The organism is Paenibacillus sp. Leaf72 (genome assembly GCF_001422685.1).
Classification (GTDB): Bacteria; Bacillota; Bacilli; order Paenibacillales; family Paenibacillaceae; genus Pristimantibacillus.
On record NZ_LMLV01000001.1, the window covers coordinates 1,787,815 to 1,845,485 of the forward strand.

A 57,671-nucleotide genomic window follows, 5' to 3' on the forward strand; every position below is an offset into this window, starting at 1 on the left:
TTCGAATTATTGCCGATTCTGCGCAGGTCCGTCCAAGGCCCTGCAAGCGAAATGGCGGAAGAATACATGCCCTTGCTCGGGTACCAGCCTGCCGCCTCAGAGGTGAACAGGTAATAGTAGCCGTCTTTCTTAATGAGCGAAGGAGCCTCCCGATGCTTGCCCTCATATACCTTGAGCACGACGCGCTCTACCGACAAATAGTCCGCAGACAGCTCATAAATAAACAAGTCCGCATTCGTGTTGCCCGAGGAAACGATATAGCCTTTGCCGTCATCATCCTTGAAGAAGGTAATATCGCGGGAATCGTTGCCTGCCGGACGCACACTGCCATGGAACGTCAGCACCCCGCCGGGATCGCCGGACAGCACCGCCGCTCTGCCGAGCGAGTAGTCCTTATTATTTTCATAATGCAGCCAAATGACGATTTTGCCCGTTGCTTCGTTGTACGTGAAATTCCACGCCTCGAATTTGCTAGCCGCAAGCTCTGGATGAGAATCGCGGGTCAGCACCGTATCCACGAACGTCCAGTTGACTCCGTCTGCCGATTGATGCAAATTCACCTGCTTGAATCCGTCTGTATCTGATACATATTCATAATAGTAATACAGATTTCCCAGCTTCAAAAAGCCGTCATGCGTAATCGTTGGCGTGTGCGTCACATTGCCCGCATCGTCAAGCCATACGTTTTCCTTCGTATTGTCATACGCAGCCAAATCAGCTGATGCAATAAATGTCCTCGCATGTGCGGACTGCGAAAGCTCCGAGCCGCCGCCCGGATGGGTCGCCTTCACCTTATAAAAATACGTTTTGCTGACCGCAAGCCCGTTGTCGTCATACGCCATCGCTCTTCCGTTATACACCTGCTCATACGTGCCGTTTTCACTTTCCGAACGATATAGCGTGTAGGCCGTTGCACCCGGCACGCTTTGCCAGTTCAGGCTGATGGTCGTAACCTCGGCAGCAGCCGATGTTTTTACAGCAGTCGCCAGCAAACCTTGCGGCACATCCAGCTGCATGTCGGACGAATAAATTTTCACCTCATGCAGGCCTCGGTACCAGGTAACCGGCTTATCGGCGTTGTTCGTATGTCCAAACTGCCCCAAAATCGTCAGCTTCACATATCTGTATTTGCCTGTAAGCTTGTCGCTGTTGAAGGAAGGCGTCTTATTGCCGCTCTGGTCAATAAGCAGATCATACTGCTGATCATCTACGCTGCCTTCCACTTTATACGTGTAATAAACCTCCGAGCCATTCCACTCTTTCCAGCTCAGATCAATGCGGCTCAAATCATATTCCCGCTGCAGATCGACCCGCCACGTTGTCGGGAACGAGGTGCTGCCAGAATCGAAGAAGTTATCATTGCCGCCATCATTGTTCGTATCCTGAAAATACATCCCGTCATTCGCCATCGTCGCCGGGTTGCTGGACGCTTGCGAGCTCGCCACTACAGGCTTGCCCTGCGACACAAGCAAATCGGTCGCCGTCTCAAAAAGTCCCGTCGCCGCATTCAAATCCAAATCTCCGCTGTTCGTAATGGATGCGATGCCTTTATCCATTTCTAGCGGCAGCCAAATATATTGCGAGTTCATCAATGCCGACGGATTCCAGCGGTCACCTACATAGACGTAGGAGGTCGTTTCGCTGCCGTAGACGCTGAGAATGAAAGACGGCTGCGTGTAATACGTCGCCGGATCACCGAATCGCTTAAGCTCGGACCAATCGCTAAGGCTGTTAATCGACTTGGCGCTTGAATAGTAGCCTTGATTCGGATACCAGCCGGACTGCCCCGAAGTGAACAAGTAGTAGTACCCGTCCTTCTTCACAACGGCTGGCGCTTCCCTTCTGACACCCGGGAACAGCGTATACATATACTTCTCCGTGTACAAATAATCGTCCGTCAGCCTGAACACATTCAGGTCGGCGTTATTGTTCGAGGATGCGAATAAATACGCGCTGCCATCGTCATCCTGGAACAGCGTAAAGTCACGAGCCTGCATCGCCCCCGGCTGGAAACGATTCACGTACTTGTAATCGCCGTCTACGGTGTCGGATACGGCTACGATCATATTCGCCTGATTGTAGTTGCCCGCTTCCTCCCAATGTCCCCATAACACATATTTGCCTGTTTTTTCGTTGTACAGCACTTTAGGCCGCTCGATTTTTGCAGACGCCAGCTCTGGATGGGAGGCGGTTGTCAGCACATTGTTGCGGAACTCCCAATGCTTGAGATCCTTGGATGCATATACCGAGACGCCTTTCAGCACCGCCGAATTATGCCCTTTATCCTCGCCGAACCAATAATACGTGTCCGCTACTTTGAGGATATAGCCGCCGTGAGCCTGAATCATGCCGCCCTCGTCATCAAACCAGTATTCGCCGTTGCGAATAACGTCTGCTTTGCCAGTATTGTCCTGCACCTTAATATCTGCCTTGATGCGGGTAGACGTGCCTGTCACGGTTCCCTCAGCCTTGAAGCTGCCCACACCTGCATAAGCGGAAGGAGCGAGGGGATCCCACTGGACAGGAAGCGTCGTATACTGATTGTTCGTATAATCGATTTTCACCCGATCCGGGAGCCTTGGCGCGCTGCCCTTTTCCGTATAGATCGTCATGATCGGATCAAGCGTCCTCGGTACAGATAGGCCATGTACTAGTCGGCTCCAAGCCGCTTCATCGATGCGCTTGAAGCTGCCCGCCAGCGCACCGGACGGGAGCGTATAGGAGCTAGCTGCCTCCTGCGTCCACACGCCCGCCACATCCGTAGCGGAAGCTAGCGTCCACGCGCCGCCTGAATACGTATATTTCAGCCATTTATCTTCTGAATTCAGCTTGAACGTATCGGCTCCATCCGCGATAGGCGAAACGAATGCCGCGTTCGTGCCCAGCTCCGTCCAGCTTTTCCCGTTGCGGCTCACCGCATAATGCAGCGTTTCCGTGCCGCTGACCAGCTTGTTATAAGCAAATAAATAAGCGGTATTTGCATCCTGTTCCAAAATTTTAACGTCGAACACTCGCGTTTTCGATACGCTGCCGCGCGTAATGGTCGCCGTCAGCTTAACGAGCAAATCTCCTTCGCCAATAGCGGGACGGCTAACCATGCCGTCTGGGCGCAGATTAACCGGATGATCCGACTGCCACGAAATTCTCGTGCGGTTCGCCCCTGCATCCGGCAGGCTGAGCTTCGCTGTCGCCCCATCGGCATGCGCGACCGCAAGCGCGTCCTTGTCGTTGTCGACCGCTGCCTCGTCTGACAAATCTGCCAGCACCTTGAGCTGGAACAGCTTCGTGTCTGACGCATTGCCTCGTTTAATCGTCACAGTCAACGTTACGTCCACGTCTGGCTGTCCAAAGGCAGGACGCGTGACCTTCCCAGCCCTATCAACAACTGCCGGCTGGTCAGATTCCCATGCGAGTGTCGTGCCGTTAGCACCTTTAGCTGGCAGCGCAAGATCGGCCATCACCTTGGCCAAATCGCCGGGCAGCGTCACAGCCGCCTTATCTGCCGCTACTTTAGCCTGATCCTCCGGATACGTGAACAAGGCCACCTCCTTCGGACCCAACGCCCGATTGAACACATAAAAATCATCGATTTTGCCATCAAAATACGGATCGGAGCTAAACATCGAGCGGCCGATATAGTTCAGCGTCGTTTGGCCCAAATCCTTAGGCTTCAGCGTCATATTCGCATTGCGCCCCACCTCTACGCCGTCCACGTACAACACGCCTGTAGAGCCCGAAAGCGTCATCGCATAATGAACCCAGCGATCAGTTGCCTGCTGTGCAGGGCTGACGCCGACAATTTGCTCGCTGCCGCCATTTTTCAAGACGAATCGCGACTCATTAGCGCCCGTTGCTGGCGTAAAGAATATATAATTGTTCGTGCCGAGCCCGATATCGAACACACGAGTCCACTGCTTGAGCGTGTCCTGCTTCACCCAGAAAGCAAAGCTGACCTCGTTCAAATCCTTCAGCATGCCCGCAGGAAGCGATACATAGCCATTCGAGCCATTGAGATCGACGGCTCCGCCCGATCTGCCGGTTGTCCAAGATGCCCCGCCGGTAAGCGTTGCTTTACCCTGATTGCTGCTGGCGCCAAGCGGCGATACCTGCGTCCCTGACGTTTCATTGAACGGGTAAGCCGCTACTATGCCCGGCAGCAATTCTGGAGATGCCGGCAGTACCAGCACCGTCGTCAGCGAGATGGTAGAAGAAACAACCTCATACTTGTTGACCTCCGCTGCAACCTGATAGTAATAGGTGACCCCGGAAGCCAATCCCTTGTCCTCATAGTGCTTATCTGTTCCGACATACACTGGAGTAAAGCCCGCGGCCGCATCGGTCGAGCGGTACACACGATAGGTAGCTCCCGTTACCGTACTTTCCCAGCTAATCGTTGCCGCGGAAGAAGTGATGCCCGTTGCCTGCAAATCGCTCGGAGCCTCCGGCTTCGGGCTCGGAATTTGCCAGATGCCTACATCATCCAGCGCGCTTTTTTCCCAGCGGGAGCGGAAGCCCGCTTTCCCTGACGTAAGGGAAGTATCTGTTACATTAAAAATAAGCTTATCATCCACGTAGGCTTTCATTTTGCTGCCTTCGACGATTATGCGCATCGTGTACCATTGGTTCACATTAATTGTAATCGGATATTCTCCAAGCGTTGTTGTAGTACCGCCTACCCGTTTGGATAGGGAGAACCGATTATCCCCCAGCTGGAACATATAAAAATTGTTCACATCGCTGTATCGTGCCAAAATGCCGGGAAACGCTCCCGCAGCCACTTTTTTCACCTTGGCCTCGTACACGTAGTCGCTGCCAATATCCTGATTGACGGATGCAATGGCCTCGTCCCCCGCGCTTACGTACAACACCTGATTGCTAGCCGAAGCCGGATCAGCTGCTGCTTTAATAATGCTGCTGTTATTAACTGTCCACCCTTGCAAATCTCCATCCTGAAAATCATCCGTAAACAGCGGTTCGTTGGCAACAGCTGCTGCCTCCTGAGCGACGAGCAACTGCTGCTCTTCCGCTCCTCCTTGTCCCTCTTGCGACTCCCCTGTTTCACTTTGCTGCTGCGATTGTTGAATTCCTTCTGCTGTAGTTACCGTTTCTTCTAAGGCCAGCGCAGATTCTGCCGATGCCGTTGCCGTATAGACAGGCATGATCCCAGGCAAAACGATCATCAGTGCCAGCATAAGCTTGGATAGTGCAGCTATGGATTTTTTCAATTGCGACCCTCCCCAATTTTTTTCACGTTGACCTTCAACCCAGATAAATGGTAAGCGCTTACAATTGTTGGAGGAAGAGAATGCCTTTCCCCCAACCCGGCGCCTTCCGGTCTGTATTTAGCTTAGCCCAATGCTTGTACAACCCGGAAGAGCAACAATACAAGCCTAGTGAACAATGTGGCGTTTTCACGACTGAACTATTTTAACTTTGGTGAACTCTTGAAGTATGTTGTACAGCCTTTCCCATGTTACTATAATATGGCTTCTATCAGCACTCTGTTTATTAGGAGGAAAATGCCTTATGAAAGCTGTAAACGCCACAAAAGAAGATATACAGAGCTGGCTGGCACTGGCTTCCGAGGTCGAGCATCTTTTTGGCCCAATGGTAGACAGCCCCAAATTCCTGCAAGCTTTGGAGAAGAACATACAGCAAAATCGTGCATTTTGCGTAAGAGAAAAGGATGGTCCGCCAGGTGCGCGCTTGCTAGGGGGCTTGTTATTTTCTTCATCACAGGCCCCTCTCTATAAAATTGGCTGGTTGTCTGTAGCAAGAGAAGCCAGAAGCAAGGGGGTCGCAACTTTGCTGCTAAATCATATTTTGATGTTAATCCCGACATCATCAGAGCTGACCGTCACGACATTTGGCGAGGATGTATTAGAGGGTCTGCCCGCAAGAAGGCTCTACGAGAAATTTGGATTTGTGCCTTTGCCATTGGCCATACCGGCTGGGCCAGAAGGCGGCTCACGGCAAATGTTCAGGCTGGCCATCAGCTCCTGACGGGCTGAGACAAAAGCGCATAAAAAGCAAAAAAGATCACCCTCTCCTTCCGTGAGGTGTGATCTTCTTTTTGTCTGCTTAAGCGTACAGCGTCATCCGCTTCATCTGGTCAGTACTATCGGGCCTGAGCGGGTAACTGCGACGGTATGCTTGACATGCGCTGTCGCAAGTCCCGGCTCGACACTAGCAGCGTCACCCGCCAGTGCGCCTAATCCCACAATCAAATCAATCGTCAAAATCATGCCTTCTGCCAATAGCTCCTCCGGCTGCTCCACCGGGCGCATCTCTCCCTGCTGAAGCCGCTGGAGAATGCCATGGACCGCAATATCCGGCATGCTGTTCATGACCAGACAGCCCGACTTGGCCGCCGAAGTATGGATAGCCACGATGATATCTCCGGCGCTTTTGCCTACTCTCGCTTCGGCAATGCCGCGATTCAGCGTGTGCTGCGCCGTGCGCAGCAGCTTGCGTGCCAACGGGGACGGCTCACCTATTGCATACGTCCAGGCAAATTCAGCTGCTCCGCCATCCACCCCGGCTATCATTTCGATTTTGACCATATCACCGCTGGACAGAGGAGCCGTTCCGGGAAATCCTCCCCGCAGCATGCCGTTTACCGAGGCATAAATGGCGAACGGATAACCTTTGCGCCCCTTATAGGCCGGAAATGCCCCTCTCTCCAGCATGAATCGCTCCGTAAACCGCTCAATCTCAAGCGTCGTCACCCCACAGGTAATCCGCTTTGACAGCTCCTTGTGGCATGCAGCTATAATGCTCCCTGCATGCTGTACATACTGCTCTTCCATGCCAAGCGCAAGCTTCGTCAGCATATCCAAACCTCCCTCCTCTATTCACCATATTCGAGGAGCAAAGCGGTCATTCTCACGAATGTGAACAAATTATGGATTGCGGTGTTTTCTCTCATTCCCTTCAAACAAAAGGGCCCTATTCCCCTTGAAGGGAATAGAGCCCGTATAACCATGCGATTAGCCGACTGAGGAGTTGAGCTTGCCCATTTCATCTTCCACCAGCAATGTTAATTCTTCCTCGTAGCCGCCGGTAATCCGGTACTTTCGAATGTAATCCCTAACAAATTTGCGTGAATCCTTGGGTTGGAAAATTCTCGTTAGTTCTTTCAGGCTTTCCTTGACTTCATTCTGGCTGTGCTTCGCCATGAAATCTCCTCCCTTAACGTTGGATGGTCGTCCTAAACAACAAATTCCGAGAACACATTCGGCTAAAACACCGCCGGACTCCCATCGGTCAAGCGTCACCATGGTTTGATGATTCAAAATGTTTGAACTTTTCTTACTATTATAACATTTATGCTACACTTGGGAAAGCATGCATTTGACGGTCTCGTCCACCAAGCGTATAATTTATGCGAAATCAGCGCTAGTCAGGCGTCCTGTCCAGACGTGAATCACGCTCCTCCTCACCAGCGGAAGCCTCGTCAGCACTAGCATGACGCTCTATGGATGAACGGACAGAAGCTGCGCTCCGGTCTTTATGAAACATTCGTAAATAGGCGACAACTCCGAAAATAGCGACCGCAATACCGAATGACAGCACCAATGCAGTGACCCAGCCCTGAACCATTATCCCAACTCCTCTCTGATAAGGTGAAACGGCTGTCGCTTGCCCTTGGCCGCGAAGCGCGTTTCAGTCCGAAAAATATAGAGAAAGGATCACGTTAGAATATCCTTTCCTATATTTTAAGGTGAAACGGCTGTCGCTTGCCCTTGGCCGCGAAGCGCGTTTCAGTCCGAAAAATATAGAGAAAGGATCGCGTTAGAATATCCTTTTTCTATATTTCAAGGTGAAACCTATATATGCTTATAATCTTACATATCGGCAAAAAGCCGCTTGTTTTCAAGCTACAGATATTTCCAAATATAGGTTACATTATAGCGAATATCCAGCCTAGCTTCAACTGTCCTAGGAACGATCTTGCCTAGCCAAACCATAATGTAAGCCCTTTCTTTTATTTGGCCGAAAAAACCTCCGCTTCCACACTTTCCTCGGAACGAAGGCTCGGCCTCAAGCATCCTATAAGTCTTAAGCAGCAGCCGGAGCCTGTTTGCCGCAGCTATGCAAAGTCCGGCATAATCTCCTGAATGCAATCCGGCGACTCGTACGCTTCATTGCCTACCGCATTCGTTACCGGATATGCTCTGAGCTGATACGATTCCAGCGGGTCGAGATGCTTGCGCAGCGAACGGAAATCATGAATGCGCGGATTGAGCCAATCTTCCAGCCCTTCCTCGTCGAGCACGATGGGCACGCGCGGCTGCCAGCCGGATAACGCACCTGAAGAATTAGCCGTAATCATCGTAAATGCGCGTACTTCCTGTCCCTGATAATTTTTCCAGGCATCAAAGAAGCCCGCTACTCCAAACAATCGCTGGCTCGGCACCACAATATGCATCGCCCGCGGCTCGCGCTCCTGGCCATACTGCTGCCAGCCAAAGAAGCCGCTGCACGGTACAACACAACGCTGCCTGCGCAGCATCCGCTCGAAAAACGGCTTTTCAGACAGCCGCTCGCAATCCGCATTTACGGAATCCTTCGCCCAGAACGGAAACAAGCCCCATCTGGCATCCTGAAGCGTCCGCTCGCCTAAACGGTCATTCATCACAATCGATACCGACTGGGTCGGCGCTATATTAAACCTTGTCACATCGCAATCAATTACATTCCCAACCTGAAACGAGCGAACCAAATCATCGACACTTGCCTTTACCGAATAACGTTCAATCATCTGTATATCCCCCTCGAAGCTGTGCGGGCAAGCTTTCCGCAACGCTCAAAATATCGTCTTGCCCATTATTTGCATAAGAGGAGGGTTTTTATTCGCTTCTTGGCTTAATTTGTCGTAAAACGCTTGCGGAATTTAAGCGGCGGCATTCCGGTATGGGAGGCAAACAGCCGCGAGAAATGCGGGGTTTGCCGGAAGCCCGTTTCCTCCGCGATGCGGGCGATCGTCCAGTCTGTCTTAATAAGCAGCAGCTTCGCCTGATCCAGCCTATAGTAGAGCAAATATTGCTGCGGCGTACAGCCGAACACCTCGGTCATACAGCGCGTAATATAATTGGTATGCAGCTGCAGCACTTCGCTGAGCATGCCATTGCTGATCGGGCTGCGGTAATTCATTTTCAAGTAGGCAGCTGCACGCTCCGCCACCGATACGCCTGCTCTGGCAGCATCCGAACGCCAGCCTTCATCGAGCATTTGCAGCAAATGCAGAAAACGCTGCTGGCGCTCCCAAAATGCACCATGCGACGAGCTTTGCGCGGCATCATGCAGCTGTCCGAAAATGAGCTTCGCTTCGTCTGGATAGGACAGATGGATTTTTTTCGGCAGCCGAATAGCATACGTATAATAATCTCCCCGTAAGGAGCCCGATTGACTCCCCTCTGTCTCTTCCCATGCACCCACCGTTTGAAAATGTACCCAGTCAAACACGGTCGTCTCCTGGCAGGGCTGATACGAATAATGATAGCTGTCCGGCCGCAAAATTAGCACATCCCCAGGGCCCAGCAGCCATTTACGCTCCCCTTCCGAAAGATGCAAAGCGCCTTCATGGACAAACAGCATATCGAATACGCCAATATTGGTCCGGTTCGGATGTTCCTCACCCGCTTGATACGTCCTGCGGTTTGATTCTATAAAAAAGGGCAGCGGCGGCGAACGAAACGTTAGCAGCAGTTCCTCTGACACGACAATCTCTCCTTGTGCAACTATGTAAGTTAGTATTTATGTATTGCCCCATGTTACATAACTAACAATCGTTTGTCTACCTTTGCCGCCGGATGCGTCATAAGGGAGCAAGTGGCTTGCACGGCAAAAAAGCTTGACGGACATCGTTGTCCCGCCAAGCTGGCTCTCGCCTTATTTTTCCATCGGTTATTGAAGCGCCTGAAGGCCGCCTTTATCGTAAAAAAAAGGGCCTTTGGACCAAGCTGAAGCCAAATGCATCAGCAGCTCCGTCTTAAGACGCTCCCGAGTGGCCGCATGTTGGTCATCACTATATAAATTATGCCATTCTCCTGCGTCGCTCGCCAAATGATACAGCTCGCCCTTCGTTTCGTCTACGCGCGCCGCTGCATCCCGCACCGAACCATCGATGTAGAGGATCAGCTTCCATTCCTTCGTTCGCCACATATAGACGGGCGCCGAATGCGGTGCGGTTACCCCCTTGCCGTGAAATTCGCAGAAGCTTCCCCGCCGCACCGTCTCACCGAGCAGATCGAAGCCCGGCAGCATCGGATTGCGCTCAAGCCCTGCAGCCGCAGTCAATGTAGGCACCAGATCAATTAATTCGGCTGGCCGCTCATCCTCAGTGCCCCACTTATGCTGCTGAATATAGGAGCCCGACAAAATCATCGGCACCCGCACGCTGCTGTCATACAAATTATATTTATTGAAGCGGTAGCGCCGTTCGCCCAGCATTTCGCCATGATCAGAGACGAATACAATGAGTGCATTTTCGAGCCGGCCCTGCTGCTCCAGCTTGTCCAAAGCAAGGCCAAAATAATGGTCAAGCCACGAGCAATTGGCCCAATACCGCAGCGTTGTCCGTCTCTGCTCAAGTGGACTCATCTGCTCCCAAATGCGCTTTTTCTCCAAATAAACCTCTTTGCTGTTCGCATTTAAATCATCGGTTGCCTGTAGATGCGTGTTCTCTTCCACCTCCCAAGGCGGCTGCGGAATATCGGGAATTTGCTCCAGATCATACAAATCCTCAAATTCCTTCGGCACATTCAAGCCCGCATGCGGTTTGAGAAAAGATAGGTAGAAAAACAAAGGCCGCGAAGCATCCAGCCCTTCATCGATAAAAGCAAGCGCCTGCTCCGCCACCCAGCCGTCGCGATGATGGTTCAGCGGCAGCGTACTGGTTAGGCCAATGTAGCCGTTCGAATTTTCCTCGCCGCCCCCGAAGGAGGCCGTTTCCCGGTGATACGCTTCGAGCGCCTCCGGGTTGACATCGCCCATCATAATCGCGCCTGCCTCATAATGCCCGCTTGTACGGGACAGCCCGACTGCCCGCACCTCAAAGCCTCGCGTATCCGGCTCTTCCACGCCCTGGCCGTGGTTCCAGTGGGTTTTGCCAAAGCCCGCCGTCTGATAGCCGGCCCGCTGCATAATAGCCGGAAGCGGCTCCGCTGGCAGCCGGCTCTCGTCGAACAGGCCGCCGTAATTCGTGCGGACGCCCAGCTGCGAAGGGTAATAGCCCAGCATCATGGAGCTCCGGCTTGGGACGCACATCGGCGACTGGCATACCGCCTGATTGAACGCAATCCCTTTTTCTGCCAGCTTGTCAATGTTTGGCGTATGAATATGGGCATTGTATTTGCCGATACAATCCCATCTCTGCTGGTCGGTCATTAGAAATATAATCGTTGGCTGTTCTTCTGATTGATTGGCCATCGTTCACCTCTTCTTCCTGCTTTTATGGTTACTATATGGTTGCCTTATGATTGCTTTAAAGTTAGGCTCGGGCCTTATTTCCCCTGCCCCAAGCTGTGCAAGCGGGTCGGCTCTCCCGCACTCCGAACGACATCGCGGTAGCGGCTTGGCGTAATGCCCTCGCTTTTTTTGAACGTTCGATTGAAGTAGCTCGGCTGGTAGCCGACCAGCTCCGCGATTTCATTCATTTTCAGGTCGGAATGCAGCAGCAGTTCCTTCGCATGGTTTAAACGAACCTTCGTTAAATAATCGATAAAATTGCAATCAAACGCCTGCTTAAAGGATCGGCTAAGCGTATAGGAATTCATGCCGTAGGCGTCAGCAAGCGCTTCAAGCGACAGGACAGAGGCATATTCATTGTCCACATGCTCCTTCATCTTATAGATGGCCTGCTGAATTTGCTTCTCCTGCTTGCCTGCAACCTCGCGAATAAACACGTCGACCACTTGATGACGGAACCACCATAGCACATCGTGGGTATGGTTCAACTGCTGCAGCTCATCAAGGAGCAGCCTGCCTTCGAACAGCTGTACAGGATTGGCGCCAGCCTGCATCATTGCATGCTGAATCGTTCCAAGCAGCTGCAATAGACGATACCTGAGAGCCTGCTCGCCTGCCGCATCGCCACCTTCCCCAGATGCCTCTGCAGCAGAAGCCTCTCCGGAAGCCAGCTCGCCGATGAAGCGGCTAATGCCTTCCATCGCTTCCTCCCCGCTGCCGCTGCGTATCGCATAGACGATGTCATTTTCGAGCGCAAAAGGATAAGGGCTATCTGCACCGGAGGCTTGCTGCTCCTGCTGTGCAAGATCGATAACCGTTTGCGTGCTCGCAAGCAGACGGTGGCGCAGCGTTTGCTTCGCTTTCTCGAACAGCGTGGGAACTCGGCGCAGCTCAAGCACGGTACCCGCAACTACAACCGTCAGGCGTAGACCAAGCGTCTGCTCCACCTGAGCAGTCAACTCGCTGGCTAAACCGAGCAATTGCGTATGCTGCTCATCGGCATTCGACTCGCTGGCATGCCGTTGACTACCGGATGGCCCAGCTTCGCTCTGTTGATCAGCTGGCTGATCGGCTTCCTGCTCTAGTGCAGCCAAATCGCTAGCCGCATCCAGCTTAGGCAGCGCCAGCAGCACCCCAATCGAGCCATCGTGAAAATGCAGCTGCTCAGCAGCATAACCCTGCCGCACTGCAAGCTCCGCCAGCAGCTCGGATACTTCAAGTGAAGCGATATCGCCTTCACTTTGCCGCGGCGACGACTCGCTGCTTCCGAAGCCGCTACCGAAGGAGCCACCTCGAAACTGCACGACCAGCGCCGCCCAGCTGCCGCCGTCCTGCGCAGCCGCGCCCCCGAGCTGCTCCAGCCGCTCCCGCAGCTCCGCTTCGGCAAGCTCAGGCAGATGGCCCTGCGCCAGCTGCAGCAAGAAGCTCTCGCGGATGACTGGAATATGATGCTCCAGCCTGCTGCGCAGCGTCTCACGCTCCCTTTCCATTCCCCGCCAGCGCCGCTCCAGTGCGCCCAACTCGTCGTGTCCCTCCTCCCGCTGGCTCAAACCGCCGCCGCTGCGCTTGTCCCCGATCAGCCTTGCCAGCAGGCCGGCCACCGGAGAATAGATGCGCAGCGAGCCGATCCATGACAGCGCAAGTGCCAGCAGCAGCCCGCCTGCGCTAACCGCTAATATAAAGCGCGAAATAAGCAGCGATGGCGCAATAACCGCCGTCATGGGCGCAGCGGACACATAAATCCAATCCGTACCGAGGCGGCGAAAGCTGCCGTAAGAGACGGAATATGCCTCATCGCCATATTCCATGCGCAAGGACTCGCCTGAGCCGCGATGCTGCAAGTAGACTTCGCGCAGCTTTGCCGCAAGCGGCGATGCGGGCTCGCTGCCATTCATGAGCCAATTGCCCTCGCTATCGAGCAGAAAGGTCTCTCCCTCTGTATAAGGCGTGAGCGTATCCAGCAGCCGGTTCAGCTTATTCTCGTCGAGCGTCGTCGTCACAATGCCGAGCGGCTTCTCCTCTCCGCCCGGCAGGCGATTGACCAGCATTGGCGCTTTGCCGCCTTGGGATCGGGTCCAATAGGCGCCCACAGGCTGACGAAGCAGCGCTTTATATTGCTCGATTTTGTCCAGATCATCGATAAAATCATAGCGGTCCGGCTTCATGACTAGCGGCTGCGGATACAGCAGAAACAGCTCCGCCTGATTTACTAATGTATGCGAATTGTTCATAATGAGCAGCGTGCGGTACAGCTCATGCACCTGCTTGTATTTATAGACGAAGTCCAGCTGCCGCAGCCGATTATCGAATACGGGATCGAAAGCCCATTGCGAGAAGGACAGCTCAAGCGCCGACAGCTGCTCATCTATCGTCCGCGCCCGCTGCTCGATCTGCTCATGGTGCAAATGCTGGAGCACCGTTTCCATTTTCACCGTAATCGATTTATGCATGACAATTCCCATCACAAGGCCCGGAATGCAGGCGATGAGCAGCACAAGCGCCAAACTCCGGCGAAAATAAGAGCCGCGCAGCATAGCCGCCGCTTCCGTGCGCCTGCCTTTTCCTAAGCCCTCTGCAAAACGTCTGATTCCCATCGCCATCGCCTGCCTTCCTTCGTTTTTTAAGCCTCAACGCTTATGGCATGCGGCATGCAGCATGTGCCCGTTGCCTACCCTTTCACAGAACCGACCATCGCACCCTTGGCAAAATGCTTTTGCAAAAAAGGGTACACCAGCAAAATCGGCGTTATCGCGATAATAACGGAGGCCATCTTGAGCATTTCTGACGGCGGAGCCTCCACAGCCTGGCCTGGAATGGTCAGGTCGATGGTTGAGGCGCTTTTCAGCATATTTTGCAGCAGCACTTGAATCGGCCATTGCGCCGCATCATTCAAATACAGCAGCGCCGAGAAAAACTGGTTCCAATAGCCGACGGCGAAAAATAGCCCGAATGCCGCCAGCGCCGGCAGCGACAGCGGCAAAATAATGGTCAGCCACGTCCGCACCGCGCCACTGCCATCCATCGCTGCCGATTCGCCAAGCTCGGCGGGCAGGCTGTCGAAGAAACCCTTCATCAGCAGCACCGTCCAGCCGTTCGCAAGCGATGGCAAAATGAGCGACCACAGGCTGTTGATCAGCCCCAGCTCTCTAACGAGCAAATAATGCGGAATGATGCCGGGGCTGAACAATATCGTCAGCAGCACCAGAAGCATCAGCGGCCTGCGCAGCAGCATCCGACGCTGTGACAGCGCATAGGCGAAGGACGAGCTGATCGCAAGGCTGCACAGCGTGCCGATGACGGCCAGAAACGCGCTATTGCCGAGCGAGCGCGGGAAAGCCTTCGTCGAAAGTAAATATTCGTACGCCTCGAGGGACCATTTTTGCGGAAACAAAACGAACTTCTTAAGCAGAAATTCGCTCGGATCGGTGAACGAAACGATAAACACATAATAAATCGGGAATACCGTCACCAACGCCAGCAGCCCGAGAAACAGGCCATTAGCCGCTTGGAACACACGGTCGCCGAAACGTTGCTTCATATTGCATTGCTCCTTTTAGTAGACGCCATCCTCGCCCAGCCGCTTCGCCAGCTTGTTGGCAAGCAGCACCAGAATAAGGCCGATGACAGATTTGAATAGCCCGACGGCCGTACTGTAGCTGAATTGGCCCTGCTGAATGCCGACCCTGTACACATACGTATCGAATACTTCCGCTACCTCGGATACCGCCCCGTTATACATGAGGAAAATCTGCTCGAAGCCCACATCCATAATGTCGCCCAGCCGAAGAATGAGCAAAATTACGATAACGCCGCGGATGCCCGGCAGTGTAATATGCCAAATTTGGCGCAGCCTGCCCGCTCCATCGACACGTGCCGCCTCATAAATTTGCGGATCAATGCCCGCAATCGCCGCCAAAAATACAATCGTGCCCCAGCCGCCTTCCTTCCACACCGCTTGCAGCGTCACGAGCATCCAGAACGAATCCGGGTTCGTTAAAAAATCAATTCGCGGTTGCCCAGCGGCTTCAAGCATCGCATTGACAAGCCCCTCCCCCTTGCCCAGCAGCAAAAAGGTCAGGCCGGCAATGATAACCCATGATAGAAAATGCGGCATATAAATGACCGTCTGCACGATCCGTTTGTACAGCATGCTGCGCAGCTCATTCAAACAAAAGGCCACAATAATGGGCACGGGAAAAAAGAGCAGCAAATTCAGCAGGCTGATCGCCAGCGTATTGCGAAACAGCAAAATAAATTCCGAATGAGCGAAAAAACGGGCAAAGTGGGCAAACCCGACCCACTCGCTGCCTAACATTCCTTTGAACGGAAAATAGTTTTGAAAAGCGATCAGTACGCCCCACATCGGCACATATTTGAAAAGAATGAAAAATAACAGCCCTGGCAAAGCCAGCAAATAAAGCGATTGGTCGCGCCGAAGGCTTGAACGCAGGCTTTTCCAATATTTTTGACTGCCGCTGCTTCCCGCGTTCTGCTTGTTGCCATCAGCCACTGTTATAGCTGCATCGGCATCGGTTGCTATTTTAACTGTCGTTTTAGTTGTCGTTTTAGCTGTGTTCTCCGTCGTCGTGTCATATGAATGTATTGGGCTCATTAAACGCTGCCCCTCCTCACCCTGCCGCACCGCTCCATGAAATGGGTGGGCGCAGCAGGTTGATTTTATATTATTCCTATGCACTTAATTGGTTTTAAGATAATAGCATAGGTGTTTTGCTTTGTAAATCTTGTACATCTACTTCGCGTTTCGATTCAAATACGATTCCGTAATTTCCTCGGTCATTTTCAGCACCTGAGGGTCCTTGCGCGTTGCTTCTACGAACGCCGTCCAAGCGCTGATCGGCTCGCGTCCGAGGATGATTTTCGCCTTCAAATCCTGGATTTTTTTGTTCAGCTCTGGCAAAATCAGTTGGCCCGTCTCCGATTGCAGCCCCGCGGCAATGTTGGCAGCGTACGTTTTCGCCCGCTCTTCATTGACCTTCTGGAACAGTTCATTCGCTGCCGTCTCTTCTTCCGTTCCAGCTTTCGTATCCCATACGACATCGCTCACGTTCACAATATGGTTGAAGTCAGACGCATTATCGGCCTTCAGCTTCTCGCCATCGACGATTTTTTCGCCATTTTCCACACGATAATGGATACCCTCCAGCCCATCGCGCTGAATGGCATATACATCCTCATTCATCCACGTATCAAGCAGCTCCAAAATCCGTTTCATCTTCTCTTCCGGCACATTCTTCGGAATGGCAAGAATCCCGTTGTAGCCGCCGCCCTTCGGATTGTAGCCGTTCAAATTCGCCAGCGGGTAAAAATCGGTATATTTAAAATCAGGAGCCACCTTCTTAAGCTCATCGGCATAAATATTTTTCATCGTTCCCGTCTTGTCGACGATAATGCCTGCTTTATTCGCCTTGAACAAATCGCGCACCTGCGTCAGCTTAAGCGACAGCAAGTCCTCCGGCATCATTTTATTCGCATAGGCCTCTGTCAAATACGCAAGCGACTGCTCCGTTTCCGGCAGGAACGCGGTAAAGATCATTTGCTTGGTCGCCTCATCCCACTTCCAATTGCCGTTCACTCCTGTAAAAGAGCTCTCGATCGCGCCCAGAACAGGCCCGATATTGCCGCCAAAGCCAAGGTCTGCCGGATCAATGTAGGCAGCAAGTGCCGTCGTATCTGCCACACCGTTGCCGTCCGGGTCATCTTGAACAAATGCCTTCATAACGGTTTTCAGCTCATCCGTCGTTGTTGGCACCTCAAGGCCGACCTTATCCAGCCAGTCTTTGCGAATAATAAAGAACGATTCTCCATCGACCGAGCGTGGACGCGGCACGCCGTAATTGCCGCCATCTGACAGCTTCGTCGTCTCCCAAGCGATATCCGGAATGCGGTTTGCGAGATTCGGGTAATCCTTAATATAATCGGATAAATTCCAGAAAGCGCCTTGCAGCGCCATATTCATAAACGTGCTTGCGAATGGATCATTAACCATAATCAGATCGGGAATTTCGCCCGAGGCGAGCGTTAAATTCAGCTTCTCTCCATATATGTTGTTGGAAATCCACTGAATGCTCATTTTCGAATTCGTCGCCTTTTCAATTGCGCGTTTAATGACATTATCATCGGCAGCTGGCGTTGCGCTTGGCGTAATCGTCATAATGCTTAGCTCAAGCGGCGCTTCTGCGCCTTCATTGCCCGATGAAGCGCTTGGCGAGCTACTGCTGCTCTGCCCTCCTTGGTTCGCACCTGCAGACTCAGAAGCTTTTCCGCAAGCAGATAGCAGCAAGGTCATGACGAGCAGCGCCGCCATCCCTCCGCGAGCCCATCTTTTTTTCCTTATTCCTGAACGTATTGCCATATCCACCTGTCCCCTTCCATTTCCTCAAAATTTTCATTTATCCCATGGGTATAATCGGCTTTAATGCAGCACATTCCCGCCCGCAACCTGTCTTGTACTTTATACAATACGGCAATTTCCTGCAACTTCACTTTTTTGCACAGCCGTATTTCCCCTGTATTTTCGCGGTATAATGCGTATTTCAGCTCATAGTGCTACCTGATAGCAGGCATGAAAAAAGAGCATCATTCGATGAACCATCGAACGATGCTCTAGCTTACATAGTAAGGCTGGCTGACTTTTGCAGGACGGCCTCGGCCGTTGCTTCAGCCGTCTTGGTGAAGCATTCGCTGCGCAGCGGGCAGCTCCGGCATTCCGCCGCATTGTTGCTTTTGCGCAGCCGCTCGGCTTCGGGCAGCATAGTCTGCACGAGCCTCATATAATCCAAGGACTGCGGAATATCTGCGCCGCTTGGATAATAGGAAATCCGCTGGCCGCTCATCACCGACAAGACGTCGATCCGGCTCGGCAGCTTGCCGAAGGCGCTGTTACAAAATACGGCGGTCATGTGCTGGAACGTCAGGATGACATCCTCATCCTCGTCCACAACAAACTTTTGCACAATATAGTCGGTATTCGTCCCGTACGGATCTTCGGCGACAATTTGAAAAATTTGCGTCAGCTCCATATCGAGCGGCTCCACAAAGGTGCGATGCTGCTCGAATCGGATAATCGGCGCCGCCTCTTGCTCCTCCATTAAAAATGCCGTCAAATGTGCAACCGCTTGCAGCTTCGAATCCCAATAATGCTCGGCATTATCGAATTTAGCTACTCGCGCTGTCCACCAGCGCTCTGCCAGCTGCTTTACTACATCGGCTGTACGGGCTTGGGGCGGAAGCTCATAAAAATCATTCACAATATGGCTGACAGCGAATTGCATAAGCTGGCGACCATTCACTTCGCCTGCCCGTTTCTTCGCCGTCTGCCTTTTTATGAACCGATAGGGGCAGCGCAGCAGCTCTTCCAACTTGTAATCCTCAATCAGCTTTACTGCTGCGGATTGCTCCATAATCGGCCACCTTCTCTCTTTCAGGTCTTAACAAAAGAAGCAGCAATAGCTGCCCTGTTTATTATCCAGCTACGGTTACAAGGCCAGCTACTTGCTTGCCTAAGTTTTTGCATTGTTCTTTCTCATCATCAGAAGGGTTGTATTCCACCTTCAAGCTCTCGGATACAATTTCCGCCCCCAGCTCGCGCAGCTTCGCTTCGATGGTATCGACCGCTCCGCAAAATACGGGATAGGAGGAATCGCCCGATCCGAATACCGCGGCTTTGCGGCCGCTGAGGTCAAGTCCTTCAAGCTCTTCGTAGAAATCAAGAATTTCGTCTGGAAGCTCGCCGTCTCCCCAAGTATACGCGCCGATAATGATGCCATCGTACTCCAGCAAATCAGCTGCATTTGCATCGAAAGCTTCCTTCGATACCACTTCAACGCCCGCTTCCTGTGCTCCAGCAACAATCGCCTCAGCCATTTCCTCTGTATTTCCCGTCATGCTCGCGTATACCACAATTACCTTTGACACCTTTACATTCCTCCCAAGTGTAAATAGCCGTCGCCATTTTGGACAATCGGCCGCTTCATTTCCCATCAGCTGGCGGAGAGCAACCTATCCTCCGCGCGCCGATGGCTAAATTTATATGAACTAGGCATCCAACATTTGAATACCTTGAAACAACGTTGCCATATACAAATTGTCGCCCTGCAGATCCACATCCGTTACCGGAATACCCAGCTTCACAGACAGCAGCGTTACCTGATTGCGGATATAAGCGAGCTGGAACAAGCCTTTATCCGTACATACATAAATATCTTTCCCCTTCGCAACAATGGAGAAAATAAACTGCTTGCTAAAGCGGATGCGGTCGAACCGCCCCTTCTTGTCGCCAATCATCAGCTCGCCGCGATCACTGACGCCAATGAGATGGCCCCGGTATACAGCAAGGCTTGTAACCGCACGGTCCAGCTCAAACTCGGACCATTCATCCATAAAACGGTCGTACAGCGCGACTCCGCTTTCATGGCCAACGACGAGATATTGCGGCAGGTTCATGAAATCATATACCCGCTTGTCGGCGCAGGCTGTCTTTTCCCAGCGGCTTCCCGAATTTGACCACAGCCCATAATCCGTTGCAGCATAGCCCGTGCCGCCAAGCATCCGGTATTGATAGCAAGGAATGGCGAGACCATCATTTACCCATTCGCCATTCGTATATTGATAAAGCCCTTCGCTCGTACAGGCATGAAGCACGCTGCTTTGCAGCTGCAGTCGATTAACCATTGCCGATTGCGGCATCCCTGCGCCAAGCTTCATCCACTGCTCTTCACTGTTAATCTGATAGACGCCATAACCGACAGATGCCACATACAGCGCATCCTCGCCCGCCTTCACTGATGAGAACGGGAACAGCTGCCAATTCCACGGCTTGCCCGTTTCGGCTGGCGCATCATTCATTTGATGCTCCTTGCGATTAAACTCTGCCACGATTAAACCAGCTCCATCAATATATACTATCGTATATTATTTTTCATCATTGTATAGGTAGACAAACTGATAATGATTATCACTTTCGTAGTTTATGATAGCTATTCTCATACCTAATGTCAATCATTATCTATCGGAATTGGAAAATATCCCGGGCCGTCGCCAGCATTCGCCCTTTGTTCATTCTTTTGCCATACTACCTAGCCCTTCCCCTTTAATTCCATGGTTATGCATTGCCTGCGATAATGCTATAATGAGCAACAACAAGCAAGCTGAAAGGTGAAACGGCTGTCGCCGTCCTCTGGCGGCGCAGCGCGTTCGGAAGCTTTCGCAAAATGTTAATCCCGGAAGGTGGCTGCACATGGAATATTTATCATCACATTCGCCTAGAGTTGGGCTTGAAGATATCGTTCATGCTCAAATGCATTTGAAAGACGTCATTCTCCGCACGCCGTTGCAATATAACCGCGTGCTCTCCGAGCGCTACGGCTGCAACGTCCTGCTGAAACGCGAGGACCTGCAAATTGTGCGCTCCTTTAAAATTCGCGGAGCCTACCATCTTATGCGCTCGCTGCCGCCAGAGCGGCTTGCCGCTGGCGTCGTCTGCGCAAGCGCAGGCAATCATGCGCAGGGCGTTGCCTACTCCTGCCATGCGCTCGGCATCCCAGGCAAAATCTATATGCCTAGCACAACGCCGCGCCAGAAGGTGAATCAAGTGTCCTTCTTCGGCGGGGATAGTGTTGAAGTTATTTTGACCGGCGACACGTTTGATGATGCTTATGCAGAAGCCATTAAGGAGAGCGAACGCAGCGGAACGGCTTTTGTTCATCCTTTTGATGATTTGAAAATCATTGCCGGCAATGGCACCGTTGGACAAGAGCTGATGGAAGCGTCGGATACGGTACCGGATTTTGTGTTTGTAACCGTTGGAGGCGGCGGCCTGGCAGCTGGCGTAGCTTCGTATGTAAAAGCCATTTCGCCGGAAACGAAAGTCATTGGCGTTGAGCCGGAAGGCGCACAGTCGCTGCGAGAATCGCTCGATGCCGGGGAAGTCGTTACGCTTGAGCATATCGACAAATTCGTCGATGGCGCTGCCGTGAAGCGGATCGGCAAGCTGACGTTCGCGATCTGCCGCGAATTGCTAGATGATACCGTGCCTGTTCCCGAAGGCAAAATTTGTACGACCATGCTCGATCTCTATAATGAAAATGCGATTGTAGCGGAGCCAGCTGGCGCGCTGCCCATTGCCGCGCTTGATATGTTCAGGGATCAAATCGCCGGAAAAACAGTCGTATGCGTCATTAGCGGAGGAAATAACGATATTGACCGCATGCAGGAAATTAAAGAGCGTTCGCTCATTTATGAGGGATACAAGCATTATTTCATGCTAAATTTCCCGCAGCGCGCGGGTGCGCTGCGAGAATTTCTCGATGATGTGCTCGGTCCGACCGATGACATCACCCGCTTCGAGTATACGAAAAAGCACAATAAGGACAATGGCCCGTCACTCGTCGGCATTGAGCTGAAGCACCGCGAGGACTATGAGCCTTTGATCAGCCGCATGCATATGAAAGGCTACTCCTTCATCGAGCTGAACAAAGACCCTGTGCTGTTCAATTTATTAATTTGATGAACGGCTATTCATTCACCGATTACCAAGCGTAAGCTTTAGGTGCGTCGCCGCCCGGCCCTGGGAAAATCTCATCAATGCGGGCGAGCGTCGCGCTATCAAGCTCCAGTTCAACCGCACGAAGCGAGCGCTCGAATTGCTCCAGCGTACGCACCCCAATAATCGGAGCCGTAACCGCCGGATTCGCCAGCAGCCATGCGAGCGATACGAGATCCTCAGGCTCACCCAGTTCATCACAAAGCTTCGCATATTCATCCAGCTGCGCACGATGCTTGTCCAGACGTTTGGTGTCGCCACTGCGGCGTCCGCCATTATCCCGGCGGTGATTGCCCGCAAGCAGCCCGCCATCCAGTGGACTCCACGGTATAACGCCAAGACCGAGCGCCTTCGATGCAGGAAGCACTTCCAGCTCCGGCAGACGGCACAGCAAATTATATTTGTGCTGCTCGGATACGAGCCCCAAAATCCCTCTAGCCTTTGCCTCGCCCTGTGCTACCGCAATATCCCAGCCAGCAAAGTTGCTGGAGCCGACATACCCGATTTTGCCTTGCGAGACTGCCGTTTCAAAAGCGCTCCACAATTCATTCCAATGTACGTTCCGATCCACATGGTGCATCTGATAAAGCTCAATATGATCCGTCTGCAGACGTCGCAGCGAGCCTTCCAGATGGCGGCGAATTTTATAAGCGGACAAGCCGGCTTCCCGGTTCGGGCCATCATGAATATCACTCATATCGCCATATACTTTGGTTGCCAGCACGGTGCGCTCACGGCGCCCGCCGCCTTGACTAAACCATTTTCCGATAATTTCCTCAGTACGTCAGGCGTTTTCACCCCAGCCATAAATGTTTGCCGTATCAATAAAATTAATGCCCGCATCTAGCGCAGCATCCAAAATCCGGAACGCTTCCTTCTCATCTGTATCCACACCAAAATTCATGGTACCAAGGCATAAGCGGCTAACGCGCAAACCCGACTGACCCAAATAAGTGTATTGCATAAAAGAAAGTCACTCCTTCAATTTTTTTATGATTGCCATACCCTTCCTATTATACATGATCAAAATTCCGCCACCAACCTGCAAGCGCATGCAAAACCAGCTCATCCCCCAATGAAAGCATTTAGATGGATTATGGGTAAAATTTTGATACACAGGCGAAAATAAGCCCGTTATGAGCGACAACGGCAGTTGAATGTCGTTTACAAGAGAGGGTGATGACATGGCTATATTTTCTTCCATAATAATTTTGCTTGCTTTGATCGGGCTGTCCAATATTATCAATCGCCATCTTCCGGTTGTGCCGGTTCCGCTGATCCAAATTGCGCTTGGCATTGCGATTACCCTTATTCCGTCCGGCGTCCATATGACGCTGGAGCCCGAGCTATTTTTCATATTATTCGTAGCACCGCTGCTGTACAACGATGGCAAGCATACGCCGCGCAATGAATTATGGAGGCTTCGCGCTCCGATTTTTCTGCTCGCCGTCGGCCTTGTGTTCGTCACCGTGTTTCTTATCGGCTATGCGATCCACTTTATGATTCCGTCCATTCCGCTGCCGGCAGCGTTCGGGCTTGCTGCTCTGCTTTCCCCTACCGATGCCGTAGCAGTCAATGCTTTAGCGGGGCGGGTTAATCTGCCCAAGAGCCTGCGGCATTTGCTGGAGGGAGAAGCGCTGATGAACGACGCCTCCGGGCTCGTCGCCTTTAAATTTGCGATGGCAGCTGCGCTAAACGGCACTTTTTCCTTAACGAAAGCAAGCATCAGCTTTGTCGTTATTGCGACTGGCGGCCTTGCGGTCGGCTGCGTGCTGGCCTTCCTGATTACAGGACTTCGCGCTGTTTTGCGCAGGTCAGGTCTGGAAGATCCAACGCTGCATATGCTTATTCATATGCTAACGCCATTTGTCCTTTATTTGACCGGCGAGCATCTTGGCGTATCCGGCATTTTGGCAGCTGTAGCCGGGGGCGTCGTCCATGCCGTCGAACGCGATGAATACGATAAGGCGCGGGCCCGGAACGATGAGATGCCTGATCATACATGGCCGGTTATTTTGTACATATTGAACGGGCTTGTTTTTGTTATTTTAGGACTGCAAATCCCTGTTGTCTTCAGCACCGTTTTCGATAATCCCGCGATTAACTCACTTCGAGTGACGGGTTATGCATGCTTGATTTTCGTTATGCTGCTGCTACTGCGGTTTTTATGGACGTACGCCTTCTCAAGAGGGGGCCGTTTATTCGGCTCTGAGCAGCAGACTGAGAAGCTGTCGTTTAAAATTTTGGCCATGACCTCGCTTTCTGGCGTACGCGGCGCCATTACGCTTGCCGGCGCCTTTTCTATTCCGCTGTTTCTTATCGATGGAAATCCGTTTCCTGAGCGGAATGTCATCATTTTTATTGCGACAGCGGTTATATTGTTATCGCTGCTCATGGCGAGCACCGTGCTCCCGCTTCTGGCAAGCAGCAGCGATACGGGCAATGAAGCAAAACGGACGGAGAAAGAGCGCCAAGGGCAGCTCAAAATGATGAATGCGGCCATTGAAGCCATCCATCAGGCGGCGAGCAAGGAAAATGAAGCAGAAACCTCTGCCGTCCTTGCCGAATATGAGCGCTGGTTCCGCATGCTGGAGCTTCAGAAGCCCCAGACAAAGAAACGAGCGGATGAGGGAATCATTGATATGCGATTTGAAGCGTTCCGTATCGAACGGGAAGCTGCCCGCCGCATGCTGGCACGGGATGAAATCAGCAAGCCGCAGTTTGAGCTGTTCGAGCAAAGCCTGGAGCAGCTTGAGCAAATGCTGGCAGGGCGCCGAAGCTTTTGGCCGATTATTATGAAGAAGCTGTTGAATTCCCTGCTGGAGATGTTATCCCTCAGAAAAACCAAATCGCATGCCAAGCTGGGGCAATCCGATCGCGAGGCGCTGAGAAGGCTGAAGCTGCGAGCCTGTGATGCGGTTATCGGCTCTTTCGACAAGCAGCTGGACGAGCATGGTTCGGAGGAACGAAGCGAGCTGATCAGCCATTACCATTTTATAAAGGAAAAGCTGCAAAAGCCGAGATCGCCGAAAAAGGATGGAGGCGACGCCGACGTGCAGCGCGATTTGCATTGGGTTGCGATTCAGGCGGAGCGAGTCGAGGTGCAAAGCTTGTATGAGCGCGGGGAAATCAATCGGGACATTGCCAATAAGCTGCGGCAGTTTATCCGCAACCGCGAGGCGTCTATTTTGGAGGAAGGATAACAAGCTGGCTGATCGGTCAGGAGTCCGGGCTTGTTCCTCATGCGAGAGCTTGGCAGCTGCCACTATTTTCTGGTATTGTTTAAGCCATACGATGTCGCTTTGAACGGCTGATATTTTGATCAAGTGAGTGAGGGTGTTAACGTATGGCGTTGCTGCAAAATTGGATCGAACAAATAAAGCATATGGATTTGGAGCATTTGCAGCGAACGCTGGAAAGCTATCGGGAATTCGGCCCGCTGCTTGGCATCCTTTTGCCTCTGCTGGAAGCCTTTCTGCCTTTTCTGCCTCTGCTGGCGATTGTGGCGGCGAATGCGAATATTTTCGGCCTATGGTTCGGCTTTCTCTTTTCGTGGATTGGCGTTTCCGCTGGGGCCATCGGCGTCTTCTGGGTCGTGCGCAAGCTTGGAAAAAATGTCAAAGCCAAAGTCGAGCGGCGCTTCCCGAAATCGGGCCGCTTCTTCGAATGGATTGAGCATCGCGGCTTTACGCCGCTGTTCCTGCTCGCCTGCTTTCCTTTTTCACCGTCCTCGCTCATTAACATTGTGTCGGGCTTAAGCGCTGTCCCATTCCGCACGTTCATCATCGCCACCTTGCTCGGAAAGGCGGTCATGATTTTATGCGTGTCGCTGCTCAGCTTTGATATTGGAAATTTCGCGCATGAGCCTTGGCGCATCGTCGTCGCCTGCATCGTCATTGTGCTGATGTGGTTCGGCGGCAAGCGGCTGGAAAAACGATATATTCATTAGCACTCATATATATTCCCTTTCGAGGCATGCTATAGCAGAATGACCCGCCGTCATGTTGGACGGACTATGCATGCCAGGAAAGGGAGATACGATGAACGAGCAGCAGTTGGACCAGGAGCAGCAGCATCAACACAATGAGATGGAGCCGATGTCGGGCGAGCCTGTAGAAGTGGCGGGTGTATACCGCAATGAGTGGAATCGTGAAGAGAAACTGGAGCGCGGCGAGGTGTTTCCAGCCGATCCCCAGATGGGGACGGCAACTTGGCGGCTGGTGGAGCTGGACTTCGACAACCATCATGAAGGGCGGACCGATCCGCGGCTCATTCCCAAAGACGATGACAATGATCCCGAAGCCCATATGCAGCATCCAAGACGCCATAAAGGCAGCAATAAGACCGAATAGCTTATGGATTGAGATTGACTTACAGCAGCTCTGTGAAAAATAGCCATGCAAAAGAAACCGCCTCTTCGTCAAATGATCAATCATTTGAAAAAGAGACGGTTTTTTTGTTACTCCTGAGCGCTGACCTTAGCCTCTCTGCCGCTCGCGTTCGCTTCCGCTTTCCATTCCTCGGTCGACATGCCGCGCTGCTGAACCTGATCCACGAGCTTCTCCAGCCTCCGTAGATGGTAGGCATATTCGAATATAGCCGACGCGACGAACACGAGCCGCTTATGCTCGTCCCGCCCCTCGCGGAAATAATCCGTCAGGTCGGTAATCAGGCGCGCTTCACGTTCCTCCTCCGGCTCGAAGCTCAGGTTCGGCTTCATCTTGCCTTCGATTTTCAGCAATATCGATTCGTGGTATTTCGTCAGCTCCTCGATCTGGTTATCGAAGCGCTGCGCCCATTTCCCCGCACCGGCGGCGGCAAAATAATGCTCCTCTACAACCTCAAGCAGATCAACGCCCTTTTGCAGCGCCTTAATCGTCTGCTTGGAGACGAGCAGCTGTCTGGCATGGCTTTTTTTGGCATGGGCGAGCACCTTGCGCTCTTCCTCAAACAAGGTGTAGCGATCCTCCAGCTTGCGCACAGATACATGCAGCGTTTCCTTCTCCTGCCGGAACACGCTTTCCTTCATCTCGTTCGAAACCGCCGTTCGCAGCAGCAAAGACATTTGCCCATAAGCGAGATGCACCTGCTCGGTAAATTGCTTGCGCGGGCGTGGGGGAAATACGAGCACATTAATCGTAAAAGCGGCCCCCATGCCGGTAAGCACCATTAAAAATCGCTGCAGCGCCACATCTAATCCTTGTCCATGCGCTTCCATAATAGCGATAACCATGACGAGAGTTACTCCGATGGTCGCTTCCATCTTCAGCCGGATACAAATAAGGATAACAGCGATACAGACGAGCCCCACCGCAATCGGCGTATGGCCGAATACTTTCATCGCAGCAAGCGCGATTCCTGCGCCAAGCAGGTTGGTCTGAACCTGATCGAGAATTTGCTGCCAGGAACGGTAGATGGAAGGCTGAATGGTTAAAATAGCAGCTACTGCCGTAATGAGGCTGGACGGAAAGCCGAAAAACTGGCTCAGAAAAATCGCCAGCGTAACGGACAAGCCGGTCTTCAGCACGCGAGCTCCAATATTCATTTGCTGTCCGCCTCCTCCAGCTGCAGCTCCGTCTCCGCTGCCTGCACGCCATTTACCCATAGCGTAATGCGGTGAAGTCCTGGATAATGCTTGCGCGTCGTCAAATCGGCGAAGCGGTGCACACGCGACAGCGCGACTTCCGCTCCTCCCCCATACTCGCGGTCAGACAGCAGGAAACGCTTCTGGGAAGGCTTGCCTGAAGCTTTAATAAAATCAATGCCGTATTCGATGCGCAGCTTGAGTGCGTCTCCATCCCGCAGCTTCATCTCGCAGCTAAACCTCGCCTCTTCGCCAATATGGACGACCGCAGGCACTGCCCGAAGCTCGGCATGCACCGTCAATGGTACGCGCTCCTCGCCCTCTTCGCCTTCTCCAGCTGCATAGCCGAACAGCTCCATCAGCGCCGGATTAGCCTGCTTGACTAGCGTGCGGCAGCCACGCCGAATAATCCAGTCTGTCAGCGGATTGTCGCCCGACCACCGCTGGGCCAGCGCAACGACCACATCGGGATGGTCTTTGGCGATGTCATTGAGATTGTTCGCCACGCTTTTGCGGACGTACAGCGAAGGATCGGCCTTCAGCTTGTCCAACAGCGGAAGGATCGGCTGTGGATCGCGCTTGAACATCGGCAGCGCCTGCGCCCAAGGCAGACGCGGGCGCGTCCCTTCGCTCGCCAGCCGGCGTACATGCTCATCCTCATCGTCCGCCCATATCAGCATTTGCTGCATCATGCGCTCTGGCTCAGCAAGCAGAAAGGGGCGCACGGCAAACTCCCCCGTCGAATAACGGGTGAACCGTGCCAGCGCCTGCATCGACCGGTCAAAGTGCTCCGGTGCCATTCCGTACACCTCCACAAAATCCGGGAAGAAAATATAAGGCAGGCCGCGGCACTGCGAGTCGATCTGCATCAGCACATCAAGCGCGGCCTCGTAATCACTTGGAAGGAAATCGCCCAGTGCTTCGGTAATTCGGCGCGAGCGCGCCTTGAGCGCCAGCTCCTCCCATTCTCCAGCCCGCACTGCCGCCGCAAAGCCTGCCAAGTCGAAAGTCGGCAAAGCCGAGCGCACCATCGCTCCGAAATTTTCTATAAATAAGCCATCGTATAAGGCTTTTAGCGGTTCTGCCATCGTAAGCTCCTCCAGTATAATCATTCATGCTCCATCTATTATGCCATAACCCGCAACCGGAAGTAATAGCAACTAATCAAACCGCCTAGCCCTGTCTTTCTATTGAAAAAAAGCCTGCCCGCCGCGTCATAAACTCGCGGCGGGCAGGCTGCTGCCTTTTGCTATGGCGCTTCTGGGCTCGGCACCTTTACTTCGGCGCCATTAGGGTGTGTATGCAAACCGGAGTAGCCCTGCTACTCCTTGCCCAGAGCCTAATCGAGGCCAAGCTCATCTGACGCTTCAAGGCTTGAGAAACGAAGCGTGCGATTGTTACTGAGAACACTGTGACGGAGCCGCTTTGGCTGCGACCGCGCAATTCGGGACGCTCGCTCCTTTTTTGGAGGACTGAGGTTCCGTTATTCTAGCTTTTGACCCGATTTCAGGCTATAAGCGGACAGGAAATCCGTTATCGTGCTCATCATCCCTTGAAATTGGCTAAAGGCAGCGCATTAGCGGCTCCTGAGTCCGCCACCTGTGTCTTTCCTGGTGATTCAGTTGAAATAGCGGCTGCTCTGTCCGCCAAGTCTATCTTTGCGCTGGGAGTAACCCCCTGAAACGATGAATAAGAAGCTGACTTTTTCGCTTGTCGGTTAAGCGTGGCGCGCGATTATTTTTTCGAGCTGGCTCGCAATCGCTTGCGTACCAGCTTGCAGATGCTCCTGCGTAAAAGCGACGCGGACGAATGTTTCGTCTGTATTCATCGCTTCAGCGAAGAAGCCGCCCAGACCGCGCGCTTTGCGGTCGATTTGCAGCAGCAGCTCCACCTGATGGGCATCTGGATAGAAAATAACCTCCAGCTCATCAAGCTTGCCGCGGAACGGCCCTCCAGCCGGTACAAATTCCAGCTCTTGTACGAAAGGCAGCGAGCGTCCCAAACGCGAAGCGTATTCGCAATCTGCTTCACGCAGACGGAACCCTAGCTGCTCCACCGCTCCCAGCACCATGCCCATCGCTGCATTAGGCACGACCTCAATGCGATCGTTATCGCCGGGATCGATGGCGCCGCGAATGTCGAGCTCGGTTTTCACCCATATTGGCGTTTTCCCTAATGTGAGCGGAGTTTGGAAAGGCAATTGAAAGGAAAAAGGCACTTCGCGATTTTCACCGGCTTTCAGCTCAAACGGCTGGCTGACCGGATATTTTCCAATGACGCAGTTATGTCTGTGCTTCTGGTCATTGCTCTCGCGGATGTATTCGGTCATTACGGACAGCTCAATCTTCTCAATGCGCTGCTCCACGCTGCCGCCGCGAATTTGCACGACGCCGCGCACTTCTTCACCTGGCGCATAACGGGACTTTTCCAGCAAAGTATCAATTTTTGCCGAGCCAATGCCAATGCTTGCTAATAACCGATTAAACATAAGAACACCTCACCGAATAATTTTTTTCTCGCTATTCGGTTGTACGTCGAGCCGTATCCTCGCGTTGCAAAAATTGTGCTGTTTATTATTCATGCCTTTTCTTCCGGGTCCTTGCGGTAGGGAAACTGAATAATAAAGGTCGTACCTTGCCCCATAATACTGTCCGCCTTGATGCTGCCGAGATGGTTGTCGACGATTTTGTAGGTGACCATTAGGCCAAGCCCCGTCCCTCTATCCTTCGTTGTATAAAATGGCTGGCCAATCTTGGACAGCTGCTCCTTCGCAATGCCAGGACCCTCATCCTGAATGCGGATGATGATTCGCGCCTTCTGCGCAAGCTCAAGCGTAATGCGAATGAGGCCGCCGCTCGCCATCGCCTCGATTGCATTTTTGATGACATTGATAAATACCTGCTTGATTTGATTTTCCACGCCGAAGACGTAAAGCGGCTCCGCAGCCATATTCACCCGGATTTCAATATTGTGCATTATGGCCTGCGTCTCCAGCAGCGTCACCGATTCCGCCATAATCTGGCGCACATCCCGGTAGCACAGCTGATAAGCCTGAGGCTTGGACAGCATCAGCAGCTCGCTCACAATGGATTCGATCCGTATCAGCTCGGATTTCATAATGTCATAATAATTATTGTTGCTGCGCCCAGAGGCAATGAGCTGCAGAAAACCTTTCAGCGAGGTGAGCGGATTGCGAATTTCATGGGCAATTCCCGCAGCCAGCTGGCCTGCAATATACAGCTTCTCAGAATTAATCAGCAGCTCCTCATTCTTTTTGCGCTCCGAAATATCGCGGATAATGACTTGATAAGCAAGGCTGCCCGTGTGGCTTGTGCTCGTTCGAACCAATTCCGTATGCAGCAGCTTGCCATGCACCGTTCTCCACTCCAGCTCGACTGGCTTTTGGCGCAGCAAATCCTCATTTTCCTCCTCGCCTAGCAATTGACGAATTTCCTCATGATGCTTCTCATGAAGAAAATTGTAGATCGACTCGCCGATGATTTCATGCTCGCTGTCTGCCTCAAACATCCGCAGTCCGGAAGGATTGAAATATTGCCACTTCCCCGCTTTGATAATCGCAATCGTATCCAGGGAGTTTTCGACCAGCAGCTTGTAATTCGCATCGACCATGCTGTATTTGCGGCTGATCATCCAGGTGGACAAGCAGAAGCTCAATATGAGCATCGTTGCAATGCCGAGCAAAAACGACATAAGCATCATCGAGTCGTTCATGCTATCGGTCGTGTAGATGTTCCAATACTCCACCTTCATCGCCTGCATGCCAATCGTGTGCATAACAATCATCGACAGCCCCAGAATGAGGCTGCTGATCAGCTTGCCATCCTTGCCCCTGCTTTCATACAAATTAAAGGCGACCAGCGCTCCGAAAAAAGCAACCATGATCGACACCATGAACAAATAGCGATCCAGCTCATAGCTTTTCACCTGACTCCCCAGCAGGTTGAAATAATGCAGCATCGTTGAGCCAACAGCAAGCAGCAGGCTGCTTAACGCCCTTCTAACCGGCCCGGGCCAGACAGATTCGTATACCGATATCGAAACATAGGTAAGAGCCATGCAGCACAATAAAGTGTAAAGCATAGTCCAATCCAGAACTAATGGATAAGTCGAACCGAATATGGCTAGCACATGCATCGCCCAAACCCCTAGCCCAAATACGAAAGAGCTGCCAAACTTGCGGCTAAACGCTACTATTTTTTTGCCTGACGGCGGGTAGCCAATCATGCTGAACAGTGTAAAACAGGCAAAGCAAACAATCATAAATGAAAACAGTGTAAAAAAGGGATTCCCTATAACGAATTGGTGATTCATAAAACTCCTCAAATATCCAGTAATTTACTCACAATACTGAAATTCGACAATATCCAATAAAATCCTCTCTTTTTACATATCTTTTTTCACAAAAAAAGCAGAAAATGATGCAAAATGACGAACAAGAGTCGCTCCCAGACTGGGAAGTCATGGCCTTTTTTCAAAAAAACACATCGTGCCTCTGTCAATACCTGTATTCGGAATGGCAAAGAAAATTGTTATTTTATGTAATTTTAGTATTATCTTTTTATGCCGCTGCTTTAGGAATGGTGTTTCTGGCTTGTTTTATATACAATAAAGAGCAATCAGAGCTTTTGCATGGCTGCGTTTTGCTGCGCTCGCTAATGCGATTTTTCCGGGCAAGCTTATTTTATAAAGGAGAGATTTAGGATGAAAATTGTACAGGAATTTAAGGAATTTGCGATTAAGGGCAACGTTATTGACCTGGCCGTCGGTGTCATTATTGGTGGAGCCTTCGGCAAAATTGTGACCTCGCTCGTGAACGACATTATTATGCCGCCGATTGGACGGGTTTTGGGCGGTGTCAATTTCAAGGACTTATTCATTAATCTCGATCCGAAGCATACGGAGCAATTGGAGGCTGCCGGTACCGTTATCCGATCGCTCGACGATGCATCCAAAAACGGCATTGCCGTTATCGCCTATGGTCAGTTTATTAATGTGATGCTGGATTTCTTTATTGTAGCCGTCTGTATTTTCTTCCTCGTTAAAGGCATTAATATGCTGCGCCGCAGCAAAACCGAGGAGGCTCCCGCCGAAGCTGCTCCTACGGAAAAAGACTGCCCTTACTGCTTGTCCAGCATTCCGCTGAAAGCGACTCGCTGCAAGCACTGCACGTCCCAGCTTGAAGCTGTCGATACAGGACGCTCTCACTAAGGAGCTGCGAGGAAATGAGTACCCGCTTTTGTCGACAAATTAGCGGTACTTTATTTCGTCGCAGTCTCTAAACGCGCAAACTGCCCTATCTTTTATACAAAGGAGTTCGTGCAATGACAGAGGAATATTTCGATATTTATGATGAGCAGATGAATCACATCGGTACAGCCACACGCTCGGAGACGCATGCCAAGGGTTACTGGCACCGCTCCTTTCACTGCTGGCTCACACGCAAGGAAGAAGATCGCCGCTACGTCCGGTTTCAGCTGCGGCAGTCCAGCAAGGATACTTGTCCGGACTGCTATGACATTACCGTCGCTGGACATCTCTCGGCAGGCGAAACGATGCGCGACGCCGCACGCGAGCTGCAGGAGGAGATTGGCGTAACCGCCAGCTTCGACGACCTGATCCCGCTTGGGCAGCTGCGTGAGGATACCGTAGGTACGGCTGGCGGCGCCAGTTTCATCGACCGTGAGGTCAGCGATGTGTTCGGCTTCGTCTGCTCCTTGCCGCTGATGGAATTACAGCTGCAAGCCGAAGAGGTGGCCGGCGTGTACGAGGCCGACCTGGAAGAGCTGCTCCAGCTGTTCGAGCACGAGCGGTCGGAGCTCGTGGTATCAGGGGTAGCTGTAAGCCAGGACGGCGGGCAGACGCCTTCCGTAAGGAGCGTGCGGGTGGAGCAGTTCGTGCCGCGCCAAGCGGAATATTACGCAAGCGTAATGCGCGCCTTGCGCGATTGCACGTAGCCGCTAAAGCAGCGACGCCAGTGGAACGCTGCTGCCGCACAGAGCGGCTTTGATTTTGACTTTGAATCTGGCTGTTCTGGCTTTGGCTCTGACTCTGGCTTTGCCTTTGGCCTTTCGCGTCAGCGCGTTGGCCCCAAGCATTTTCCCAGTTGCGATACCACTGGTCAATTAACCCGTGAATTTGATAAAACGTCGTATGGCGCGGCGCCAAGTCAAAGTCATTGATTTCCGGCTCGTTCATCAGCTGGGCAGAAATCATATGCATACAGCCATGAATGCCGCTGGATTCGATATAGCTGCCCAGCTCATCCAGCGTAGCAAAGGAACGCGGATTATTTCGAATGCGATTTTCCGCAGCCGGATTATAGCAAGGAGCGCGGCGTATAGCATCCGGGATTTCCGGCCACGCCGCAATCAGCCTAGTGTCATAGCCTTGGCTGTTATACCAGCTGTACACACGGTTAATGAAGTCGCGGTGAAAACGCATAAATTGATCACCGAACCCGCGAGGCGGAATGGTGCCGGGTATTACATGATGCGTATGGTGCCATACGGCATGCTCCTGGAGCAGCGGCGCGGGGAAATTCGGGATTAGCGGCATCGTTCGTCCCCTCCATTTATAGTTGTTGTCCATACTCGTTATGTCGGCCTAACCTTGCTGTCCTATCGTATGCTGATTCGCGAAGCGCGGTGACAGATTATCAAGCTATGGAAACACGTTTGAGCCATAGAGCATAGCAAGAACCGCCAAGCCCTCGGAGGGGCTTGGCGGTTCTTGCTTATTTTGGCTTCTGCGTGCGACTAGAAACGGTTGCGGTTTTCTCTTCTGATACAAATGTCAAACGAGATTGTAACCGCGTGGTCTCTACCAAACGAACAGCAGATTCTAACGCAATCGGAACGATCTGTGCAGAAGAAGTGAACGACTCGGCAATCGCAGCCGATAATGTTCTGAACCGCCCGAGCATCGTGACAGCGGATCGCTCTGACCAGCCTCTCAGCAACCTCTTCATGCTCCAGTCTTTTGAAAATTTTGCTTAATTCTTTTCCTGCATCCTGAATTCCTTCAACTGCTGGATCTCTGCGATGACAACCATTACTTCTGTTATCATTTGCTGACTCTTGGCGTTGACAGGAACAAGAAGAAGTGCGAGCCCGTTTCGATTGGCGCGATGCTGATTTAATGTTTTTCACTTGAAACTTCGATTTTACTGACATATTAAATGCCACCTCTCTCATGGTTTCTGCTATATCATATTCAAATAGAGTAAAGAGGTATGGACATGTATTCCCCGACAAACACATATCTGCTATTCCTTAATTTCCGTATAGGCCGGCGATTAGCGGGACATATTAAATGGCATCACTGGAAATGGAGGAAAATTTGTGTTTATCCAAAAAACAATCTGCATCACAACGCTCTGCTTAGCGCTAGGAGGCGCTTCCCTTCCCTTAGCCCATGCCGCTGGAAAAACGGTACCCTCTGAGGAAATCAAGCTCGACCTCATTAATAGCAAAGGAGCCGTCATCGGCAAAGCAACCCTGCAGGAGCAAGCTGACGGTGTACATATCCGCCTTGCGGTGGACCAGCTCGCACCGGGCATGCACGGCATTCATTTTCACGAAACGGGGAAGTGCGAGGCTCCCGAATTTACGACCGCTGGGGCGCATTTCAATCCGCTAAGCAAGCAGCACGGATTCAGCAACCCCAAAGGCTTCCATTCTGGCGATTTGCCGAATATTCAAGTTGACGCGTCTGGAAAAGTAGAGGCCGAAATCATTTCGAAAAATGTGACGCTCGCCAAGGGCGAACCTAACTCGCTAATAAAATCAGGCGGCGCTGCTCTGGTTATTCACGAGAAAGCGGATGATTACGTCACTGATCCTTCCGGCAATTCCGGCGCTCGCATCGCATGCGGTGTGATTAAATAGCGATAATAGGATGCTGGATGAAAAACGGGTTAATACGTTACGATGAAACAAATCATTACACGATACTCCAACCGTATGAAAAAAGCGCGGGCTCTGGGTTTTCAGAGCACCGCGCTTTTTTCATTTCCATAACGATGAATAAACTGTTCCATCACGTCCTTCTCTCCATTCATAATTGAAAGGCAGACCCGCGTCCTTCTTAAAAACCAGCATCATCCCCGCCCCTCCCGCATATAGCTTAATTTAGGATGAGACTCCCTGCTGGCATGCTGCGGGGCAAAGGAGCGATGTTCATATGTCAGAGCAATCAAAGGCAGCAGAGCAAGCGGCAGCTGTGTTGTACCAGGCAGAGCCTGCACATACAGCTATGGTGCAACAGGTGCAAGAGCAGATTCATCGTCTGTGCCACGGACATATGCATAGGCCTGTGCGCGTGCATACGATGGATGGCCATGTATACGAGGGCTATATTGCACATGTGGACCGCTGCCTGCTGTATTTGCACTGTACCGTGCAGGACCCGCGCGCCTTCATTCCTCCACAAAACGCCATTCTACCACTCGTTCTCTACGAGCTGCTTGTCATTACCCTGCTTTACACCTAAAACGCTGTTCTTCTCCCGTTCATACCCCCATGCTATAATAGTCACAGCTTAGGGGGATGAATATGCAAATTATCGCAATGGTTACGATGCTGCTTGATCATATTGGATTGATCTGGTTTCCCGAAGATGATACATGGCGAATTATTGGCAGGCTTGCTATGCCGCTTTATGCTTATGCGCTTGTCATTGGATATTTCCGCACCAAAAACATAAACCAATACTTATGGCGGATGACGGCCATTGCGGCTTTGTCGCAAATCCCATATTCTCTAGCCTTCGCCACTTGGGAAATTAACACCGTGGGCACTCTGCTCGTTTGTCTCGTGTCCCTGAAGCTTCTGGACCAGTTGAGATCGAGTCCTGCCCTTCAAGTGTCACTGGCTGCCTTCCTGCTGCTGCTGCTCGAAGTCATTCCATGCAGCTACGGCGCTTATTTGCTAGTGCTCGTCCTCATCTACCGTTATGTCCCGAAACACGGTATGGCTCCGGCCCACCTGCTGCTCAACCTCTTTTATTTATTCTACATGGGCTGGAGCATTCAGATGTTCAGCGTTGTCGCAACCTTGCTGCTTGTCTACTCGCCAAGCATGCTGCTAGCAGCCGATACCATCAAAATTCCTCGCAGCCTATGGCGCAGTTTTTACCCGTTGCATCTTGCCATTATTGCAGCACTGCAGTATGTAATCCTAGCTGGAAAGTAGTGTTTTCCAGCTGACACAATATGTTAGAAATATATAAGCAAATTAAACAATATTCTTACGGCTGTTTCATAAGCGGCTAAAACGTTTAGGATAGAATAGGAAAAAACGATCGGAGGTGGACAAGGTCATGATGAAAATCATTACCTTCAAAAGTCGTTCTGTACCTGTTTATTATACTAACGAACAAGCCGCGTCAGTTGAGCAGCTTCATCATAAACTGCGTGAAATGGAACTCAATTTCGACTTTCGAAAAAAATGGAAACGGATCTCTAAAGTTGAAGTCGTACGTGAGGTTGCTATTTTTCAATACAGCGATGGTACTAAACTTTATCTGGAAGTTAGCTAAACACCCTCTAGCCCCCACTGGACTAAAAGGAACATCATCCCCAACCTAAACAAGCGTAAACGATTTTTTCGCTTTTTATCGACGAAACCGGTACGCGATGGAACCGAAGCATATACGGATCGCATCACTCATTTATTCCAATCGTTTAGAAAAGCCTCCTACCGCTGCGATAGTGGATTTGGAGGCTTTGTTGCGTTTAGAACCATGATCTTTATTCTAATAAAAAAAAGAGCCTGCCCTATCGCTTTCGCTTGGGCAAGCTCTATCTCAGAAGACTATGCGCCTGTTCGTTCAGGCTTGCGAATCATCGATAAATCCAGCATATCTGGCTGTGCGGGCTGGCCCAGCAAATATCCCTGCATGTAATCGCAGCCCCAGTCTCGCAGCAGCTCATACTGCTTCACATATTCGACTCCTTCAGCAATGACGCTAATGCCCAGCTTATGCAACAGCCCAATCATTGCCTCCACGATATGATGCTCAGCGCCTTCCTTATCGATTTCTCTAACAAAGGAGCGATCCAGCTTCAAAGCATGAATCGGCAGCAGCTGCAAATTGGCCAGCGACGAGTGCATGGAACCGAAATCATCCAGCGCGATCAGCACACCGCTTGCATGCAACCTAGTCAAGGCTTTAATGGATCGCTCGCATTTCGCATAATTATAGCCCTCTTTGATTTCCAGCTGCAAACGATGCGGCGGTATTCCGGTCTCCTCCAGCGTATTTAGCACCATGTCAGCATAGGCGCAGTCTGCCAGCTCTGTCGGCGAAATATTGACGGACATGACCAGTGCAGCTTGGTCCGGCAGGCTGGCCAGCATGCGGCAGGCCTGCTTGATCACCCAGGCGCCAATTGGCAATATCATGCCGTTTTTTTCTGCAAAGGGTATAAATTCAGCTGGTTGAATGTTGCCAAGCTCTGGATGATTCCAGCGCAGCAGCACTTCGAAGCCCCGCAGCTTACCCGTTTTCACTTGATAGATGGGCTGGTAGTTCAAGTGAAACTGCCCTTTGTACAGCGCCGTTCGTATGGCAGCCTCCAGCTCAAAATGCCGATTAATTTGCTCTGTTTCCGCCCGCGAATAATAGGAAATCTGGCCTTCTCCCTTTAAAACACCGCTATACAGTGCTGTTTCCGCATGGCAAATGAGCTGCTCGCTTGTCGTACCATCCTGCGGGAACAGGCTCACGCCAATGCTGGCAGTTAAATGATAACGATCGGAGCCAGAGCCTACGGGCTGCTGCACCATTCGTTTGAAACGTTCTAGCAGGCTATATCCATCCGCTTGATTAGCATCCAGCACCACAGCAACCAAAAAAGTACTGTCGCTCATTTGCCAAATTGCAGCCCGGTCCGCTCCAGCCGCCACCAGCCGCTCTTCAATCTGCTGTATCACCTCGCTACCATAGTCCAATCCTCGAGCTCCGATGATGCGGTAAAAATGGTCAAGCTGCACCAGCACCGCGGCAAGCTTATGGCTTGCATTTTGCACTCGCAGCAGCATGTGGCCCAGCTCGCGGCAGGCATTCAGCTTTGCAGGCCATAATGCAATGACTTGTTCCTTCATATTTCCCATCCTTCGATCCAATAGTAAGTTAAATCTATGTTCTCATACAATAATTAGGAAATTTCAGCAATTACCTTTAGATAGTTGTTAGAATGTCATTTTCCATACAAAAAACCGTCTGCATAAGCCAGACGGTCCCTAAAAAATGCATGCTATTATTTCTCCTGGCTGACTGAGGAATTCTGGGCTGTGTACTTGTAGCCAAAGCCCCAAACCGTTCGAATCAGACGAGGCTCCTTTGGATTTTGCTCGATTTTTTTCCGCAGATTCACAATGTGTACATCAATAGCACGGTCGGTGACAAAGGAATCAAAGCCGCGAATGGCATTGATTAACTCTTCCCTGCTGAATACCTTGCCTGGATACGCCAAAAATAGCTTCATAATTTCATATTCCGAAAATGTTGTTTCTACCAGCATGCCTCTGACAAGCAGCAATCTCCGTTCAAAATCAAGCTGGATCGGATCCCGCTCCTCTTCGCCTTGCTCTTGCTCAACCTCTGCTCCGGCCGGCTTAATATTAGCTCTGCGAATCAAGGCCTCGACTCTCGCCGTCATCTCGTGCATGCTGAATGGCTTGCACATATAATCGTCTGCACCAGACTTCAACGCCAGCACTCGTTCTGACACTTCATTTTTCATGGATAAAATCATAATAGGCACATTCGAACGCTCGCGAATCAATGCACATATCTCCATCCCATCCATATCCGGGAGCATAAGATCCAGCAAAACCAAATCAGGTTCGAATTCCGAAATAATACGCAAGCCGTCATTTGCCAATCCCGCTTGTTTGACAGAATAGCCTTCCTCTGACAAATACATAGACAGCATATCACTCATCATGACGTCATCTTCTATAACTATAACTTTATACACTGGCGTCACCCCTTATTGGGATTGAAGATTTCTGTCGAATTTAGTCTGTCTTCTTACTATACAATATAGCTGTGACAGACTACAATAATTTGTTAGAGAATTGTTAGGGTTTTTTGTCGAACTTTTGTCACTTGTCTTGTTGCAAACATTTGAGCAAATGTGTCAATTCTTCTTCCAGATTTGTCAGCCGCTGGCTCCATTCCTGCTCATCTATTTCCTCCTGATTGAACAGCAGCTCCAGCTCTGTCGCCGCATTCGCCACTTGATAAGCGGATAAATGGCTAGCCGCTCCCCTAAGGGTATGCACGAGACGCTTGGCGGTCACGAGATCCCTCTCTGTCATTGAAGCGATTAATCTGTCGATAAATGAAGGGTAATCGGCTTGAAATTGTTCTAACATATGCATCAAAATCGGAAGCTTGCCATTCACTCTGGCGAGCGCCTCCGGCAAATCTACTCCCGGAATGACCGGCAGCGAGGAATAAGCCGTCTGTTCATATTGCGGCTGCACATGGGGCTCATCCTCCCATAACGTCGATACCGGCAATATCCCCGTCTGATTCAACCAGTGCGAGAGTACGGAATGGAGAAAACCGGCGCTGATCGGCTTCGTTATAATATCATCCATGCCAAGCTGCCTGTACTGCTCATGATCGGCGCGCAGCACATTGGCGGTAACCGCAATAATCGGCAGCCCATCATATTTGGGATTGGCCCGAATAAATCGCGTCGCCTCCATGCCATCCATTTCCGGCATATGAATATCCATGAGAATGAGATGCCATTCCTCCCGCTCCAGCATTTCCAGCACCTCATGACCATTTTCGGCCAGACCTACTTCGTAGCCCCGTTCTTTTAACATTTCCAGAGCGACGATTTGATTGATTTTATTATCTTCGGCAAGCAAAATTTTCGCATTGCGCCCTTCCCGCTGTTCAACGGCCACTTCGCTCATCGCCCGGTTCCAAGGCGGAATAAAGGAACGCTCCGTCAAAACTCCTCTCAGGCCGTTAAGCATAGCTAACCGGGTAACCGGCTTTGTAAGCAGGGCAAGCGGACGATCCTTTTCTGGCATTTGCAGCATTTCGTCCCGCCCGAATGAAGTCGTCAGCACAGCCGTCTTCACGCCAGCCGCCACAGCCTCCTGATGGAACTCAAGCCAAGTTTCCGCCCCGTACATATCAGGCATTTCCATATCGAGCAAAATCAGCTTCGGCATCGCTCCGGCACCGATTCGGCGCAGCCGCTCCCGCGCTGTCTTCCAGGAAGCGAAGGGAACCGGGGCCATTTCGAACGATTCCAGCCTTTCGCACCAATGGTGGCGCATCATTTGGCTGTCCTCCACGATCCACACCGGCTGTCCAATCATCTCCTCGCCTAGCTCCATGCTGTAGGACGGCGCTTCTTCAAGCATAGGGAATGTAATGACGAAGCTGAATTTACTGCCGCGGTCAGCCTTGCTCTCCGCGATGAGATTTCCGCCCATCAACGTGACGAGCTTTTGGGAAATAACAAGGCCAAGCCCTGTGCCCCCATATTTCCTCGTCGTAGATCCATCCGCTTGGCTGAATGGCTGGAACAGCCTATCCAGCTGCTCCTCGCTCATGCCGATGCCTGTATCTTCAACGACAAAACGCAGCTGCACTTCCGCTTCACGAAGCTCTACCACTTCTAATCGAAGGCTGACATGGCCTTTTTTCGTAAATTTAATCGCATTGATGCATAGATTCAACAGCACCTGCTCCAGCCGCAGCAAATCCCCAAGCAGCGTGCTTGGCAGATTGTAAGCCGTATGGATCAAAAATTCGAACTGCTCCTTGCCGCCCATAAAGACGCTGAGCTGATCCGCTACCCGGCCAAGCAGCTCCTCCGGATGGAAAGCTAGCAGTTCAACCTCGATTTTCTCCGCCTCTACTTTGGAGAAATCGAGAATATCATTAATGATTCGCAGCAGTGACTCGGATGACGTACTGATTTTGTCCACATAATCTTTCTGCGAATAGGATAATCCCGTGCGCTTGAGCAGCTGGGTCAGTCCGATGATGCCGTTCAGCGGCGTTCGAATTTCATGGCTCATGAGGGCAAGGAATCTGCCTTTGGCCGCATTCGCCTCCGCCGCATCCTGCGACGCCTGAAGCAGCTCCTCCTGAATGATTTTTTGCTCCGATATGTCCCGTGCAATGCAGGAGAAATAATCCTCTCCTGTTCTGCGATTATGATGGGATACGAGCACGAGCGATACATGCTTCAATTGCTTTTTCTTCGTCAAAATTTCGACATTGCCTTCCCAATACCCGTACTGCTTGGCCAGCTCTGAGCCATTCATGAGATAAAAGAACATTTCACTGCTTAGATGCCCGCTCAGCGAAGAAAGATCCATTTCCTCCTCATGGATGCCGAGCATCTCCTTGCCCGCCTGATTAATGTAGATCATTTCACCCTGGGAATCGACCGAAGCGATCAAATCTTTGGCAGAGCCAACGATATCAAGCAGCCGATTGCGCGATTTTTCCACCTGCAGCTTGTCGGTTATATCCAGAAACATACCAACGGCTCCTGTAAATTTCCCATTTGCATCCCGCAGGCCATTCGTGCTGAGCAGGACGGGAATGCGTTTGCCATTTTTCGCAATAAAGGTCCATTCCCGCTCGTAGGAAAACTCGGCATTGCGCAGCTCCTTGAGCACATCCAGTCCCGGTATCACCTCGCGGCCCAATTTCTCCCTAAGCTCCTCGGCCGTTATCCGGATTTCCTCCATGTCCATGAACAGCAGCGGCGTCGCATGCCCCGACACTTCTTCTGTCTTATAGCCGATCATTTCCTCAGCCTTCTTATTGAGATAGGAAATACGGTAATGCTCGTCGAGGACGACAAAGGAATATTGATTTTGATTAATAATCGCTTCCAGCCGTTCAAACATTCTTCTTAGACGCACAACCATGACGTTCACCGAACGCGACAGCTTGCCTACCTCGTCCCCTGGCATTTCTGACAGATGCTCGGCATCAAACTGGCCAGCGGCTGCCTGTTCGGTGACGATCAATATATTTTTCAACCGATTTACCATATTGGCAAAAAAGAGATAGCACAGCAGCACAATGACAAGCTCTGAGCCAACGAGCGTCAGCAGAATGCTCAGCAGAACGGGCAGCGTCCCAATCTCCAAATCCGACATCGGCATTTCAAGCATAAAATGCCAAGCAGCCACACCATCCACCTTGGAGTGAAATACTGCGTATTCATTCATATTTGAGGAAATGATCTCCATGCCATCCTTATTGGACAGCAGCTTTTCATTCACCTGAATTTCCTGTAAATTCCCGTTCATCATGGCAGTCTGCGGCAATACCCCATCATCCGAACAGAACAATACTACGCCTTCCTCGTTATACAGCCAGAAGGTGGCTGCATCCGGCTTGTCCAATTGCAAATAAGGGATAATCATATCCATATCAATAGCTGCATAGACGATTCCGGCAATTTGATTTTCTTCATTGTAGACCGGAACGGCTATGACAAATTGTTCTTTTGGCGAAAGGCTTGTTTTGAAAGGATCGCTGATCAGCACCTTCCCTTTAATCGACGTCTGGAAGAAGGAATGGTTGCTCAAATCAAACGGCGTGCCATCCGTACGTATGGCCATGCCGTCCTTGCCCACAAAGCCAAGGGAGCGGAAGGCAAAGCCTGCCCGCACAAGCTCACGGTTAAAATAGCTGAGCTTCTCTTCGTCTTTTCCATAACGTACGACATCGGTTCGGCTAATGACCAATACTTCCGCCCGCCTGATTGCAAGCCAAGCAGACAGGTTATTCGCACTGCTGTTTAGTTGGCTTAATGTTTTCTCTGTTGCGGAATCAATCATTCCCTGTCTTAAGCCCATATAGTTAATAATGCCGGCAAACAGCAGCGGAATAAAGGTAATTAATACTATAACCAGAAGTCCCTTGACCCTAAGAGACGTGTTGTTCAAGCGGCTCACTTCCTATCCGACAAAGTTTGTCAGTTGTCCCGTTTATTATACAGCCTTTACGAAAGCGGGAGAAGCAAAAACGCCAAGGCGGAGGGCCCTGGCGTTCAAAAAAGACAATGGTTATTTTAGATGGTGCCTCATTGCTAAATTCGCTTGCCTTAATCTTTTAAAATCGATTCAATACGAGCCAGCTCATCGCTAGAGAAGTCAAGCGAGCTGAGTGCCGCAACGTTATCATCAATTTGCTCCACACGGCTTGCGCCGATCAATGCCGATGTTACCCGGCCGCCGCGCAATACCCATGCGAGCGCCATCTGTGCAAGCGTCTGCCCGCGCTCGGCAGCATGAGCGTTAAGCAGCTTGATTTTCTCAAGCTTGCCTTCCGTAATTTGATCGGATTGCAGAAATAAGCTTGGTCCTGCCGCGCGGGAATCCTGCGGGATGCCGTTCAAATAACGGTTCGTCAAGAGGCCGCCAGCGAGCGGCGAGAACACGATGGAGCCGATGCCTTCCGTATCAAGAACATCCTGCAAGCCATCTTCAATCCAGCGATTGAACATCGAATAAGAAGGCTGGTGAATGAGGCAAGGCGTGCCAAGCCGCTGCAAAATAAGGGAAGCTTCAGCCGTCTGCTCCGCACTGTAGTTGGACAAGCCAACATAGAGCGCCTTGCCTTGGCGAACGATATGGTCAAGCGCAGCCATCGTTTCTTCAAGCGGCGTGTTCGGATCTGGACGATGATGATAAAAAATATCTACGTATTCCAGCCCCATACGCTTAAGACTCTGATCAAGGCTCGCCACCAAATATTTGCGCGAGCCCCACTCGCCGTAAGGGCCTTTCCACATATAATATCCGGCTTTTGTGGAAATAATAAGCTCATCGCGGTAAGCAGCCAAATCCTGCTTGAGCAGTTGGCCGAATGTCTCTTCAGCAGAGCCAGCAGGCGGCCCATAATTGTTAGCAAGGTCAAAATGGGTAATGCCCAAATCGAAAGCGCGGCGAACCATCGCCCGTCCATTTTCCAGACGATCCGTACCGCCAAAATTGTGCCAGAGGCCCAGTGATACTGCCGGAAGCAGAAGTCCGCTGCGGCCGGTACGATTGTATTTCATCCCGTCATAGCGGGAATTTGCAGGCAAATACGTCATCGATTAACATCCTCTCTACTATTAAAATTAAAAGTTGGAAACTTTCATTTTATACTTCAAACCAAATATAAAGCGCTTGCCTCCTTCATTGTACACCGCTAAGACGCATGGCGCAAAAAAGCAGCTCCTGCTGAAATCCCTTTATTTTTATTTAAGATTAAGGTTTTTTAACCTGAGTTTTGTTATAGTAGGTTAGACAAGCGTAAACGGTTACGGTGAGCTGGCCTTGATCACCGCAACGTTTCGCGAAACCATTATAAAAAGCGTGTAAGATGATGAAGGGAGTTTGAAGAATGGATAACCAAGAATCGCAGCGTAAAGAAGAAGAGTTAAAAAATGCTGCGGAGCAAGAAACCAACACACACGAGGACAATCAACATACGACTGAATCAACAATAGCTTCACCGAATGCGGCAGGAGGGGCGCCTTTGGGCGGATCAACTCCCCCGCCACCCCGTAAAAGCGGCAACGGAGCATGGATTGCACTTTCAGCAGTTTTAGCTATTTTGCTAGTAATCGTCGCTATTAAACCGGTATTCGGCGGTGGCAACAATGCAGCCGTTGCAACGGTTAATAAAGTCGACATTACGAAAGAAGACCTTTATGAGGAAATGCTGAAATCAGGCGGTAAAACAACGCTCGACAATCTGATTACACAGCAGTTGATTACGCAAGAAGCTAAAGCTTCCAATGTTACGGTTACAGAAGCAGATATCGATGAAGAAATTAATACGCTGAAAGCAAGCTTCGGCACGGACGAGCAGTTCAACGCCGCGCTGGCACAATACGGCGTAACGCTGGAGAGCCTGCGTAAAGATGCTGAGACGCAAGTGAAAATCCGCAAGCTGCTTGAGCCATCCATTACCATTACCGATGATCAAATTAAAGAAGCTTATGAGCAAAACAAAGCTTCCTACGGCACAGGCGAAGAAATTAAAGCTTCGCACATTCTGGTAGCTACGCAAGAGGAAGCAGACGCTATTTTGAAACAATTGAAAGATGGCGCTGACTTCGCAACGTTGGCGAAAGAAAAATCAACCGATACAGGCACGAAAGACAACGGCGGCGATCTTGGCTTCTTCGGCAAAGGCGTTATGGACCCTGCTTTCGAGGAAGCAGCCTTCGCACTGGAAGTTGATCAAATCAGCGACGTCGTTAAATCGAGCTTCGGTTTCCATATTATTAAGAAAACCGGCTTTAAAGCGGCAACTTCCCCGACTTTTGAAGAGAAGAAGGAAGAAATCCGCAAGCAGCTGCTGAATCAACAAATTCAAGAGAAATCAGCTACTTGGATTCAAGAGATTCGCGACAAAGCAACGATTACGAATACGCTCGAAGAGAAAACAGAAGAAGAAACAGACGCAAGCGCTAATCCAGACGCAGCTGTTTCTCCAGAAGCAAGCGCAGCACAATAAGACCAACCGAATAAGGTTAACGCGCTTATGAACGTGCTTATGAATTAAAAAAAGATCGCTGTCCGCCAGGCTTAATGCCTTTGGGACAGCGATCTTTTTGGTTTTCAGCCGTTATGATATGGGCCGCTTTGATGCTCTGATGCACAGATGCCCAACACAAACCCTAGCTTAGCTTTGTAGACAAAATCAAGCTGTACAGCCACCCGTTTAGCTTTGCAAGGCAGCCCCTTTGCTCACGGTCACTTCCTTGCCGCTTGCCTTCAGCCGCTCTACCACTTTATTGAGTGCCAGCTGCGCCGTATGATCCCAAATGCGCGACTGGCTAAGGTCGATATGAATTTCGTCAGCTTTGCAGTCCAGCTCGATTAGTTCTTCAAGTCCAGAGGACGAAGCGAAAAACAGCTGTCCATACACCCGATAAGTCCGCTTGCTGCCTTCCCATTCGCTATGAATGTGCAGCTTGCGTGACACCGACACAACGAACCATACGAAGCTGATCAGCACGCCGACCAGCACGCCAGCAGCCAAATCATGCGTGAATAATACGGCAGCTACTGTCGCTACCATCACGACCGTTTCGGCAAGCGGCACACTGCGCGGCTTGAATACCGAGCGCCAGTCGAAGATGGCGATACAGACCATAATCATAATGCCGACCAGCGCCGCCATCGGCACCTGCGCCAGCACATCGCCGAACAGAACGGCGAGCAGCAAGAGGAACAAGGCGGAAACGAGTGTAGACAGCCTATGCTTCCCGCCCATTTTCACATTGAGCACCGATTCCGCTACAAGCGCACAGCCCGCCATACCGCCGAAAAATCCCGCGACAACATTCGCAACGCCTTGTCCGCGCATTTCCTTATTTTTGTCCGTACGCTCCCCGGTCATTTCATCGAGCAAATTATGCGTCAGCATCGTCTCCGTATATCCAACGACAGCCAGCGACAAGGAATAAGGAAAAATGATAGCTAACGTCTCCCAGCTAAGCGGAATATTCGGCAGCAGAAACGATGGCAGCGAAGCGTCAATTGCACCGACCCGAGTAACACCGTCCATGCCAAACACCCAAACGGCAAACGTTAGCACGACGACTGCCACAAGCGGCGAAGGAATCGCCTTGAAATAACGCGGGAGAAAATAAATAATCGCCAGCGTCGCCGCGACTAACGCATACATCAGCCACGACTCGCCCTGAAAATAACGCAGCTGCGACAGGAGGATGAGAATCGCCAGCGCATTAATAAATCCGGTCAGCACGCCCTGAGGCACATATCTCATCAGCTTGCCCAGCTTAAATACACCCATTAAATATTGCAAAATTCCGGTCAAAATCGTAGCTGCAAACAAATATTCGATGCCATGCTCCTTTACAAGCGTCAGCATCAGCACCGCCATCGAGCCTGTGGCTGCGGAAATCATGCCGGGACGACCGCCAAGAAACGTCGTAACGAGCAGGATACAGATTGAAGCATAAATTCCGACAACAGGCGGTACTCCCGCCATAAACGAAAAAGCCAGCGAATCCGGCACCAGTGCGAGCGTCGCCGTCATGCCCGCCAGCACATTCACCCGCACATCGGTCATCCACTGTCGTTTCCAAGATAAACTGCTCATACCCTTTTCACCTAATATCCTTCGCCTTTGCCGCCGTTCGCGATGGCGACGCTTGCGCTTGCACCAATGCGGGTGGCGCCAGCAGCAAGCATTTTGAGCGCGGTTTCCAAATCTCGTACGCCTCCGGAAGCTTTAACACCCATGTCTGGCCCAACTGTACGGCGCATTAGCGCAATATCTTCCTCTGTTGCGCCGCCTTTGCCGAAGCCGGTCGACGTTTTGACAAAATCGGCGCCAGCCTCCTTGCAAATTTCGCAAGCCCGCACCTTTTCCGCATTCGTAAGCAAGCCTGTTTCCAAAATGACCTTTACGATCGCCCTGCCCTTGCAAGCAGCCACAACCGCCTCAACATCGCTCTTCACGCCTGCTTCGTCACCTGACTTCAGCAGCCCAATGTTCAGCACCATGTCCACCTCGGTAGCCCCGCAGGCAATCGCATCTTCCGCTTCCGCCGCCTTCGCCTTTGAAGTCGTTGCGCCAAGCGGGAAGCCCGCTACCGTCGTAATGCCTACGCCAGAGCCAGCCAGCTGAGCAGCCGCAAGCGCGACCCAGCCTGCATTCACGCAAACGGTGGCAAAATGATACGTTTTCGCTTCGGCACAAAGCTGAATGATTTCCTCTTTTGTCGCGTCGGCCTTTAGCATTGTGTGATCAATAACTCCAGCTACATTCGCTGCATTCGTACTGCTCATTAATAAATCCCTCCACCTATCGTCTCTCTAGCCCGTCCCGTTCACGCCTCCGGCTTGTAATCCAGCAGATGCTTCGCCGTAATGTGATCGGTAATCAACGTATTCGCATATTGACCAGCAAGCGCACCATACACCGCTTCGACCTTGCTTGGGCCGCCAGCTACCAGCACGGACCATTCCTTGCGCTTCAGCTCGCCCAAATCAATGCCAATCGTGCGCAAGTCCAGCTCCTCACTGACCAATTGCCCGTTGATATCTATGAATCTTGAGCAAATATCCCCTACGCCGCGCGAGAAAATAATGCCCAAATCCTCATCGGAAAAATAATTCGCCCGCATCAGCACCGAATCCTCGGTTGGCGCTCCTACGGTAACAACAGCGATATTCGCTTTTTTGCCCATATCAAGAATTTTGCGTATATGACGATCCGCTTCAATCGCATGCTTCACAACCGCATGGTCAACAATAGCTGGAAGCGGAATCAAATAAGGCGACGTTTGATAAGCTTTAGCGAACAGCTGCGCGATCTCGTGGGCATACGTATCGGTCTCGGAATGGCTGACACCTCCGTTGAGCTGCACCACCTTGACCTTCTTCGCATGCTTGTTCGGCAGACGGGTCGCTACTTCATATAACGTCGTGCCCCAGGTAACGGCTATCGTATCACCATCCTGCACCGTTTCATTCAGAAACGCAGCGGCAGCTTCTCCAATTACCCGCTTGGCCATCGCATCCTCATACTTAGGTACCGTGGCTACAATAGCGCGCTTCAAGCCGAAGCGCTCCTGCAATTGCCGCTCGCGGTCCGCATTGTCTGCTGCCGGGTCCATAATCTTGATCTGTACGATACCATCAACCTTCGCCTGCTGCAAAAAACGCGAAACCGTTGGACGTGACACGCCGAGCTTCTTGGCTATTTCCTGCTGATTGTAGTCAAGCTCATAGTACATGCGCGCTGCTTCAATCATTTTCATCTTTTTGTCGCTGAGTTCCTCCATCGGGCATCTCCTTTGGTGAGTCGCTCTTCCACATTTATCTATCTTGAGAATATGTTCAAAGAATTGTAAGCAATATTTCAGTTTCATTATATAAGGAAAAAAGCAAAACAACAACTACAGCTTTTGGACAGGATTTTCATGTCAACATGTGGAATACGTATAAGGCGCGACCATAAACGACATTCTGATGGGAGGTATCACCTGCTATGTTGAACAAGTTTAAGTGGTTCACATCCATTCTTTTGACCGCAGCCCTGCTTCTAGGCGCTGCAAGCGTCTCGGCGGCTGCATCCACCCCAGAGAAGGCCGGCAAGCATATTACGCTGCTGCATACGAACGATATGCATGCCCGGGCGGTAGAATCCGAAAGCAACGGTGAGCTCGGCTTTGCACGGCTGGCCGGAATTATCGACAGCTACAGGGCCAGCAATCCGAACACGCTCCTGCTTGATGGCGGCGATGCCATTCACGGCACTACCTTTGCCACGCTCGTAGAAGGCGAAAGCGTCGTACGCGTCATGAACGCAATGGGCTACGATGCGGCAGTCCCCGGAAATCATGAATTTAATTATGGTTACAACCGCCTCGTCGAGCTAGAACCCCAAATGGAATATCTGCTTCTGAGCGCCAACATTAGAGTAAAGAAAGACGATTCGCCGCTGTTTCATCCTTATGTCATTAAAGAGGTGGACGGCGTGAAAATCGGTATCTTTGGCCTGACCACACCCGAAACCGCCTACAAGACGCATCCGAAAAATGTCGATGGACTTGTGTTCACCGACCCAGCCGAGGAGGCGAAAACGATCGTCGCCGAGCTGAAGGACCAGGTCGACGTCATCGTGGCACTTGGCCATATCGGACAGGATGAGTCGAGCGCCGATACGAGCATTGGCATTGCCAAGGAAGTTGCCGGCATTGATGTTTTTATTGATGGGCACAGCCATACGGTGCTGGAAAAAGGGCTTGAAGCTGGCCATGGCACCCTTATTGCAAGCGCCGGTGAATATACCAAATACATTGGCGTCGTCGATTTATGGATCGATCAAGGCAAAGTAATCAGCAAAGAAGCCAAGCTGATTGATTACAAAGCTGCTGCGGCAATTGCCCCTGATCAAAAAATTGCTGAGCTGGTCGATTCCATCGTCGCTGAGCAGCAGGAAATCCTCTCAACCGAGGTTGGCGAAACCGCTGTGAAGCTTGATGGCGAGCGCGAGCAGGTTCGAGCGGGAGAAACGAATTTAGGCAATTTGATTGCCGACAGCCTGCGCTCAATCACGAAGGCCGACATCGCCCTAACGAATGGCGGCGGTATCCGCGCTTCAATTGATGAAGGAATCATTACGCAGGGCGAGATCATTACGGTGCTGCCTTTCGGCAATCAAATCGTGACGCTTAACGTCACAGGCGCCGATATTAAAGCCGCTTTGGAAAATGGCGTTTCGGATTATCCGAATCCGAAGGGCGCTTTTCCGCAAGTATCCGGCATCGCCTTCAAGATCGATACCGCCAAGGCAAAAGGCTCGCGTGTCCATTCCGTTACGGTAGGCGGCGCTCCGCTCGATGCGAAAAAACAATATTCGCTCGCGACGAATGATTTTATAGCAGCCGGCGGCGATGAATATACGATGTTCGCCAGCTATCCGCAGGCCGGCATGTTTGGCGCACTGGACGAAGCGCTCACGAGCTATTTGCGGGAGCTTGGGACAGCAGCAAATCCAGCTGTTGAAGGACGTATTACGGAGGGAACAACGCCTAGCTCCGCTTCCCCTTCTACCAGCACGAAGCCTAAGCCGGAAGTTATCCAGCCCGGCCCGTCGTCTCCGGCAGGCACCACTCAGGAGGAGCCTGCGAAGGCTGCCGACTATGCCAACTACACGGTGAAAAAAGGCGATACGCTCTGGTCGATTGCGAAGCGCTATAATACGACGTGGCAGGCGATTCGCGACGTAAACCAAATTAAAAATCCCGATCGCATTTACATCGGACAGCAGCTCAAAATTCCGGCATAGCAGCAAAACAGCCCTCCGCCATTTTTAAATGGTGAAGGGCTGTTTCTATTATATCTCTGACATGTCCCGGCTAGGCTTGCATTGACTTGCTGCTGGCCTTGCGGCGCAGCCTGCGTTCAAAGCCTACATACAGCACAATGTACAAGATGAAAAAACCGCCAGACAGCAAATACATTGTCGAATAATTGGTCACAGCCGCTACAGCTCCCAGCAATATTGAACCGCTTCCGATGCCGACGTCAAAAGCATTGTAATAGGTCGCCGTCGCTACGCCTCTGCGCTCTGGCTCTACGAGATCGATAACCCAAGCCTGCAGCGCTGGGAACAGGGCGCCAAAGCCAAAGCCATAAAACAGCCCCGACAGCAGCAGCATCGCGGTAGAATGCGTAAAATAAAGCATGACGCTAGCAATAATGCATAGAATAGCAGCAGGCAGCAGCACCCACATGCGCCCTTTGCGATCAAACAACGGGCCGCTAATAAAGCGGATCAGAAACTCGCTGATGGCCACGACAAGGAAGAAAATGCCGACACTGCCCAGGCCCTGCTCTTTGCCAAACAAAGCGATAAAGCTGAGCACCGTGCCGAAGGGGATGCCGATAAGCAGGCCAAGCAGCGAAGGCATAAACGCCTTGCGCTCCACGACGCTGTCCATCCAGCTTCCCGTTTCCGCCACAGGAGCGGCTGCGGCTGGCGCCTTCTTCTCCACACGCGGAAAACGGACAAAGCAGGTACTGATCAAGCTAAGCAGCATAACAACTGCCCCGATTAAAAACAGTGCCTTAAAGCCATATTCCGTCATAATCCAAATGCCAAAAAAGGGTCCTAAAGCGAATGAGATCGAATTCCCTGTCGCAAAAAAGCCCATGCCTTCCCCTCTTCGAGAGGCTGGCACTAAATCGGATGCCGCTGTGCCGAACAGCGTCGTTGCAATGCCGAAGCCGACGCCGTGCACGACGCGCAGCACAAGCAGTACGGCAAGGGTCGCAGCTAAATAATAGCCGGTAAGCGCGATAAGACTGATGGCTACTCCAAGAAGCAGCAGCTTCTTCTGGCCCAGCCGCTTTATGCCATAGCCTGTTCCAAGCCGGGAAATGACGGCCGTAAACGTAAATAAGCCCATAATTAGGCCAATTTGTGTTTGGCTGCCTCCCTGCTCCGCGGCAAACACGGGAAGTGTCGGCAGCAGCATCTCAAGCGCCATAAACAGCAGCAGATTAGAGCCCATTAATAAAATGAAATTTTTTGACCATAGCGCCTCGCGCATTTTTCTATCTCCTTTATGATTTCAATCTAAGTATGAGAAGTTCCGATCCCCTTACGATTCGTTCATCATATAGCAGTTTGAATACCCTGTCTACGATGAAAACGACTGTCTTCAATTTTCTATTGCGGTCTTCGGCAAGTGTGATAACCTGTAGGAGAGGTTGTCTTCAGAAATCTCATTTTCCATGCGAAGTGAGGAGCCTGTCTATGAAACAAATGATAAGCGATGAACGGCTCGATGGGATTATTTTCAAAAAATTTATTGTTCAGCTTATCCGTAATTATCTGTTTGGCGGGGCTGTCGCTGTCCTTGGGGTAGGAAGCATCCTCATCTTTTCAACCTTGCAGCTATCCAGCATTGAAATTTTTCGGCTGGCGCTGCTGCTCGTCGTTTCGCTGATCATCATGTTCAGCTGCGAATGGTTGGCTTTCAAACGGCATATTAAGCCTATACGCGATATTTTTTACATAGAAGCTACTTCTGCCCAGCTCCGAGAGGCATATTTGCAAGTACATAACTTTCCGCTTTTATCGGTTAAACGGATCGCCGGTCCCCATTTTCTAGGTTTGGCGATTCCCGTTGGCAGTCTCACTTATATAAGTATAAAGCTGCAATGGATCGTATTTCCTTATTACTATATTGCGATAGGCGCGGCATGTGCGGTGCTGATTGCGGCGATGCATGCCATGCTTGAGTTTTTTCTGACAACCAGGGCGATACCGCCGCTCATTACGCATATACGCGCGATGCATATTAAACGGTTTAACGCTGATTTGACGCTGGAGGGGCAAGTTCTGGTGACAATCAGGCGCAAGTTTCTGCTCAGCGCTTTTATTATCGGAACGCTGCCGATGCTTATGTTCAGCCTGGCGACGCAAATTCGCATAGAGGGGTACGCCAGTACCAGCTCCGCTTCTGCCGCCTACTGGCAATGGGCCGTCCTCATTCTTATTATTGGCATTTTATTTTCCTGGCTTAGCGCATCGCTGCTCTCCAAGGATATTCAGTCGCCGATCGAGACGCTTCAGCAGGCGTTGGTCAGCGTTCAGGAAGGCAATCTCGACCATAAGGCCGAGGATATTTATTCGGATGAGTTTTCCAAGCTTGTGGCCGGATTCAACCATATGGTCGATGGTCTGAAGGAGCGCGAGAAGCGCAACGCCCAACTGCTGCAAAGCTATTTCATTACCCTAGCTGCGGCGCTTGAGGCTCGCGACCTCTACACCGCCGGGCATTCCGAGCGCGTAGCTGAATACGCTGTGCTCATCGGGAAGCTCGCTGGCTGGGACGATTCCGTTCTGGATACGATTCGCAAGTCGGCGCTGCTCCATGATATTGGCAAAATCGGTGTCCGTGACGCCGTGCTGCTGAAGGACGGCAAGCTGACTGACGAGGAGTTCGATCAAATCAAGCAGCATCCGATTTTGGGTGAAAATATTTTGCGGCGCATTGAGCCGGCTGATGCGATGGAGCATCTGCTGCCGGGCGTGCGCTCCCATCATGAACGTTTTGACGGCAAAGGCTATCCCGACGGGCTCGCAGGCGAAAATATTCCGCTGCTCGGCAAAGTCATTGCCATCGCTGATGCCTTCGATGCGATGACCTCCGATCGCCCCTACCGCAAGGGCATGACTGTATGCAAGGCGCTCACCATTTTGGAAGAAGGCAAGGGAGCCCAGTGGGACCCTGGCCTAGCCGAGCTGTTCATCCGCTGGCATAGGGAGCAGGAGCAGCAAGCTTCAGAAGATACGCGTGCAGAGGCGTAAGCGAGCTCTGACGCTCGATGCACAGCAGCATAAAGACCAAAAAAATCCGCCTGCATGAGGCGGATCTTTTTATAAAATCGTTTGAATATTTGGATTAACGTTTAATTAATTGGAAATCATCATAATGGAAGCCCGGGGAAACAATACAGGAGAACAGCGATGGCTCATCGCCAATCGGCTGCGACATTTGCCACTCGCCTGCTGGCACTACCGCTTGCGGCTGCTGGCCATTCAGCACATCGCCGCCTACAATAATTTCCTTTCTAAGCGTTGGGTCGTCTGAAGTGCCGCCCAGGGAAAGGGTAATTGGGCCGCCTGAATGCCAAATCCACAGCTCATCAGATAGTACTTTATGCCAATCCGACATCTCATGCGGATGCAATAAAAAATAAATCGAGGACGCTGCGGCACGTGGTCCGGAATAAGCCTCACCCAGCAGCTCCTGCGGAATTTGGAAGGAAGCCTTCCACAATTCTTTATACCAACCGCCCTCTACATGCGGTTGTAAGCCCAATGCTTCAACTAACGGCGAAATCGCCTTGTTCGCTTCACTCATCATTCAATCTCCTTCCAGCTGGAAAAAATGCTTATTTCATTTAATTCCCCCAGTGTATCCAACACTTGGGACAACGTCAATACCTTTCGCAGCAGCCTTGTGACATTCGGCCTACAATCATTTATAATAGTAATAAGAGACAGGGGGTGAATAGATGAACAACAACGTTTTGCAGCAGCCGGCAAGGCAAAGCCGGTTAGTGAAAGGCCTGATCATACTAGCATTGCTGTGTACAGCCATACTATTTGCTTATCAGGCGGAGGACTTGCCCGAGCTGAAATCTCCCTCCGACCAACTGACGATTGCAGCAGGGGACCATCATGGTGTCGCGATCCGATATCAATCCGGTATTTTGAAGCAGCTTTTCCAGATGACGCTTATAGGCATCACCATTATTTTAGGAATACTCGCATGCCGAAAGCAGCGGCTGATTCCACTATCCATTCGCCGTGCCTTTATACCGCAGCAAATAAAGGATTTATTTTTGATGCCTGTTAAATTCACCGGAAGCTTTATATAATCTATTGCCAGCATTATACGTATCCGTCCTATCATGATACCCACACAAACTCACGATATAGGAGCTGGCGAATATGAATATTAGAGAATCGGATTTACCAGGCATTGGACGTAAGTATCAAATGGAGACGAGAGGCGGCGACAAGCTCGTTGTCGTCATCCATGATGACGGAAGAAGAGAAATGTACCATTTTGAATACGATGATCCAGATGACAGCATTTCCATGGTTTCCATGGATGACGAGGAGGCCCGTCAGGTTGCTGCCATTATTGGAGGAATGACCTATACGCCGAAGGCGCTTGAGACGATTGAAGTCGCGCTCGACGATTTGACTATTGAGTGGTATAAAGTCGAAGCCGGAGCAAGCTGCGTAGGCAAAACGATCGGAGACTCTGATATCCGCAAGCGGACGGGGACGACGATTATTGCCGCGATCGACAAGGACGGCAAGCATATTAATCCGGGTCCGGATTATATTTTCAAAGCCGATTCTACACTGATAGTTGCAGGTGAACGCCCGCATCTTAAGACGCTTAAGCAGCTGCTCGTGAATGGGAGCCGTTAATTATGGATCATCTGGTGCTGGAGATTGGTCTCGCCGTCACTTTGATTGCCCTAGTCGGCTTAATAGCAAATAAAGTAAAATTTTCAGTCATTCCGTTTTATATTTTGATCGGGATGGCTGTGGGGCCGCATGCTCCTAAATTCGGCGTTTTCGACTTCCGCTTTATCGAAAGCGCCCCCTTCATTGAATTTCTCGGCCGCTTAGGCGTGCTGTTCCTGCTCTTTTATCTCGGTCTGGAATTTTCGGTCGGACGCCTGATGAAATCGGGAAAAAACATCGCCGTCGGCGGTACGATTTATATTATTATCAATTTCACGCTTGGACTTGTCTATGGCTTCTCCCTAGGCTTCCCGCTTGAGGAAACGCTCATTATGGCCGGTATTACAACGATTTCTTCAAGCGCCATCGTTGCGAAGGTGCTCGTGGACTTGAAACGAACCGCGAATCGGGAAACCGAGATGATACTCGGCATTATTATGTTCGAGGATGTTTTCCTCGCTGTGTATATTTCCATCCTCTCCGGTCTTGTACTCAGCGGCTCCAGCTCGCTTGGCGGCGTACTCCTCTCCGCATCCTATGCGCTTGGATTTATGCTCCTTGTACTCGTAGTTGGACGCAAGGCTGTTCCTCTGTTGAATAAAATATTAAACATCCGCTCGAACGAATTGTTTCTTCTGCTGATCTTCGGGGCTTTATTCCTCGTCGCAGGCTTCTCCGAAACGATTCACGTCGCTGAGGCAATCGGCGCCCTTCTAGTTGGACTAGTGCTAGCTGAAACCGCTCATATGAAGCGGATCGAGCATCTGATTTTACCTTTCCGCGATTTCTTCGGTGCGATTTTCTTCTTCAGCTTCGGTCTGACGATTGATCCGACGGCGCTTGGAGGCGCAGTATGGCTATCGCTAGGTGCTGTTGCCATTACGCTGTTCGGCAACGTGCTTGCAGGCATGCTGGCGGGGAAAAGCGCAGGACTTTCGCCTAAAGCGTCCGCGAATATCGGTCTGACGATCGTCTCGCGCGGCGAGTTTTCGATTATTATGGCGAATCTCGGCAAAGCCGGAGGATTAATGGAACTGCTTCAGCCATTTGCTGCCTTATATGTCCTGCTGCTTGCGATTTTGGGGCCATTGCTCACCAAGGAATCCAAGCTCATTTACAACGGCATGAACAAAGTATTCCGCTTTGACCGCAAGAAGGCTAAAGACAAAGAACCCATCAAAGAGCCGGACGTTTCCAATTAAACGACGGGTCTGCCTTTGCAGCCTAAAAATTTAACAAGCCTGCCCCAACCGACGAAGTGTTATTTTCGCGGGTCAAGGCAGGCTTGCTTTTTTAAAGTTGGGTTATTTAGCTTGGCGTTTTAGCTTGACGTCCTAGTCGATGCCGTCTTTAAAGTTTTTGTTCCAATTTTTATCGCCTTTGTGAACGTAGTCCTCCACTGTCTTATGCAAGGTGTTCACAAGCTCTTCCTTGATCTTGGCAATCGTGTCGTAAAAGACAATTTCCTCCGCGCCCGAAATTCTCACT

At 51.2% G+C, this 57,671-nt stretch carries 47 protein-coding genes and 1 pseudogene (2 of these 48 only partly in view); 19 read left to right on the plus strand and 29 right to left on the minus strand.

Features of this window, described 5'->3' with window-relative positions; all coding sequences use genetic code 11:
* Window positions 1-5,225 carry the 5' portion of an immunoglobulin-like domain-containing protein gene (locus ASF12_RS07660; RefSeq protein ID WP_056031745.1) on the minus strand. It extends 2,314 nt beyond the left edge of the window, so the window shows 5,225 of its 7,539 coding nt (coding positions 1-5,225); its start codon is at window positions 5,223-5,225; its stop codon lies beyond the left edge, outside the window.
* A gap of 301 nt (window positions 5,226-5,526) precedes the next feature.
* On the opposite strand from ASF12_RS07660, the gene ASF12_RS07665 reads away from it, so the two are divergent.
* The gene (locus ASF12_RS07665) at window positions 5,527-6,003 is read left to right on the plus strand and encodes a GNAT family N-acetyltransferase (protein ID WP_056031751.1); all 477 of its coding nucleotides are present in this window, start codon (window positions 5,527-5,529) and stop codon (window positions 6,001-6,003) included.
* A gap of 101 nt (window positions 6,004-6,104) precedes the next feature.
* On the opposite strand, the gene ASF12_RS07670 is transcribed toward ASF12_RS07665, so the two are convergent.
* The 13 genes from ASF12_RS07670 to ASF12_RS07730 form a co-directional block, all read right to left on the minus strand.
* Window positions 6,105-6,833, minus strand: coding sequence for a M24 family metallopeptidase (locus ASF12_RS07670; RefSeq protein ID WP_056031754.1), 729 nt, complete (start codon window positions 6,831-6,833; stop codon window positions 6,105-6,107).
* Window positions 6,834-6,989: 156 nt separating this feature from the next.
* The gene (locus ASF12_RS07675; RefSeq protein WP_046229494.1) at window positions 6,990-7,178 is read right to left on the minus strand and encodes a hypothetical protein; all 189 of its coding nucleotides are present in this window, start codon (window positions 7,176-7,178) and stop codon (window positions 6,990-6,992) included.
* Window positions 7,179-7,398: 220 nt separating this feature from the next.
* Entirely contained in the window at window positions 7,399-7,602 is a 204-nt protein-coding gene (locus ASF12_RS07680; RefSeq protein WP_056031757.1) for a hypothetical protein, read from the minus strand.
* Between the two features lie 490 nt (window positions 7,603-8,092).
* Window positions 8,093-8,764, minus strand: coding sequence for an SOS response-associated peptidase (locus ASF12_RS07685; RefSeq protein ID WP_056031760.1), 672 nt, complete (start codon window positions 8,762-8,764; stop codon window positions 8,093-8,095).
* Window positions 8,765-8,868: 104 nt separating this feature from the next.
* The gene (locus ASF12_RS07690) at window positions 8,869-9,723 is read right to left on the minus strand and encodes a helix-turn-helix transcriptional regulator (RefSeq protein WP_056031763.1); all 855 of its coding nucleotides are present in this window, start codon (window positions 9,721-9,723) and stop codon (window positions 8,869-8,871) included.
* Between the two features lie 186 nt (window positions 9,724-9,909).
* Complete coding sequence (locus ASF12_RS07695; protein WP_056031766.1) at window positions 9,910-11,433, minus strand: sulfatase family protein; 1,524 nt, start codon at window positions 11,431-11,433, stop codon at window positions 9,910-9,912.
* Window positions 11,434-11,507: 74 nt separating this feature from the next.
* On the minus strand, window positions 11,508-14,072 hold the full coding sequence (locus tag ASF12_RS07700; protein WP_056031769.1) for an AraC family transcriptional regulator: 2,565 nt from the start codon (window positions 14,070-14,072) through the stop codon (window positions 11,508-11,510).
* A 68-nt stretch (window positions 14,073-14,140) separates the two neighbouring features.
* Window positions 14,141-15,010, minus strand: coding sequence for a carbohydrate ABC transporter permease (locus ASF12_RS07705; RefSeq protein WP_056031773.1), 870 nt, complete (start codon window positions 15,008-15,010; stop codon window positions 14,141-14,143).
* Between the two features lie 15 nt (window positions 15,011-15,025).
* Window positions 15,026-16,084, minus strand: coding sequence for an ABC transporter permease (locus ASF12_RS07710; protein ID WP_081418664.1), 1,059 nt, complete (start codon window positions 16,082-16,084; stop codon window positions 15,026-15,028).
* A 138-nt stretch (window positions 16,085-16,222) separates the two neighbouring features.
* A complete protein-coding gene (locus tag ASF12_RS07715; protein WP_056031777.1) occupies window positions 16,223-17,845 on the minus strand; it encodes an extracellular solute-binding protein in 1,623 nt (540 codons plus the stop codon).
* Window positions 17,846-18,101: 256 nt separating this feature from the next.
* The gene (locus ASF12_RS07720; RefSeq protein ID WP_056031780.1) at window positions 18,102-18,893 is read right to left on the minus strand and encodes a hypothetical protein; all 792 of its coding nucleotides are present in this window, start codon (window positions 18,891-18,893) and stop codon (window positions 18,102-18,104) included.
* A gap of 61 nt (window positions 18,894-18,954) precedes the next feature.
* On the minus strand, window positions 18,955-19,407 hold the full coding sequence (locus tag ASF12_RS07725) for a flavodoxin (protein ID WP_056031783.1): 453 nt from the start codon (window positions 19,405-19,407) through the stop codon (window positions 18,955-18,957).
* 120 nt (window positions 19,408-19,527) lie between these two features.
* Window positions 19,528-20,367, minus strand: coding sequence for a hypothetical protein (locus tag ASF12_RS07730; RefSeq protein ID WP_235533076.1), 840 nt, complete (start codon window positions 20,365-20,367; stop codon window positions 19,528-19,530).
* A 361-nt stretch (window positions 20,368-20,728) separates the two neighbouring features.
* Here ASF12_RS07730 and ilvA point away from each other — a divergent pair, with 361 nt between their 5' ends.
* On the plus strand, window positions 20,729-21,997 hold the full coding sequence (gene ilvA / locus ASF12_RS07735) for a threonine ammonia-lyase IlvA (RefSeq protein ID WP_081418665.1): 1,269 nt from the start codon (window positions 20,729-20,731) through the stop codon (window positions 21,995-21,997).
* A gap of 22 nt (window positions 21,998-22,019) precedes the next feature.
* On the opposite strand, the pseudogene ASF12_RS07740 reads toward ilvA, so the two are convergent.
* Window positions 22,020-22,997 (minus strand): annotated as a pseudogene (locus ASF12_RS07740) (aldo/keto reductase).
* Window positions 22,998-23,217: 220 nt separating this feature from the next.
* Between ASF12_RS07740 and ASF12_RS07750 the strand changes: the two are divergent.
* The 3 genes from ASF12_RS07750 (at window position 23,218) to ASF12_RS07760 (ending at window position 26,385) form a co-directional block, all read left to right on the plus strand.
* Window positions 23,218-25,236 carry a Na+/H+ antiporter gene (locus ASF12_RS07750; RefSeq protein WP_056031792.1) on the plus strand — a complete coding sequence of 673 codons (2,019 nt, stop codon included), beginning with the start codon at window positions 23,218-23,220 and terminating at the stop codon, window positions 25,234-25,236.
* 143 nt (window positions 25,237-25,379) lie between these two features.
* Window positions 25,380-25,982, plus strand: a complete 603-nt coding sequence (locus ASF12_RS07755) for a TVP38/TMEM64 family protein (protein ID WP_056031795.1) — start codon at window positions 25,380-25,382, stop codon at window positions 25,980-25,982.
* A 70-nt stretch (window positions 25,983-26,052) separates the two neighbouring features.
* The gene (locus ASF12_RS07760; RefSeq protein WP_442952506.1) at window positions 26,053-26,385 is read left to right on the plus strand and encodes a transposase; all 333 of its coding nucleotides are present in this window, start codon (window positions 26,053-26,055) and stop codon (window positions 26,383-26,385) included.
* Between the two features lie 107 nt (window positions 26,386-26,492).
* Here the strand turns inward: ASF12_RS07760 and ASF12_RS07765 are convergent, their stop codons facing one another.
* The 4 genes from ASF12_RS07765 to ASF12_RS07780 all read right to left on the minus strand — a co-directional run bounded on the left by ASF12_RS07765 (window position 26,493) and on the right by ASF12_RS07780 (window position 31,949).
* The gene (locus tag ASF12_RS07765; protein ID WP_056031797.1) at window positions 26,493-27,578 is read right to left on the minus strand and encodes an FUSC family protein; all 1,086 of its coding nucleotides are present in this window, start codon (window positions 27,576-27,578) and stop codon (window positions 26,493-26,495) included.
* On the minus strand, window positions 27,575-28,705 hold the full coding sequence (locus ASF12_RS07770) for a DNA alkylation repair protein (RefSeq protein WP_056032994.1): 1,131 nt from the start codon (window positions 28,703-28,705) through the stop codon (window positions 27,575-27,577). Before ASF12_RS07770 ends, ASF12_RS07765 begins: the two co-directional genes overlap by 4 nt.
* A gap of 629 nt (window positions 28,706-29,334) precedes the next feature.
* On the minus strand, window positions 29,335-30,105 hold the full coding sequence (locus tag ASF12_RS07775; protein ID WP_056031802.1) for a sporulation protein: 771 nt from the start codon (window positions 30,103-30,105) through the stop codon (window positions 29,335-29,337).
* Between the two features lie 89 nt (window positions 30,106-30,194).
* Entirely contained in the window at window positions 30,195-31,949 is a 1,755-nt protein-coding gene (locus tag ASF12_RS07780) for an ATP-binding protein (protein ID WP_056031805.1), read from the minus strand.
* Window positions 31,950-32,339: 390 nt separating this feature from the next.
* On the opposite strand from ASF12_RS07780, the gene mscL reads away from it, so the two are divergent.
* The 8 genes from mscL to ASF12_RS07825 all read left to right on the plus strand — a co-directional run bounded on the left by mscL (window position 32,340) and on the right by ASF12_RS07825 (window position 37,175).
* Window positions 32,340-32,846, plus strand: a complete 507-nt coding sequence (gene mscL / locus ASF12_RS07790; RefSeq protein WP_056031811.1) for a large conductance mechanosensitive channel protein MscL — start codon at window positions 32,340-32,342, stop codon at window positions 32,844-32,846.
* 113 nt (window positions 32,847-32,959) lie between these two features.
* Entirely contained in the window at window positions 32,960-33,592 is a 633-nt protein-coding gene (locus ASF12_RS07795) for an NUDIX hydrolase (protein WP_056031814.1), read from the plus strand.
* Between the two features lie 175 nt (window positions 33,593-33,767).
* Window positions 33,768-34,187: a hypothetical protein gene (locus ASF12_RS07800; protein WP_155972872.1), complete on the plus strand. Its 420-nt coding sequence runs from the start codon at window positions 33,768-33,770 to the stop codon at window positions 34,185-34,187.
* 170 nt (window positions 34,188-34,357) lie between these two features.
* The gene (locus tag ASF12_RS07805; RefSeq protein ID WP_056031823.1) at window positions 34,358-34,633 is read left to right on the plus strand and encodes a hypothetical protein; all 276 of its coding nucleotides are present in this window, start codon (window positions 34,358-34,360) and stop codon (window positions 34,631-34,633) included.
* Between the two features lie 351 nt (window positions 34,634-34,984).
* A complete protein-coding gene (locus ASF12_RS07810; protein WP_081418713.1) occupies window positions 34,985-35,524 on the plus strand; it encodes a superoxide dismutase family protein in 540 nt (179 codons plus the stop codon).
* Window positions 35,525-35,819: 295 nt separating this feature from the next.
* A complete protein-coding gene (locus ASF12_RS07815; protein ID WP_056031828.1) occupies window positions 35,820-36,128 on the plus strand; it encodes a hypothetical protein in 309 nt (102 codons plus the stop codon).
* 62 nt (window positions 36,129-36,190) lie between these two features.
* Window positions 36,191-36,829 carry a TraX family protein gene (locus tag ASF12_RS07820; RefSeq protein WP_056031833.1) on the plus strand — a complete coding sequence of 213 codons (639 nt, stop codon included), beginning with the start codon at window positions 36,191-36,193 and terminating at the stop codon, window positions 36,827-36,829.
* A 127-nt stretch (window positions 36,830-36,956) separates the two neighbouring features.
* Window positions 36,957-37,175 (plus strand): hypothetical protein, encoded by a 219-nt coding sequence (locus tag ASF12_RS07825; protein ID WP_046229519.1) that lies wholly within the window; start codon window positions 36,957-36,959, stop codon window positions 37,173-37,175.
* 275 nt (window positions 37,176-37,450) lie between these two features.
* On the opposite strand, the gene ASF12_RS07830 is transcribed toward ASF12_RS07825, so the two are convergent.
* The 4 genes from ASF12_RS07830 to mgrA all read right to left on the minus strand — a co-directional run bounded on the left by ASF12_RS07830 (window position 37,451) and on the right by mgrA (window position 44,742).
* Window positions 37,451-38,743, minus strand: coding sequence for a putative bifunctional diguanylate cyclase/phosphodiesterase (locus ASF12_RS07830; RefSeq protein WP_056031837.1), 1,293 nt, complete (start codon window positions 38,741-38,743; stop codon window positions 37,451-37,453).
* Window positions 38,744-38,898: 155 nt separating this feature from the next.
* A complete protein-coding gene (locus ASF12_RS07835) occupies window positions 38,899-39,621 on the minus strand; it encodes a response regulator transcription factor (protein WP_081418667.1) in 723 nt (240 codons plus the stop codon).
* A gap of 127 nt (window positions 39,622-39,748) precedes the next feature.
* The gene (locus ASF12_RS07840; protein WP_056031846.1) at window positions 39,749-43,591 is read right to left on the minus strand and encodes a response regulator; all 3,843 of its coding nucleotides are present in this window, start codon (window positions 43,589-43,591) and stop codon (window positions 39,749-39,751) included.
* Between the two features lie 158 nt (window positions 43,592-43,749).
* Window positions 43,750-44,742 (minus strand): L-glyceraldehyde 3-phosphate reductase, encoded by a 993-nt coding sequence (gene mgrA, locus ASF12_RS07845; RefSeq protein WP_056031849.1) that lies wholly within the window; start codon window positions 44,740-44,742, stop codon window positions 43,750-43,752.
* A 293-nt stretch (window positions 44,743-45,035) separates the two neighbouring features.
* Here mgrA and ASF12_RS07850 point away from each other — a divergent pair, with 293 nt between their 5' ends.
* Window positions 45,036-46,157, plus strand: coding sequence for a foldase protein PrsA (locus ASF12_RS07850; protein WP_056031852.1), 1,122 nt, complete (start codon window positions 45,036-45,038; stop codon window positions 46,155-46,157).
* A gap of 207 nt (window positions 46,158-46,364) precedes the next feature.
* Here ASF12_RS07850 and ASF12_RS07855 read toward each other — a convergent pair whose 3' ends face one another.
* The 3 genes from ASF12_RS07855 to ASF12_RS07865 are packed head-to-tail and all read right to left on the minus strand — an operon-like array spanning window position 46,365 to window position 49,461.
* On the minus strand, window positions 46,365-47,771 hold the full coding sequence (locus ASF12_RS07855; protein ID WP_056031855.1) for a SulP family inorganic anion transporter: 1,407 nt from the start codon (window positions 47,769-47,771) through the stop codon (window positions 46,365-46,367).
* 11 nt (window positions 47,772-47,782) lie between these two features.
* A complete protein-coding gene (deoC, locus tag ASF12_RS07860; RefSeq protein WP_056031857.1) occupies window positions 47,783-48,463 on the minus strand; it encodes a deoxyribose-phosphate aldolase in 681 nt (226 codons plus the stop codon).
* 41 nt (window positions 48,464-48,504) lie between these two features.
* Window positions 48,505-49,461 (minus strand): sugar-binding transcriptional regulator, encoded by a 957-nt coding sequence (locus ASF12_RS07865; protein ID WP_056031859.1) that lies wholly within the window; start codon window positions 49,459-49,461, stop codon window positions 48,505-48,507.
* A 209-nt stretch (window positions 49,462-49,670) separates the two neighbouring features.
* Here ASF12_RS07865 and ASF12_RS07870 point away from each other — a divergent pair, with 209 nt between their 5' ends.
* Window positions 49,671-51,470: a 5'-nucleotidase C-terminal domain-containing protein gene (locus ASF12_RS07870; protein ID WP_056033001.1), complete on the plus strand. Its 1,800-nt coding sequence runs from the start codon at window positions 49,671-49,673 to the stop codon at window positions 51,468-51,470.
* Window positions 51,471-51,540: 70 nt separating this feature from the next.
* Here the strand turns inward: ASF12_RS07870 and ASF12_RS07875 are convergent, their stop codons facing one another.
* Window positions 51,541-52,737, minus strand: coding sequence for an MFS transporter (locus tag ASF12_RS07875; protein WP_056031862.1), 1,197 nt, complete (start codon window positions 52,735-52,737; stop codon window positions 51,541-51,543).
* Window positions 52,738-52,943: 206 nt separating this feature from the next.
* On the opposite strand from ASF12_RS07875, the gene ASF12_RS07880 reads away from it, so the two are divergent.
* Window positions 52,944-54,503, plus strand: a complete 1,560-nt coding sequence (locus ASF12_RS07880; RefSeq protein ID WP_235533077.1) for an HD-GYP domain-containing protein — start codon at window positions 52,944-52,946, stop codon at window positions 54,501-54,503.
* 94 nt (window positions 54,504-54,597) lie between these two features.
* Here the strand turns inward: ASF12_RS07880 and ASF12_RS07885 are convergent, their stop codons facing one another.
* The gene (locus ASF12_RS07885) at window positions 54,598-55,062 is read right to left on the minus strand and encodes a cupin domain-containing protein (protein WP_056031865.1); all 465 of its coding nucleotides are present in this window, start codon (window positions 55,060-55,062) and stop codon (window positions 54,598-54,600) included.
* 151 nt (window positions 55,063-55,213) lie between these two features.
* Here ASF12_RS07885 and ASF12_RS07890 point away from each other — a divergent pair, with 151 nt between their 5' ends.
* The 3 genes from ASF12_RS07890 to ASF12_RS07900 all read left to right on the plus strand — a co-directional run bounded on the left by ASF12_RS07890 (window position 55,214) and on the right by ASF12_RS07900 (window position 57,385).
* A complete protein-coding gene (locus ASF12_RS07890; RefSeq protein ID WP_056031868.1) occupies window positions 55,214-55,579 on the plus strand; it encodes a hypothetical protein in 366 nt (121 codons plus the stop codon).
* A gap of 73 nt (window positions 55,580-55,652) precedes the next feature.
* A complete protein-coding gene (locus tag ASF12_RS07895; protein ID WP_056031871.1) occupies window positions 55,653-56,144 on the plus strand; it encodes a cation:proton antiporter regulatory subunit in 492 nt (163 codons plus the stop codon).
* A 2-nt stretch (window positions 56,145-56,146) separates the two neighbouring features.
* Complete coding sequence (locus ASF12_RS07900; protein ID WP_056031874.1) at window positions 56,147-57,385, plus strand: cation:proton antiporter; 1,239 nt, start codon at window positions 56,147-56,149, stop codon at window positions 57,383-57,385.
* Between the two features lie 132 nt (window positions 57,386-57,517).
* Here the strand turns inward: ASF12_RS07900 and ASF12_RS07905 are convergent, their stop codons facing one another.
* Window positions 57,518-57,671 carry the 3' portion of a hypothetical protein gene (locus tag ASF12_RS07905; RefSeq protein WP_056031876.1) on the minus strand. Its footprint extends 149 nt past the window's final position, so only the last 154 of its 303 coding nucleotides appear in the window; its start codon lies beyond the right edge, outside the window — the gene reads right to left on this strand; its stop codon occupies window positions 57,518-57,520.

What these genes read in the sequence shown, in the direction of transcription:
- ASF12_RS07665 (WP_056031751.1), top strand. Translation starts at nt 5,527, where the DNA reads ATGAAAGCTGTAAACGCCACAAAAGAAGATATACAGAGCTGGCTGGCA.
- ASF12_RS07670 (WP_056031754.1), bottom strand. Translation starts at nt 6,833, where the DNA reads ATGCTGACGAAGCTTGCGCTTGGCATGGAAGAGCAGTATGTACAGCAT.
- ASF12_RS07675 (WP_046229494.1), bottom strand. Translation starts at nt 7,178, where the DNA reads ATGGCGAAGCACAGCCAGAATGAAGTCAAGGAAAGCCTGAAAGAACTA.
- ASF12_RS07680 (WP_056031757.1), bottom strand. Translation starts at nt 7,602, where the DNA reads ATGGTTCAGGGCTGGGTCACTGCATTGGTGCTGTCATTCGGTATTGCG.
- ASF12_RS07685 (WP_056031760.1), bottom strand. Translation starts at nt 8,764, where the DNA reads ATGATTGAACGTTATTCGGTAAAGGCAAGTGTCGATGATTTGGTTCGC.
- ASF12_RS07695 (WP_056031766.1), bottom strand. Translation starts at nt 11,433, where the DNA reads ATGGCCAATCAATCAGAAGAACAGCCAACGATTATATTTCTAATGACC.
- ASF12_RS07700 (WP_056031769.1), bottom strand. Translation starts at nt 14,072, where the DNA reads ATGGCGATGGGAATCAGACGTTTTGCAGAGGGCTTAGGAAAAGGCAGG.
- ASF12_RS07705 (WP_056031773.1), bottom strand. Translation starts at nt 15,010, where the DNA reads ATGAAGCAACGTTTCGGCGACCGTGTGTTCCAAGCGGCTAATGGCCTG.
- ASF12_RS07710 (WP_081418664.1), bottom strand. Translation starts at nt 16,084, where the DNA reads ATGAGCCCAATACATTCATATGACACGACGACGGAGAACACAGCTAAA.
- ASF12_RS07715 (WP_056031777.1), bottom strand. Translation starts at nt 17,845, where the DNA reads ATGGCAATACGTTCAGGAATAAGGAAAAAAAGATGGGCTCGCGGAGGG.
- ASF12_RS07720 (WP_056031780.1), bottom strand. Translation starts at nt 18,893, where the DNA reads ATGGAGCAATCCGCAGCAGTAAAGCTGATTGAGGATTACAAGTTGGAA.
- ilvA (WP_081418665.1), top strand. Translation starts at nt 20,729, where the DNA reads ATGGAATATTTATCATCACATTCGCCTAGAGTTGGGCTTGAAGATATC.
- ASF12_RS07750 (WP_056031792.1), top strand. Translation starts at nt 23,218, where the DNA reads ATGGCTATATTTTCTTCCATAATAATTTTGCTTGCTTTGATCGGGCTG.
- ASF12_RS07755 (WP_056031795.1), top strand. Translation starts at nt 25,380, where the DNA reads ATGGCGTTGCTGCAAAATTGGATCGAACAAATAAAGCATATGGATTTG.
- ASF12_RS07760 (WP_442952506.1), top strand. Translation starts at nt 26,053, where the DNA reads ATGCCAGGAAAGGGAGATACGATGAACGAGCAGCAGTTGGACCAGGAG.
- ASF12_RS07765 (WP_056031797.1), bottom strand. Translation starts at nt 27,578, where the DNA reads ATGAATATTGGAGCTCGCGTGCTGAAGACCGGCTTGTCCGTTACGCTG.
- ASF12_RS07770 (WP_056032994.1), bottom strand. Translation starts at nt 28,705, where the DNA reads ATGGCAGAACCGCTAAAAGCCTTATACGATGGCTTATTTATAGAAAAT.
- ASF12_RS07775 (WP_056031802.1), bottom strand. Translation starts at nt 30,105, where the DNA reads ATGTTTAATCGGTTATTAGCAAGCATTGGCATTGGCTCGGCAAAAATT.
- ASF12_RS07780 (WP_056031805.1), bottom strand. Translation starts at nt 31,949, where the DNA reads ATGAATCACCAATTCGTTATAGGGAATCCCTTTTTTACACTGTTTTCA.
- mscL (WP_056031811.1), top strand. Translation starts at nt 32,340, where the DNA reads ATGAAAATTGTACAGGAATTTAAGGAATTTGCGATTAAGGGCAACGTT.
- ASF12_RS07795 (WP_056031814.1), top strand. Translation starts at nt 32,960, where the DNA reads ATGACAGAGGAATATTTCGATATTTATGATGAGCAGATGAATCACATC.
- ASF12_RS07815 (WP_056031828.1), top strand. Translation starts at nt 35,820, where the DNA reads ATGTCAGAGCAATCAAAGGCAGCAGAGCAAGCGGCAGCTGTGTTGTAC.
- ASF12_RS07820 (WP_056031833.1), top strand. Translation starts at nt 36,191, where the DNA reads ATGCAAATTATCGCAATGGTTACGATGCTGCTTGATCATATTGGATTG.
- ASF12_RS07825 (WP_046229519.1), top strand. Translation starts at nt 36,957, where the DNA reads ATGATGAAAATCATTACCTTCAAAAGTCGTTCTGTACCTGTTTATTAT.
- ASF12_RS07830 (WP_056031837.1), bottom strand. Translation starts at nt 38,743, where the DNA reads ATGAAGGAACAAGTCATTGCATTATGGCCTGCAAAGCTGAATGCCTGC.
- mgrA (WP_056031849.1), bottom strand. Translation starts at nt 44,742, where the DNA reads ATGACGTATTTGCCTGCAAATTCCCGCTATGACGGGATGAAATACAAT.
- ASF12_RS07850 (WP_056031852.1), top strand. Translation starts at nt 45,036, where the DNA reads ATGGATAACCAAGAATCGCAGCGTAAAGAAGAAGAGTTAAAAAATGCT.
- ASF12_RS07855 (WP_056031855.1), bottom strand. Translation starts at nt 47,771, where the DNA reads ATGAGCAGTTTATCTTGGAAACGACAGTGGATGACCGATGTGCGGGTG.
- deoC (WP_056031857.1), bottom strand. Translation starts at nt 48,463, where the DNA reads ATGAGCAGTACGAATGCAGCGAATGTAGCTGGAGTTATTGATCACACA.
- ASF12_RS07865 (WP_056031859.1), bottom strand. Translation starts at nt 49,461, where the DNA reads ATGGAGGAACTCAGCGACAAAAAGATGAAAATGATTGAAGCAGCGCGC.
- ASF12_RS07875 (WP_056031862.1), bottom strand. Translation starts at nt 52,737, where the DNA reads ATGCGCGAGGCGCTATGGTCAAAAAATTTCATTTTATTAATGGGCTCT.
- ASF12_RS07880 (WP_235533077.1), top strand. Translation starts at nt 52,944, where the DNA reads ATGAAACAAATGATAAGCGATGAACGGCTCGATGGGATTATTTTCAAA.
- ASF12_RS07885 (WP_056031865.1), bottom strand. Translation starts at nt 55,062, where the DNA reads ATGATGAGTGAAGCGAACAAGGCGATTTCGCCGTTAGTTGAAGCATTG.
- ASF12_RS07890 (WP_056031868.1), top strand. Translation starts at nt 55,214, where the DNA reads ATGAACAACAACGTTTTGCAGCAGCCGGCAAGGCAAAGCCGGTTAGTG.
- ASF12_RS07895 (WP_056031871.1), top strand. Translation starts at nt 55,653, where the DNA reads ATGAATATTAGAGAATCGGATTTACCAGGCATTGGACGTAAGTATCAA.
- ASF12_RS07900 (WP_056031874.1), top strand. Translation starts at nt 56,147, where the DNA reads ATGGATCATCTGGTGCTGGAGATTGGTCTCGCCGTCACTTTGATTGCC.